A 56918-nucleotide genomic window follows, 5' to 3' on the forward strand; every position below is an offset into this window, starting at 1 on the left:
CCGGCGTCGATGACTTCGCCGACCGCGCCCTCACCCGGCCCGATGGGGATGGCGAGCAGGACGAGCAGGTAGGGGAGGAGGGCCACGGCGGGCGCGAGCTGGAAGATGCGGCGGTCCGCGCCGGCGGGGACGACGTCCTCCTTCTGCGCGAACTTCACGCCGTCGGCGACGAGCTGAGCCCAGCCGTGGAAGCCGCCGGCGTACATCGGGCCGAGCCGGCCCTGCATATGGGCCATCACCTTGTGCTCGGTCTGGCCGATGAGCAGGGGGAAGGTGAGGAAGACGACAAAGACGATCAGGAGTCGCAGGGTGACGTCGAGCGCGTCGTTCACTGCGGGCCTCCTGTGGGGTCGGTGCGGTCGTCGGTCCGGCGGTCGCTCGGGCCGTCCGTGGGCGTTGCGAGGTCTTCGTCCTCGGGGGCTGCCTGGTCGGTCTCGGGCTTTGACTCGGGCTCCGGCTTCGACTCGGGCTGGGCCTCCGGTTTGGGCTGGGCCTCCGGCTTGAGCTGGGCCTCCGGCTTGAGCTGGGTCCCCGGCTTGGGCTGAGTCCCCGGCTTGGGCTGAGTCCCCGGCTTGGGCTGAGTCTCCGGCGTGAGCTGAGTGTCCGGCTCGGGCTGGGCCTCCGGCTTGAGCTGAGTCCCCGGCTCGGGGTCGGCTGCTCGCTGGGAGGCCGTCTCAGAGGCCGTCTCGTCGAAGGCCGGGCGGGCGTGGTGCCACGGGGCGTCCGGGCTGCGAGGGGCCTCGGGGGACTTCGCAGCGGAGGGGCGCGCGGGCGGTGCGGCTTCGCCGGTCGTGCCAGCAGTCGCCGCGTCGGTCGATGTCTCACCGCCAGCCGATGCCTCAGCACCGTCCAACGTCGAGTCGGACGCGGCCCGCTGGCTCGCCGAACCCTGCGAAGCGCTCCGGGATCGGCGAGGACCGGCCGGGGCGGTGCCCGAGCCGGGGCGCTGTGAGGACGAACCCTCGCTCGCACTCCTCGCACGCCGAGGCGTTGCCGGGGAGATAGACGGCTCCGGCGGCGTGCCGGTGCCCTCAGCGGATGCAGACGGCTGCGTCGAGGGCGCCTGCGTCGAGGGCGCTGCTTCCGCGCCGGCGCCTTGGCTCGCCGAGCCCTCCGCCGCCGTACGCGCCCGCCGCACCGGACGCTCCCCCGCCGCCGAGGCTCCAGGCGCCCCACCCCCAGCCGAAGCAGCCGACTGGGCCGAAGCACCCGACGGGGCCGAAGCACCCGACTGGCTGGCCGAGCCCTCCGCGGCCGTACGTGCCCGCCGCACCGGACGCTCGCCGGCCGCTCGGGCCGGGCGTTCGCCGGTTGCGCGAGCCGCACCTCTGGCCGGGCGGGCCGGGGCAGGGGGCAGCTGGCCCTTCAGAGGGCCCCAGTCGTTGGGGTCGGGAACGCCGGGGGGCAGCATCTGGCGGCGCTTGGGGCCGCCGTGCTCCGACTCGCCCGGCTCCTTCGCGCCGGGCCACGCCTTGGCCACGCGGGCCGCGAGGACGAAGTCCTTGCGCAGGGGGTGGCCCTCGAAGTTGTCCGGGAGCAGCAGGTGGTCCAGAGCAGGATGGTCGGCGAAGTCGACGCCGAACATCTCGTGCGTCTCGCGTTCGTGCCAGGCCGCGCCGGCGTAGACGTCCACCGCGGAGGGCAGCGTCGGCGCCTCGTGCGGGACCGTCGTACGGACCAGCAGGCGCCGTACCGGGGACAGGGCCGCGACATGGGCGGCGACGCGGAAGCCGGTGCCCGGTTCGTCGACCGCGCTCAGCCAGTCGAAGTAGGTGCAGCCCAGTTCGTCGCGGGCCGTCCCGAGTGCCGCGAGCCAGGAGGTCGGGGGTACGTCGACGGTCAGGACGTCGTACGACTCCTCGGCCGTGGCCTGCGGGCCGAAGAGTTCCTCCACGGGGGCGGGCAGCCAGCCGGTCGTCGTCATCGTCCGGCCTCCTCCGCTCCGGTGCCGTGGGTGCTGCTGTCCGTGCCGACGGCACCCGGTGTCGTCGGAGCCTGCACCAGGCCGCTCTGCAGCGCCGCCGTGGAGGGGCGGGCGGCGTCGTTCGCGTACCGCTCCCCGAGCGACTCCCGCGCGATCTTCTCCTGGAGCTTCAGGATTCCCTGGAGCAGGGCCTCGGGGCGCGGCGGGCAGCCGGGGACGTAGACGTCCACCGGGATGATCTGGTCGACGCCCTTGGTCACGGAGTAGGAGTCCCAGTACGGGCCGCCGCAGTTGGAGCAGGCGCCGAAGGAGATGACGTACTTCGGCTCGGGCATCTGCTCGTACAGGCGCTTCACCGCCGGGGCCATCTTGTCCGTCACCGTGCCCGAGACGACCATGAGGTCGGCCTGCCGGGGGCCGGGCGCGAAGGGGATCACGCCGAGGCGGATGAAGTCGTGACGGGCCATCGACGCGGCGATGAACTCGATCGCGCAGCAGGCGAGGCCGAAGTTGAAGACCCAGAGCGAGTAACGGCGGCCCCAGTTGAGGATCACCTTCATCGGCTCGGGGGCGAGGCGTGCGAGCGCGCCCAGCCGCTTCGGCTCCGGCAGCAGAACCGGCTGCTCGTTGGTGTCTGGCGTCACGTCCATGCCAGGACGCCCTTCTTGTATGCGTAGAGCAGGCCCACGGCCAGGAAGCCGAGGAAGACGAACATCTCGACGAGCGTGGTCGCGCCGTACCCGGGGTCGGCGAAGACGGTCGCCCAGGGGAAGAGGAAGATCGAGTCGATGGCGAAGATGACGTACAGGAAGGCGTAGACGTAGTAGCGGACCTGGGTGTGGGCCCAGCCCTCGCCGACCGGGTCGACGCCGCACTCGTACGTCAGGAGTTTCTCGGGTGTGGGGACCACGGGACGCAGCAGGCGGCCCGCCCCGAAGGCGACGGCGACGAACAGCACGCCGATGACGGCGAGCAGTCCGACGACCGAGTAGGACTGGAAGTAGTCCGCCGCGACGACGACGTCATGCGCAGCCGCCGTGACGACGACGGTCTGTTCCGACACGTCCGCCCCTCGCTCCCTGACTTCGTGGACCTCGTGACCGATGTCCCAGGACCGGTCCTGGGACCAGTGTCCTGCGACCTGTGATCTGGTGAACACCGCTGTTCGACGATCTGTACGCACGGGAGTCTAGGCCCTGCTAAAGACACCGTAAGCAGCCCGTCACGCCTTGAGATGCCGTCGAGATCCGACGGCCCGCCGCCAGGCCGGTCCGCCGGCCGACGCAGGTCTGCCGCGCGGGGTGGGGATTTCCCCCCTCGGACGTGGGCGGCCCTCCTCATGGCGCGGCGGCGCACCGCGCGGCACGCTGACCCATATGACCGAACGCCCCAGCCCTTCGCGGGACGCCTCAGGGCGGCCCGACAGTGAGCGGCCTGCGCTGCCGCCCGTCCGTTTCGCCTATGACCGGCACACCTGGAAGGAGATCGCGCACCTCCTGGCGAACCTTCCGTCGTCGCTGGTCGGCTTCGTCTACGTCGTCACCGTGTTGTTCACCGGCGCCTTCCTGACGCTCACGGTGATCGGCTTCCCGATCCTCGCAGCCGGACTGATGGGCGCGCGGCGGCTGGGCAAGCTGGAGCGCGCACGCGCGCGTGCGCTGCTCGGGGTGCGGGTGGACGAACCGAGCCCGCTGCCGTTGCGCGGCGGCAGGGACGGTTTGTTCCCGCAGTTGTGGCTGGCGCTGAAGGACCCGGTGGGCTGGCGGACGATGCTGTACGACTTCATCCGGCTGCCTTGGGGCGTCCTCACCTTCACCATCACGCTGACGTCGCTGTTCGTGCTGTGGCCGGTGCTGCCGTTCATCGCACGGGGCCTGGCCAACGCGGACCGGGCGATGGTGCGCGGCCTGCTGTCGCCCTCCGACGAGCTGGAGCGCCGTATCGCCGAGCTGGAGTCGGACCGGGGGGTCGTCGTCGATACGGCGGCGGCCGACCTGCGGCGCATCGAGCGCGACCTGCATGACGGCGCGCAGGCCCGCCTGGTCAACCTCGCCATGGGGCTGGGCCTGGCCAAGGAGAAGCTGCTGGAGGATCCCGACTCGGCGGCGGTCATGGTCGAGGAGGCGCACGGCGAGGTGAAGCTCGCGCTGCAGGAGCTGCGGGACCTGGCGCGCGGCATCCATCCGGCCGTCCTGACCGACCGCGGCCTGGACGCCGCCCTGTCGGCGGTCGCCTCGCGCTGCACGGTGCCGGTGAAGGTGACCGTGGACCTGCCGGCCAGGCCGGTCGCGGCGATCGAGGGCATCGCCTACTTCACCGTCTCCGAGCTGCTGCAGAACGTCAGCAAGCACAGCGGGGCGAAGTCGGCCTCGGTGGACGTGTGGCGGTCGGACGACCGGGTGCTCATCCAGGTACGGGACGACGGCCGTGGCGGGGCGAGTCTCGACGGCGGTACGGGCATGCGCGGGCTTGCCGACCGGCTGGGCGCCGTGGACGGCCTGTTCGTCGTCGACTCTCCCCAGGGCGGCCCCACGACGGTGACGGCGGAACTGCCCTGGCGGGACCGCGCCACCGGGCGGGGGTAGGGAAAACCCCCCGTTCGAGACGCCGACGGCCTCCATGGTCCGCGGACCTGCGGTCGAAGAGGGTGGAGATACGACGGCACAGCCCCGGCAGCGGCGGGGCTGACGGGACGAGGAGACAGGACGACGCCGATGGCCACGGAGTACGGACAGGGCTACGGGCACGGGCTCGGCTTCCCCGAGCGCGGCCTCCCCGAGCACGGCGGCGAGCGGCGGCACCGGCTGCCGGCCGGACTGCGGGCGCCGTTCGAGGCCCGTAGCTGGCGGGAGTTCGGGTACGTGCTGCTGAGCCTGCCGATCAGCATCGTGCTGTTCGTGTACGGCGTCACGATGGTGTCGCTGGGGGCGGGCCTCCTCGTGACCTTCCTGGGCGTGCCGGTGCTGGCGGCGGGCCTCGCCGGCTGCCGCGGGCTGGGAGCGTTGGAGCGGGCACGCGCGCGTGCGCTGCTGCGCCTGGACGTGGCCGACCCGGAGCCGCTGCGGATGCGCAGGCGCGGCTTCATGGCGTGGATGGGTGCCGTACTGAAGAGCGGGACGTCCTGGCGGAGTCTGCTGTACGCGGTGCTGCACCTGCCATGGGCGACGTTCTCCTTCGTGGTCGCGGTGAACGTGTGGGCGTACGGCTGGGCACTGCTGACGTATCCGCTGTGGTTCTGGGTGTTCCCGGTGTGGGCCGGTCAGGACGGCCTTCAGCTCTACGGCGACGAGACGCACCACATCTATCTCGACAACCCCTTCGAGATCACCGTGACCGCGCTGGTCGGACTTCTGTTCACGCTGGCCACACCGTGGATCGTGCGGGCGCTGACCATGGTCGACCGGGTGCTGGTGCACGGTCTGCTCGGCCCGTCGCGGCTGGCCACGCGCGTGGTGGAGCTGGAGTCCGACCGGGGTGTGGTGGTCGATACGGCGGCGGCCGACCTGCGGCGCATCGAGCGCGACCTGCACGACGGCGCGCAGGCCCGGCTGGTGGCCCTGGCCATGGATCTCGGCCTGGCGAAGGAGAAGCTGGCGGAGGATCCGCGGGCGGCGGCGCGCATGGTGGACGAGGCGCACGGCGAGGTGAAGACGGCATTGCAGGAACTGCGGGACCTGGCCCGCGGCATCCATCCGGCCGTCCTGACCGACCGCGGCCTGGACGCCGCCCTGTCGGCGGTCGCCTCGCGCTGCACGGTGCCGGTGGAGGTGACCGTGGACCTGGAGAACGAGCGGCCGGTACCGGCGATCGAGGGCATCGCCTACTTCACCGTCTCCGAGCTGCTGCAGAACATCAGCAAGCACTCGCGGGCCACCTGGGCCGCAGTGGACGTGTGGCGGGTGGAGAACCGGCTGATGCTCCAGGTCGTGGACAACGGCATCGGCGGCGCCGGCTCCGCCGACGGCTCGGGGTTGGCGGGGCTGGCCGAGCGGCTGGACGCGGTGGACGGCATCCTCGTGGTGGATTCGCCGGTCGGCGGGCCCACACGGGTGACGGCGGAACTGCCTTGGCGGACGGTGTAGCCGGGCCGCTGCCGTCGGCCGTGCCGCGCCCCCGATCCGCCTGCGACGCGAGCGGATCGGGGGCGAGGCACGGCATCGTGTTTTCTTCTCTCGGCCACCTGCTCCCGTCCTCCGTCCTCTCTTCCGCCCCTTGAGCCCTCCCGGCCCCTCCCGGTCCCTCTGGTTCCTCCCGGTCCCTCTGGTTCCACCCGGTCCCTCTGGCCCCTCCCGGTCCCTCTCGCCTCCCCTTCTCCCGTCCCCCGGGACCTCCTGCCCTCCCCCGGCGCCCCCCTCCCGCCCCCGGAAGCCCCCGGTGCTCCCCGGGCATGCGCCGCGAAGCGTCTCGTGGCCGTGTTCTCGGACGTGGTTCGGCGGGTTTTCCACAGGCCCGGTGGCGACGAGTCGATCGCGGGATACTGAGGGCGCGAGGGACGACAGGGCCGGGAGACGCTCGGCCGAACGCCAAGGCTCGGGGGGCCGAGGATCGTGGAAGACAGGGTGCGTGTGGTCATCGCCGAGGATTCGGTGCTTCTCAGGGAGGGGCTGACCCGGCTGCTGACCGACCGTGGGCACGAGGTCGTGGCGGGGGTGGGCGACGGCGACGCGCTGATCAAGACCATCACGGAGCTGGACGCGCAGGGCGAGCTGCCGGACGTGGTGGTGGCGGACGTACGGATGCCGCCGACCCACACGGACGAGGGCGTGCGGGCGGCCGTACAGCTGCGCAAGGCACACCCCGGTCTCGGGGTACTCGTCCTGTCGCAGTACGTGGAGGAGCGGTACGCCACCGAACTGCTGGCCGGCTCAAGCCGGGGGGTCGGCTATCTGCTCAAGGACCGCGTGGCGGAGGTACGGGAGTTCGTGGACGCGGTCGTGCGGGTCGCCCGTGGCGGGACGGCCCTCGACCCGGAGGTCGTCGCCCAGCTCCTGGGCCGCAGCCGCAAGCAGGACGTGCTCGCGGGGCTCACGCCGAGAGAGCGGGAGGTGCTGGGGCTGATGGCCGAGGGGCGGACCAATTCCGCGATCGCCCGGCAGCTGGTGGTGAGCGACGGGGCCGTCGAGAAGCACGTGAGCAACATCTTCCTGAAGCTCGGGCTGTCCCCGAGCGACGGGGACCACCGGCGGGTACTGGCGGTGCTCACTTATCTGAACTCCTGAAGGTCTGACACCGTGTCAGTCGAATGGGGGAACGCTCCCGCGGCGGTCGCACCCCGTCCGCCGAACGCGGACGGGGACGGCAACCGAACCCCGGGCGGGGAGCGTCTTTCCAAGGAGCGCCGGGGGGCGTAGATCATGACAAGTCAGGTCGGGGGAACGTCTCGGATCCATGTCCGTCATGCGAATGGCCCGGGGAGGGCGACCTTTGCGGACGTAGGGTTGATCCTGGGAAGGCTTGCGGGAAGGCCATGCCCAGACACCGCCTCTAGGGAGGTCCAGTTCAGTGACCAGCCAGGTCAGTAGCCCAGCGGAGCAGGCCGACGAAGCCGTCGTGGGAGAGCAGCGCAAACCGGTGGGGACGAAGGACGTCCGCCGGCTGGACCGGGTGATCATTCGTTTCGCGGGGGACTCGGGCGACGGTATGCAGCTCACCGGCGACCGCTTCACTTCGGAAACCGCGTCCTTCGGCAACGATCTGTCCACCCTGCCGAACTTCCCGGCCGAGATCCGCGCCCCCGCCGGAACCCTGCCGGGCGTGTCCTCCTTCCAGCTGCACTTCGCCGACCACGACATCCTGACGCCCGGTGACGCGCCGAACGTGCTGGTGGCGATGAACCCGGCGGCCCTGAAGGCCAACATCGCCGACCTGCCGCGCGGCGCGGAGATCATCGTCAACACGGACGAGTTCACCAAGCGGGCGATGCAGAAGGTGGGCTACGACACCTCACCTCTGGAGGACGGCTCGCTCGACGGCTACAGCCTGCACCCCGTGCCGTTGACCACCCTCACGGTGGAGGCACTGAAGGAGTTCGACCTCACCCGCAAGGAGGCCGAGCGCAGCAAGAACATGTTCGCGCTGGGCCTGCTGAGCTGGATGTACCACCGGCCGACCGAGGGCACCGAGAAGTTCCTGAAGTCGAAGTTCGCCAAGAAGCCGGACATCGCGGCCGCCAACATCGCCGCCTTCCACGCGGGCTGGAACTTCGGCGAGACGACCGAGGACTTCGCCGTCTCGTACGAGATCGCCCCGGCGACCACGGCCTTCCCGGTCGGCACCTACCGGAACATCTCCGGGAACCTCGCCTTGTCCTACGGGCTGATCGCGGCGTCTCACCAGGCGGACCTGCCGCTGTTCCTGGGCTCGTACCCGATCACCCCGGCCTCGGACATCCTGCACGAGCTGAGCCGGCACAAGAACTTCGGCGTACGGACCTTCCAGGCCGAGGACGAGATCGCGGGCATCGGCGCGGCGCTGGGCGCGGCCTTCGGCGGCTCGCTCGCCGTGACCACGACGTCCGGCCCCGGCGTGGCCCTGAAGTCGGAGACCATCGGGCTCGCCGTCTCGCTGGAGCTGCCGCTGCTGATCGTGGACATCCAGCGCGGCGGCCCCTCGACCGGCCTGCCGACCAAGACCGAGCAGGCGGACCTGCTCCAGGCGATGTACGGCCGCAACGGGGAGGCGCCGGTGCCGATCGTCGCCCCCCAGACGCCGGCGGACTGCTTCGACGCCGCGCTGGAGGCGGCGCGGATCGCGCTGACGTACCGCACCCCGGTCATGCTGCTCTCCGACGGCTACCTGGCCAACGGCTCGGAGCCCTGGCGGATCCCGGAGCTGGACGAGCTGCCGGACCTGACCGTGCAGTTCGCACAGGGACCGAACCACACGCTTGAGGACGGCAGCGAGGTCTTCTGGCCGTACAAGAGGGACCCGCAGACCCTCGCCCGGCCGTGGGCGGTGCCGGGCACGCCGGGTCTGGAGCACCGGATCGGGGGCATCGAGAAGGAGGACGGCACGGGCAACATCTCCTACGCCCCCGCCAACCACGACTTCATGGTCCGCACCCGCCAGGCCAAGATCGACGGTATCGACGTCCCGGACGTCGAGGTCGACGACCCGCACGGGGCGAAGACGCTCGTGCTGGGCTGGGGATCGACGTACGGCCCGATCACCGCCGCGGTCCGCCGCCTGCGCAACGCGGGCGAGTCGATCGCGCAGGCGCATCTGCGCCATCTGAACCCGTTCCCGCGCAACCTGGGCGTGGTACTCGGACGCTACGAGAAGGTGGTGATCCCCGAGATGAACCTGGGGCAGCTCGCCACTCTGGTCCGGGCGAAGTATCTGGTGGACGCCCACTCGTACAACCAGGTAAACGGCATGCCGTTCAAGGCGGAACAGCTCGCCAAGGCGCTCAAGGAGGCCATCGATGGCTGAGACGTCCACGGAAGGCACGGGCACGATCGAGGCGCTCTCGCTCGTCCCCAAGGCCGAGGCCCGCCAGTCCATGAAGGACTTCAAGTCCGATCAGGAAGTGCGCTGGTGCCCCGGCTGCGGTGACTACGCGATCCTCGCCGCGGTCCAGGGCTTCATGCCGGAGCTGGGCCTGGCCAGGGAGAACATCGTCTTCGTCTCGGGCATCGGCTGTTCGTCGCGCTTCCCGTACTACATGAACACGTACGGAATGCACTCCATCCACGGGCGCGCGCCGGCGATCGCGACCGGCCTCGCCGCGTCGCGGCGGGATCTGAGCGTGTGGGTGGTCACGGGCGACGGCGACGCGCTGTCGATCGGTGGCAATCATCTGATCCACGCCCTGCGGCGCAACGTCAACCTCAAGATCCTGCTGTTCAACAACCGGATCTACGGGCTGACGAAGGGGCAGTACTCCCCGACCTCCGAGGTCGGAAAGATCACCAAGTCGACGCCGATGGGTTCGCTGGACGCGCCCTTCAACCCGGTGTCCCTCGCGATCGGCGCGGAGGCGTCCTTCGTGGCCCGCACGGTGGACTCCGACCGCAAGCACCTCACCGAGGTCCTGCGCCAGGCGGCCGCCCACCGGGGCACGGCGCTGATCGAGATCTACCAGAACTGCAACATCTTCAACGACGGGGCCTTCGAGGTCCTCAAGGACAAGCAGCAGGCCGAGGAGGCGGTGATCCGCCTGGAGCACGGGCAGCCGATCCGCTTCGGCGCGGACGGCGCACGGGGCGTGGTCCGCGATCCGCAGACCGGTGACCTGAAGATCGTCACGGTGACAGCGGAGAACGAGTCGCAGATCCTCGTCCACGACGCCCACACCGCGTCCTCGACCACGGCCTTCGCCCTGTCCCGGCTCGCCGATCCGGACACCCTGCACCACACCCCGATCGGCGTGTTCCGAGCGGTGGACCGCCCGGTGTACGACACCCAGATGGCGGACCAGCTGGACTCGGCGATCGAGCAGAACGGCAAGGGGGACCTGGCCGCGTTGCTGGCGGGCGGGGACACCTGGACGGTCGTCGGCTGACCGGCCCGTTCGACAAGGGTGCGAGCCCGGGTGCCGTTCGGCGCCCGGGCTTGTGCGAGCTGCGTCGGCTGCGGGCCCGCACCGTTCAGGAGCCGCTCCTGCGTGCGTCGTAGGCCTTCCGCGACCTCTGCACCTGGGCCATCCGCCGCTCGGTCCACAGCGCCAGCTCGCGTACCTGCTCCGCCGCCTCGCGGCCGAGCTCCGTCAGGGAGTAGTCGACGCGTGGCGGGATCACGGGCTTGGCGTCGCGGTCGACCAGGCCGTCCCGCTCCAGCGTCTGCAGCGTCTGGGTCAGCATCTTCTCGGTGACCCGGCCGATCGCGCGGCGCAGTTCACTGAACCGATAGGGGCGCTCCAGCAGTTCGATCAGCACGAGGACGCCCCAGCGGCTGGTCACGTGCTCCAGGACCTGCCGGTGCGGGCACATTCCCTCGCCGAGGGCGTACTTGTCCGTAGTCCTGCCGCTCACGCCACTTACCGTCATGACAGTACCTTACTTCAAAGTGGGTACTTTCCAATAGTTAGCGCAGCTCTTAGCGTTAGTGCTCCGTCCACCCGCTAGGAGTACTGACCATGAGCATCGTCGTCACCGGAGCCACCGGAAACCTGGGCCGCCATGTCGTGGAGCAGCTGCTGGAGAAGGTTCCGGCCGACCAGGTCACCGCCGTCGTACGCAACCCCGAGAAGGCCACCGGGTTCGCCGAGCGCGGCGTGAGGATCGCCACCGCCGACTACAACACCCCCGCGAGCTTCGAGGGACTGTTCGCAGCCGGTGACAAGGTGCTGCTCATATCCGGCAACGAGTTCGACAAGGGCCGCGTCGGCCAGCACCAGGTCGTCATCGACGCCGCCAAGGCCGCCGGCGTCGCCCTGCTCGCCTACACCAGCGCCCCCGGCAGCCTGACCGCCGCCCTCGCCGACGACCACCGGGGCACCGAAAAGGCCCTGACGGAGTCGGACCTGCCGTACGCGCTGCTGCGCAACGGCTGGTACCACGAGAACTACACCGAGAACCTCGCCCCGGTCCTGCAGTACGACGCGGTCACCCACGCCGCCGGCGAGGGCCGGGTCTCCTCCGCGTCCCGCGCCGACTACGCGGCCGCCGCCGTGGCCGTGCTGACCGGTGAGGGCCACGAGAACAAGACGTACGAGCTGGGCGGTGACATCGCCTGGAGCTTCGCCGAGTACGCGGCCGAGCTGAGCCGGCAGACCGGTAGGGAGATCACCGACAACGCCGTCTCCGTCGAGGCCTTCGCCGGCATCCTGACCGGCGCGGGGCTGCCCGAACCGCTCGCCGCGATCCTGGCCGGCGTGGACGCCTCCATCGAGAAGGGTGAGCTGGTCATCGACAGCGGTGACCTGTCCCGCCTGACCGGTCGTCCGACGACCCCGCTGGCGGAGGCGATCTCGACCGCGCTCAAGAGCTGAGACCCGGCGTTCCCGCAGGTGGCCCCGGGTCGGCGCCCGTCGTCGGCCCTCCGACGCCCCGCCCCCCGACGTGTCATGACCGTATGCCGATACGGGCATGACACACGGGGGCTCTCGGCGTTACCGTCGAGCGTGCCGCCGTGCGAGCGCGGCGGGATCAGCGCGGCGGGATCAGCGCGGAAAGGGAGGGGCCGTGGCCGGGAAGGCACAGGGCGAGCGGCGTGCGGGACTGCTGAACGGCATCGCGGCCTACGGGATGTGGGGGCTCGTCCCCCTCTTCTGGCCCCTGCTCAAGCCCGCCGGAGCCATCGAGATCCTCGCCCATCGGATGACCTGGTCGCTCGTCGTGGTGGCGGTCGCGCTGGCCGTTGTGCGGCGCTGGTCCTGGGCGGGCGAGTTGATACGCCAACCGCGGCGGCTGGCGCTCGTCGCCGTGGCCGCGGCCGTGATCACCGTCAACTGGGGCCTGTACATCTGGTCCGTGAACACGGGCCATGTGGTGGAAGCCTCGCTCGGGTACTTCATCAATCCGCTCGTCACCATCGCCATGGGCGTCCTGCTCCTGAAGGAACGGCTGCGGCCCGCGCAATGGGCGGCGGTCGGGGTCGGGTTCGCGGCGGTGATCGTGCTGACCGTCGGATACGGCCGGCCGCCATGGATCTCCCTGGTTCTCGCCTTCTCCTTCGCCACGTACGGCCTGGTGAAGAAGAAGGTCAACCTCGGCGGCTTCGAATCGCTGGCCGCGGAGACCGCGATCCAGTTCCTGCCCGCCCTGGCGTACCTGGGGTGGCTGTCGGCGCAGGGTGAGTCGACCTTCACCTCGCAGGGCCCGGGGCATGCGGCGCTGCTCGCCGCCACCGGTGTCGTCACCGCCCTGCCGCTCGTGTGCTTCGGCGCGGCCGCGATACGGGTGCCGCTGTCGACGCTGGGCTTGCTGCAGTACCTGGCGCCGGTCTTCCAGTTCCTGCTCGGCGTCCTGTACTTCCGCGAGGCGATGCCGGCCGAGAGGTGGGCCGGGTTCGCGCTGGTCTGGCTGGCGTTGACGCTCCTGACAGCGGACGCGTGGCGCGCCGCGCGGCGCAGCAGGGTGGCGGGTTTCAGCACTCCTCAGGTCGAGAAGCCGGCGTCCGCCGTGGTGGACGCGTGAGACCGGGGCGTCCTCGCTGAAGGGACCGGCGATTCTCGTTGCGGCTCCCTCACGAACCGCATATGAGTGGTCGTATGACTCAGACACCCGACGCGACTGAGGCCCCCCTCCACTGGAAGCTCGTCATCGACTGCGCCAACCCCCAGTCGCAGGCGGACTTCTGGGCTGCGGCGTTGCACTACGCGGTCGAGGACAACAACGCCCTGATCGAGCGGCTGCTGGAACTCGGTGCGCTGCCGCGGGAGGCCGTAGTCGAGTTCCACGCCCGTCTCGCCTTCCGGGACCTGGTCGCCGTACGGCATCCGGACGACCCGTACGACAAGGACAGTGGCACCGGGCTGGGCCGTCGGCTGCTGTTCCAGCGGGTGCCGGAGGCGAAGAGCGTCAAGAACCGGCTCCATCTGGACCTGCACGCGGCGGCGGGGGAACGCGAGGCGGAGGTCGAGCGGTTGGAGGGGCTGGGAGCGAGTGTGCTGCGGCGGGTGAAGGAGCCGGGCGGGGAGTGGGTCGTGCTCGCGGATCCGGAGGGAAACGAATTCTGCGTGCAGTGAGATGCGCCGGGCCGGGCGCCTGACGTCCCCCACGCTCTTCCTCGTGTGAATTCCTCGCCCGTACACAACTCTTGACGAAGAGTCAGCAGCGGCTCCACCATCCAGGCACCCATTCACCGTGGATCCCCGCGGCCACCCCGCGGGGATCCCCCCTGGAATTCGGAGCCCCCCACATGAAGCTCCCCTTCTCCGGGCGCGCGCTGGCGGCGGGTACCGTCGCCGCCGCTCTGCTGCTCACCGGCGGATCCATAGCCGGAGCGGCTCCCGCGCCCTCGGCGGCCGCCGCTCCCGACATATCCCTGGCGAGCGTCAAGGCCCACCTCACCCAGCTGCAGTCCATCGCCTCCGCCAACGGCGGCAACCGGGCGCACGGCCGTCCCGGCTACAAGGCATCCCTCGACTATGTGAAGGCCAAGCTGGACGCGGCCGGATACACGACGACCATCCAGCAGTTCACGTCCTCCGGCAGAACGGGCTACAACCTGATCGCCGACTGGCCCGGCGGCGACACCAACCAGGTCGTCATGGCCGGATCGCACCTCGACAGCGTCTCGTCGGGTCCCGGCATCAACGACAACGGCTCCGGCTCGGCGGCCGTCCTGGAGACCGCGCTCGCCGTGTCGCGGGCCGGACACCATCCGACCAAGCATCTGCGGTTCGCCTGGTGGGGCGCGGAGGAGCTGGGGCTCGTCGGCTCCCGGTACTACGTCAACACCCTCTCCGCCGCCAACCGCGCCAAGATCAGCGGCTATCTGAACTTCGACATGATCGGCTCGCGCAACGCCGGTTACTTCGTCTACGACGACGACCCCGCGATCGAGAAGACCTTCAAGGACTACTTCGCCGGCCTCGGCGTCCCGACCGAGATCGAGACCGAGGGGGACGGCCGCTCCGACCACGCTCCGTTCAAGAGCGCGGGCGTGCCGGTGGGCGGGCTGTTCACGGGCGCGAGCCGTTACAAGACCGCGGCACAGGTGGCCAAGTGGGGCGGTACGGCCGGACAGGCGTTCGACCGCTGCTACCACTCGTCCTGCGACACCACGTCCAACATCAACGACACGGCGCTGGACCGGAACAGCGACGCCGTCGCGCACGCGGTGTGGAAACTGTCGGAGTAGGACGCCGGTTCGACCGGTGATCTCGTAACCCGACAGGTGATCTCGTACCCCGAGCGGTGAACCCTGCCCCGAGTCGGTGGCCGGGTGTTCCGAGTCGGTGGCCGGGTGTTCCGAATCGGTGGCCGGGTGTTCCGAATCGGTGGCCGGGTGTTCCGAGTCGGTGGCCGGGCGCGTCAACCGGTGTGCGGATCGACCGGCCTGGCGGCACGGGCGGCGAGGCGGTCCATACGGGCGCGGACCGACTCCAACTCCTCGACGTCCTCGGCGGCCGGGCCGCCCCCGGCCGCCAGGTCGGTCCACAACCCGAGCAGGTCCCGGCCCATGTCGAGTCCCAGGGCCGGGTCGCGTACGGCACGCCAGGCCGTCGCCGCGCCGTGGATGCTGCTGTACGCCGCCTCCGTGGCCCGGGCGCGGTGGTGGGCACGGGCCACGTCGAGGGAGAGCCGGAAGGCGTGCGCAGGGTCTCCCGCCAGGTAGGCGATGTACGCGGCCAGTTCACGCATCCGGAGCACCTCGGCGTGTTCCGGCCCCAGCACGGCAGACGCCTCCGCGACGGCTCGTTCCGCCCGTTCCGCCGCCTCCGCGGTACGGCCCTGTGCCACGGCCTCGTTGATCCGGACGATGTGCGCGGCGAAGGGGGAGGCGTCGGCGGCGCCGGGCGCGTCCCCGAGCACGGCCTCGGCCACGGCGTCGAAGCCTCGGGGCGGGGAGGGCTCGGGGTCGGGGTCGATGTCGGAGACGGGGGCGGGCTCGAAGGCCGGGATCGGGCCGGGCTCCGGGAAGGGCGCGGGGGCCGGGGACGGACCGCGGAACGCAACCCGCTCCGCGGCCGGAACCGGGCCGGGGACCCCGACCTGCCCTGCGGCCACCACCGGGTCCTGCGCCGCCACCGGATCGGCGGGCGGGACCTCGGCCGGCTGCGGCCCCGCGTCCATCAGGGGCGGCGGGCCGAACTCGCCCAGCGGCGGTGCGATCGAGCCGGGCATCGCGTCCCGCTCCCGCTGCCGTGTCGTGCGCAGCCGGAAGGTGGGCGAGCCGTCCTCCTCCGGGCCCGGCAGGGGGCGCAGGCGATGTGTGGGCCTGTCGCGATACGGCGCCGAGGGCGCCGCGTCGACGTGGGCGGACGCCGGCGATACGGGTGCGTCGGGAGCGGCGGGCGGAACCGGCGACACGGGTGCGTCCGGAGCAGCGGGGGGCACGGGCGACATGCGTGCGTCGGAAGCGGCGGCGGGCGCGGGTCGCGCGGGCGCCTCCGTGGGAAGCCGTGTGTCGCCTCCCGGAGGGACCGTCCCCGCGGGCGGTGCCGTCCGTACCGGGTCGGCGGTGTAGTGGCTGGAGCCGTCCGCGTCCACCCGGAGCGGGACGACATAGCCGATGCGCTCGTCGTGGATCGTGGCGTGCACGGGGTGGCCGCAGGCGACGGCGATGCGCTGGAGGTGGGTCAGTACGGCGTGCTGGATCTCCTCACCGGGAGCCGCGGTGACCGGGACGCCGCCGACGGACGCGCCGCCCGCGCCCGGGCCGGCGGCAGGCACACGCACGTCGATCGGCGCGGTCGCGGGGGCCGCCGTGGCCGCGGCACGCTTGTGTTCCCGCTTCATCGCGCGGCTGAGTAGAGACATCGCTTCCCTCGCTCGCATGCGTCGGGGTTCGCACGGACAGCGCGTCGGGGGTCCATGGTGCCCCACCCGCCGTACAGCTCCGATTCCCCGACGGCCGGATCCGGTGGTACCGGCCGGACACGTCGTACACCTGCTGTCGAGTCTCCCTGGTCGCGCGCGCCGCGGACGTCACCACGGCGTCACAGACTCGTTCCAGGAGCTTGTGCCACGTCACAGCGTTCTCATGCCTGACGCGAAGATCGGTGGCGTGAGAGTGAGGAGTGCGGGCAGGCGCAGGGCATGCGCGTACGACAGGGGCGGCCGGATCTTGGCCCGGAGATCTGGATCCGCGGGCCGGTGGCGTTGCCGGAGGAGCCGGCGCCCTCCCGGCCCGCCGACGCACCTCGACGCTTCTCCTGGGTCGGCACCCACGGCGGGGCAGGTGTCACCACCCTCGCCTCGGTCTACGGCGGCCAGGACTGCGGACGGGACTGGCCCGGACCCGAAGATCCGCTGTCCGTGCTGCTGGTGGCCCGTACGCACGCGGCCGGACTGGATGCCGTCCTGGGTGCCCTGGAGGTCTTCCGGCGCGGGCAGGCGCCGCACGGGCTCGACCTCGATGCCGTGGTCCTGGTGGCGGACGCGCCGGGCCGGCTTCCGCGTCCGCTCGCCGAGCGCGTCAAGGTGATCGAGGCGGCCATCGATGTGTACCGGGTGCCGTGGGTGCCTGCGTGGCGGCTCGGTGATCTCGGTGGACAGCCGCCTCGGGAGGCGGAGGTGCTGGCGCGGTTGACGGGGCGTTCTCGCTGAGCCGACGCGGTTGACGGGGCGTTCTCGCTGAGCCGACGCGGTTGACGGGACGCTCTCGCTGGGCTGGCGCGGTTGACGGGGCACTCTCGTTGAGCTGACGCGGTGGACGGGACGCTCTGGCTGAGGCCGGTGGTTCGGCCGGTGGGGCCCGAGGCTCGTCCCGGGGCCGGGAAGAGAGCCTGAGCCGCGCTCCGCTGCACCGAAGAACCTGAGCCACGCTCCCCGGAGCTGGGATGAAGGGCCGAGCCGGGCACCCCAGGGCCAGGAGGAAGGCCCGAGCCGGCCGCCCCGGCGGGGGCCCTCGCGGAGAATCTTCCCCATGACGACCGAGCCTCCCCCCGACCCTGCCGCCCTGTCGGCCGGGGAGATCGCCGCTGCCGTGCGCTCGCGGACACTGGGCGCCGTCGACGTGGTCGCGGCGGCCCTGGAACGGATCCGGCGCGCCGACCCCGTCCTGTGCGCCTTCATCGAAGTGTGGGGCGAGGAGGCGATCGAGCGGGCCGGCGAGGTGGACGCCCGGGTCGCCGCGGGCGAGCGCCTGCCGCTGGCCGGTGTGCCGATCGGGGTCAAGGGGCGGCACGGGTCGCGTACGGCGGGTCCGCTGCTGGCGGCGGGGTGCGTGGCCGTGGGGGCGACCTCCGTTCCGGGGCCGGGAACCCCCTGGCAGACCTGGGGGCTCGGCCGACACGGCCGTACGGTCAACCCCTGGCGGCACGACCGTACGCCGGGCGGTTCCTCGGCAGGCTCCGCGGCGGCGGTGACGGCGGGCCTGGTACCGATCGCCACCGGGAGCGACGGGGCCGGGTCGGTGCGGATCCCGGCGGCGTGGTGCGGGGTCGTCGGACTGAAGGTGACGAACGGGCGGTTGCCGTCGACCGACCGTACGGGCCTCATGGCACCCGGGGTGCTGGCGCGGTGCGCGGGGGATGCGGCGGCTTACTGGCAGGTGGTGTCCGAGGCTCGCCCGGAAGTCGGGCCAGAGCCGGGAACGAATCCCGGGGCCTGTCAGGGACACGCGCCGAGAGCCGGTCAGGAAGGGACGCCTGGGGTACACCGGCGCGGTTCGGACGCGCACCAGCGCGGTTCGGGCGCGCCCTCCGAGGCGACCGGGGACTACATCGTCCCCACCGCCGTGTGGTCCCCCGACCTCGGCTTCGACTCCCCCGACCCGGTCATCGTCGCCGTCGCCCACCGCGCCGCCGCCCGTCTCGCCGACGCGGGCGCGTTGCGGCTCGTGCGCCCCGACGGCCCGCTCCGCCTCCACGACCCGGCCCCCGCCTGGCTGGCCCTGCGGACCCCAGGTGCCGACGCCGCCCCCGCCCACCGCATCCGAGCCGTGAACGACAGCCGCCTCGCCGCCCTCTTCGCCGATGCCGACCTGCTACTGACACCGACCGCCCCCACCGGGCCGCATGGCCACGAAGGGCCCGGCGACCGGTATTCCACCGCGCTCACCTGGGCGTTCAACCTGAGCGGGCATCCGGCGATCAGCATCCCGGCGGGACTGGGGCCGGACGGGTGTCCGGTCGGACTGCAGTTGGTGGCGCGGCACGGGGCCGAGTCGCTGCTGCTCCGGGTGGCGCAAGAGGCCGAGCGGCGGATCGGGCCCTGGACAACTACATGCGTACGCATATAATGCACGTGCGATTAATTGTCGTACGCCGACCGATGTGGCCCCATGCCGGGGCGACTGTTTGGGGGACCCATGACCCGCCGCTTCCTGTTCGTCCTCGGCAGCAGCCGCTCCGACGGCAACACCGAGTTGCTCGCCCGCAGGGCCGCCGAGCAGCTGCCCGAAAACGTCGAGCAGCAGTGGATCGACCTGGCCGCGCATCCGCTGCCGGACTTCGAGGACCTGCGGCACGACAGCGACCATGTGCGCCCGACGCAGGGCGAGGTGGCACTGCTGCTCGACGCCACGCTCGCCGCGACGGACATCGTGATCGCCTCGCCGCTGTACTGGTACTCGGTGTCCGCCCACGTCAAGCGCTACCTGGACCACTGGTCGGGCTGGTTGCGCACGCCCGGCGTCGACTTCAAGGCGACCATGGCCGGGCGCACCCTGTGGGGCGTCACCGCACTCGCGCACGAGGAGCAGGAGGTCGCCGACCCGCTGGTCGGCACGCTCAACAACTCCGCCGCGTACCTGGGGATGCGCTTCGGCGGAGTGCTGCTGGGCAACGGCAGCAAGCCCGGTGACGTACTGAACGACGCCGAGGCCCTGGCCCGCGCGAAGACCTTCTTCGCCCAGGAGGCGCCGCTCGCCCGCTTCCCGTACGAGACCGACTGACGCCGCCCGGACAGCACACCCGGGGTCTGTCGTTCGGATCAGGCCGGCTGAGGGAGATGGCGGGGATGGTGGAGATGGCGGAGATGGCGCCTTCCGGCCGTCGCGTGCCACGCCCCGCGACGCCGGCATGATCCGAACGGCAGGCCCTATGCCGTGATGTCCTTCGCCGTGAACCTCGCCCACGCCGCCGAACCGAACACCGCCGCGTACAGGGCCTGCACACCGAGGTTCTTGACCAGGTCGTCCCAGTAGACGGGGTCGCGCATGAGGTCGGCGAAGGACAGCCAGTAGTGGGAGAAGAAGTACGGCTGGATCGCGTGCAGCTGCGGAATCTGGTCGAGGATCTGAACGGTGATCAACAGGCCCACGGTCGTCGCCATCGCCGCGATGCCGCTGTTGGTCAGCGTCGAGACGAACAGGCCGAGCGCTGCCACGCCTATGAGTGACGTGGCGACGACCAGGGCGATGAGCAGGGCTCTGCCCAGCCCCTCCGCGAAGCTGATCCGGGTGCCGGAGATGGTCGTCAGGTCTCCGAGAGGGAAGAGCAGCGCCCCGACGGTGAGCGCCGAGACGGCGACCACGAGGGTCGCGACCACGCAGAAGGCCATCGTGGTCGCGTACTTGGTGAGGAGCAAGCGGGTACGGCCGGCGGGGGCGACGAGGAGATAGCGGAGGGTGCCCGCGTTCGCCTCGCCCGCTATCGCGTCGCCCGCGACGACGCCGATCGCCATCGGCAGGAAGAACGGGAGCGTCGCGGCCAGGGCGGTGAACACCAGGAACAGGCCGTTGTTGGTGATCTGCGAGATGAACGCCGGGCCACCGCCCTGCGGGCCACCGCCTCCCATCGACCCGCCGTCGCCCGTTTCGATCTTCACGGCGATCCCGACCAGGATCGGCACACCCGCCAGGACCGCGAGCAGCGCGATAGTGCGCCAGCGCCGGAAGGTGGTGAGGAGCTCGCTGCGCAGAAGGCCGAAGGTCCACAACGGGCTGGGCGCGCGTGTCGGCGGACGGGATTCGTCGACCGTTTCAGCCCGCGACATCGAACCCCTCCCCCGTGAGAGCCACGAACGCGTCCTCCAGGGAGGCCCGTTCCACACCGAAGCCGCGGACGCGGACGCCCGCCGACACCAGTACGGCGTTGAGCTCGGCCGGATCGCGGTCGGGCGGCTCTGCTGTCACCCGGTTCTCCTCGACGACGACGTCACCGGCGCCCTGCTCCTTCAGCACCCGGGCCGCGTCCGCGACGTCGGGCGTGGACACGACGAGCCGGCCGCGCATCCCGGCCGCCAGCTCCGCCACCGCGCCCTGGGTGATCAGCCGACCCTGCGCCATCACAGCCGCGTGCGTGCACACCTGCTCGATCTCGTCCAGGAGATGGGAGGAGAGGAAGACGGTCGTCCCGTCGGAGGCCAACTCCCGTACCAGCGAGCGGATTTCCCGCATCCCCTGTGGATCGAGGCCGTTGGTCGGCTCGTCGAGGACGAGGAGTCGGCGCGGTTGGAGCAGCGCGGCCGCGAGCCCCAGCCGCTGTTTCATGCCGAGCGAGTACGCCCTGGCCTTCTTGCCCGCGGCGGCCGCCAGGCCCACCCGGTCCAGCGCGGCCGCGACGCGGGTGCGCCGGGTGCGCGGATCGGCGGTCGGGTCGGCGGCGTCGTAACGCATGAGGTTGTCGCGGCCGGAGAGGAAGCCGTACAGAGCGGGCCCCTCGATGAGTGCGCCGACGTGCGGCAGTACGGTGCGCGCGGACCGCGGCATGGGCTGCCCCAGCACGCGCGCGGTACCGGAGGTCGGCTCGATGAGGCCCATGAGCATGCGGATCGTGGTGGTCTTGCCGGAGCCGTTCGGCCCGAGGAAGCCGAAGACGCTGCCCGCCGGGACGGTCAGATCGAGACCGTCCACGGCGAGCTGCCCGCCGCGGTAGCGCTTGGTGAGCGCGCGGGTGGCGATCACCGTGCCGGGGCCGTCCCCCTCGGCGCCCGGTCCGGCCTGAGCGGCATGCCTGGCTTGAGCGACATGCCTGGCCTGAGCGACATGCCTGGCCCGCGCGGCCGGGTCGGCCTCACCAGTCGGGTCGGCCTCACCGGCCGATCCGGCTTCCCCGCTCGGTCCGGCTTCCCCGGCCGATTGGGCTCCCCCGGCCGGGTCGGCCTCACCGGCCTCGCCGGTCTGCGCGGCGGGCAGTTCCTCCATGGGCTCCTCAGGCTCCTCAGGCTCCTCGGTTCATCGCCGCGCGAGACGCTCGGCCCGGGTCACTCGGCCGAGTCGGCGGCCTTCACCAGGGCGTTCTTGTCGACCGCGCCCACGTAGACCTTGCCGTCGTCCGTGATGAGGGCGTTGATGAGGCGGGTCTTGAAGACCGTGCCCGAGCCGAAGTCGCCGGTGACCTTGTCGCCCAGGGAGTCGAGGAAGCCGCCCATGTCGCCACCGACCTCGGAGCCGGAGGGAACACCCTCGCCGCCGGTGTCGAAGACGGCCACGGAGTTCCAACCCTCACCGATGACCTCGGGACCGTCGGAGGCCTTGCCGTGCCCGCCCTCGGACTTCGGGCCGCCGTGGCCACCGAACTCCTTGTCGAGCTCCTTGCGGAACTCCTCCTCGGACTTCGGGCCGCCGTGCTCACCGGCCGCCCCCTCCAGCTCGCCCTCCTCGGTCACCTTCGCGCCCTTGGGCGGCGTGAAGTCGAAGGTGGAAGCGGCCGGCTTGGCGAAGCTGACCTGGGTGAAGCCCGCGTCGATCACGGCCGCGCCGCCGCTGGACGGAGTCAGCGTGAACTTCAGCGGCATGCCCGTCCTGGCGTCCACGGCGACCGTGATCGCGCCGACCGTGGTCCCGGACTGCTTCGGCTTGATGAGCAGCCGGTACGCGTCCCGGCCCGCGACCTGGGCGGTGCCGTCGACGGTGACGGACGTGGTGTCGTCGACCGCCTTCAGCGCCTCCTCGGTGAGGTCCTTGGGTGTCGCCGGGACCTTCTCGGACCGCTCCTTGTGGGCCTGCGGCTCGTCGGCGGTGCCGTGGAAGACCTCGTTCGACCCGCTGTCGTAGCCCCAGACGTCCTTGCCGTTGTGGATGAGGCTGTACTCCGACGCCTTCTCCAGCAGGGAGAGCTTCTGCCGGTCCGGGCCGTCGGCGGCGACCCGCAGCGTGTGCGTGCCGGACACGAGTTCGGTGAGCTTGGCCGAGGGATCGGCGGACGATCCGTCACCCGATCCCGAACCCATGGCGCCGGAGGCGAGGCTCGACTCCAGGCCACCGAGGTCCGGCAGGCCCAGATCGGTGCTGATCTTCACGGTGCCGGACAGCTGCTGCACGTCCGACTTCGCGATCTTCTCGACGAGTTGCTGCGCGGTGATCTTCGGCAGGTCCGGGTCGCCGGAGTCGGCGATCGCCGGTACCAGCCCGATGGTCGCCGCCGCGACGCCCACCACCGTGACGGGAACGACGTACCGCGCGGCCCTGCGCCGCCCCACGCGCAGGTCGTCGCTCTCCCCGCCGGTCGTACTGTCGTCGGATGCGTACGGTGCCATGTGTGCCTTACCTCCGTCGTCGGCGGCGGCTGTCCGTCTCGTTTCCTCGCCCGGGAGTCTTGCGATCCCGCGCAGGTCCACCCCTGAGCCGCCATTCTCACCCGAATCGGTGAGGAGTGGTGTTGTCCGTGTTTCCATCTGACCAAATCGGCCAGGGCGATTCGTCAGCCTGCGGAGCCAACTCCGCGTACACCTGCGGTATGACAGCCGACGGCGGTGTCTCCCCCGACCCGTAGGGGTCGAGGGAGAAGACGCCGGGGCGTGTGCCGCCGATTGCGCGCGGTTCGCCCGGCGTGTGTGCCCCCGATTGCGCGCGGTTCGCCCGGCGTGCGGCGCGCGAAACCGCGTCGCCTTCAGGTCGCACTCGCCCGGGCAGGGCGTTCAACCGCCGCATCGGCGAGGCCGGCGCAAGGGGAAGTCGGGTCGGCCCACCGGGCCTTGAGGGGAGCGGGAGCGTTCACCGTGAGCGGCGTCGGCGCCCTGGTGGGACGGTGCGCACGGATGCGGTCGGCGGCGAGGGCGGCGGCCACCACCGCGACGGTGGGACCACCGGGTTTCGCGGGGTGCTCTCCTGGATGCGCACACCGGCGCGTGAAGCGAGTCACATGCGGCAAGGGCTGCCGCGACCGGGGCCCGCGACCCGTGCGCGAGGGGTCGCGGCGAGGTCCGGCGGGCGGCTATCCGGCCCGGTGCACCACGGCGTCGCACAACTCCATCAGCGCGGCCTTGGCGTCCAGGTCGGGCAACGGAGCCAGCGCGGCCCGCGCCTCCTCCGCGTACCGCACCGTGTCCCGGCGCGCCTGCTCAAGCGCCGGATGCACCCGCAGCGCGGACAGCGCCTCGGCGTGCCGCACGTCGTCACTCAGGTCGGACGCCAGCAGCTCGCACAGGGCGACGTCCTCGGCGAGCCCGAGGCGCTCGGCCCGCTCCCGCAGCCGCAGCACCGGCATGGTCGGGATCCCCTCCCGGAGATCCGTCCCTGGCGTCTTGCCGGACTCGTGGGAGTCGCTCGCGATGTCCAGCACGTCGTCCGCCAGCTGGAAGGCGACCCCGAGCCGCTCCCCGTACTGGGTCAGCACATCGACGACCGTCTCGTCGGCGCCGGACATCATCGCCCCGAACCGGCACGACACCGCGACCAGCGAGCCGGTCTTGCCGCTGAGCACGTCCAGGTAGTGCTCGACCGGATCCCGCCCGTCCTGCGGCCCCGCCGTCTCCAGGATCTGCCCGGTGACCAGCCGCTCGAACGCCTCGGCCTGCACCCGCACCGCCTCGGGCCCGAGGTCGGCCAGGATGTGCGAGGCCCGCGCGAACAGGAAGTCCCCGGTCAGGACGGCGACGGAGTTGCCCCAGCGGGTGTTCGCGCTGTCGACACCGCGCCGCACCGCGGCCTCGTCCATCACGTCGTCGTGGTAGAGCGTCGCCAGATGCGTCAGCTCCACGACCACGGCCGACGGCACGATCCCCGGCGCATAGGGGTCCCCGAACTGGGCGGCGAGCATCACGAGCAGCGGCCGGAACCGCTTTCCGCCCGCCCGCACCAGGTGCTGGGCGGCCTCGGTGATGAAGGGGACCTCACTCTTGGTGGCTTCGAGCAATCCCTCCTCGACAGCCGCCAATCCGGCCTGGACATCGGCTTCCAGAGCCTGGTCCCGCACGCTCAGCCCGAACGGCCCGACGACGGTCACGAGGGGTCTCCTGTCTGCTGGTGTCTGCTGGCGGTTACACGGTTTGTCGATAGGTCGCTGCCATCACTCAAGTCAGCGTATCCGGTCACGTTTCGATCACCGATGCCGCCCACCCGTCCACCATGGGCGGTATCGGATCACGACCGGTATGTTTTTGATCACCCGATAAGGCCGGATACCTATCCCCTTATAGGTAAATAGCATCCATAATCCTGACGCGGCCGCGACACGGGACCCCTCGACCGGCGCGAGCGCCCCACGCGGGAAGCCTTCCGTGCCGCCATGGACATGTCGAACAGAAGCGCCGTCCGTCACCCCGGCGAGTCTCACCCTCGCGCACATCCGCACGCCCTCCCCCCTTCGAGACGCCCCTCCGGGCGGGCCCGCACCGGCACCCGTCGAGTACCCACAGCGGGGCAGGAGCCACGGACGCTCACCATGACAACGACGCGCACCACGTCCGAGGTTCCGTCCACGCCGGACACTGCCGCGAGTCCGAAGCGAGCCGAACCTTCCGCGCGAGCGAGCCGAACCTTCCGCGCGAAGCCAGCCGAACCTTCCACGCGAAGTGAGCCGGACCTTCCACGTGTTGACACTGGGTCGGCCCATCCGGGCGCGTAACACAAGACGGAACGAAGACCCCCTTTTCCACCGCACACGGGAAAAACGGACTCCAGATACGGCCATTTAAAGGCGAGTTGGATCCATTGCCCGATTTGCCGCTCTTGTGGACACCAGTGAGTTGAGTCACGCGCAACCCTCACCCCGGTCGACCACCCCCGCCCCGCCTCCCCTTTCAACACACGCAAGTTGAGGCTTGGCAACCGCAAAGGATCAAGCGCCCCATAGACGCCCGACCATGGTCAACACGCCCAACAAGTGACCACGGCACTTGTTCCCGACATGTGCTCTCGCATACGTTCCCGCTCAGTCGGGCGGACGCCGAATCCTGCCGCCGCCCGAGTCAGCCACCTACGCACTCACTCACGCACGGCAGGAGCGGGGGACCCAGGTAAGTCGCCGGACCCGACGCCTCGATGGCACGGGCCCGGCTGGGGGTGAAGTCGTGCCGTCCCAGGGCGGCACGGCCGGGCATCTCCCGCCCGAACCCGACAGCTCACCTCGCAGGCGCCGGAGAGGAACAGCGCCATGCCCCGAGGCAAGCACCGCCGCCCCCGTACCAACCCGCTCACCCGACGCGTCGTCGCCGCCGGAACCGGAACCGCCGCTCTCGCCCTCCCGCTGCTGAGCGCGACCAACGCCACCGCCGCCGAGCCGGCCAAGGTCCCCGGCACCCTGCAGACGGCGCCTCAGTCCGCGCCGGCCGCGGTGAAGGCCAAGACCCTCACGTACACCACGAAGAAGGGCGACTCGCTCTACGGCATCGCGGAGCGGTACGACGCGCAGGGCGGTTGGCGCCAGCTCTACAAGGACAACCGCGAGGCCGTCGGTGACAACCCCCGGCTGATCCACCCGGGCGTCGACCTGAAGGTTCGAGCCACCAAGACGCCGGGCAAGACGGCAGACAAGGCGTCCGCGCCGGCCAAGAAGTCCAGCGTGGCCCGCGCCACCCAGGCCGCCGCCAAGAGCTACCCCGACAACCTGGACGGCTGGATCCGCGAAGCGCTGGACATCATGGCTCAAAAGGGAATTCCTGGTTCCTACGAGGGCATTCACCGCAACATCCTGCGTGAGTCGTCCGGCAACCCGGCCGCCATCAACAACTGGGACTCCAACGCCGTGGCGGGCACCCCGTCCAAGGGCCTCCTGCAGGTCATCGACCCGACCTTCGCGGCGTACCACGTGCCGGGCACGGCGTACGACCCCTTCGACCCGGTCGCGAACATCACCGCCGCGTGCAACTACGCGGCCGCGCGGTACGGCTCGATCGACAACGTGAACGGGCCCTACTAGACCGCGGACGGCCCGGCCCCCACCCGGGGCCGGGCCTACTGCGTACCCCCTACTGCCTACCGCCTACTGGGCGAAGTCGGCCAGGCTCCCCACGAACAGCCGTTCAAGGACGACGGCGATGCCGTCGTCCTCGTTCGAGAGGGTGATCTCGTCGGCCACCGCCTTGAGTTCGGGGTGGGCGTTGGCCATCGCGACACCGTGGGCGGCCCAGTCGAACATGGGGATGTCATTGGGCATGTCACCGAAGGCGATGGTCTCGTGCGCGCCCAGGCCGAGATGGTCGGCGGCGAGCGCGAGACCGGTCGCCTTGGTGACGCCGCATGGCTGGAGTTCGACGGTCCCCGGCCCCGACATGGTGACGGTGGCGAGAGAACCGACCACCGCCCGCGCCGTGGCCGCCAACTCGTCGTCCGACAAGGTCGGGTGACGCAGCAGCACCTTGCTGATCGGCTCGCACCACAGGTCCTCGCGACGCCCGACCCGCACCGCGGGCAGAGTGGGGTGGGGCATCAGATAGCCGGGCTCGATGAGCGTGAGCCCGTCGACCCCGTCCTGGTCGACGGCCGCGTACACCTGCCCCACCTCCGCCTCGATCTTGCCGAGCGCGGTCTCCGCCAACTCCCGGTCCAAGGTGATGGACCACAGCAGCCGGTCCGATCCGGCGTCGTACAACTGCGCACCCTGTCCGCACACCGCGAGCCCCGTACTGCCCAGGGCGTCGAGGAGCGGCCGCACCCTTGGCGCCGGCCGCCCGGTCACGACGAGGTGCTGGGCACCGGCCGCCGCCGCCAGCGCGAGCGCGTCGACGGACCGGTCCGAGTGCGTGTCGTCGCCTCGGAGCAGGGTCCCGTCGAGGTCAGTGGCGATGAGTGAATATGCGATAGGTGCGGCCATGATCAGAGAATACGGACAGGACGCCCCATCGACTCGACGTGAACCGGACGGCTGCTGTGTTCACATGTGTTGACACCTGTTCCGGTTGCCCGGCCGCTCCCCCTTCTGTTTTCGTTTCTGTTCCCCTGCGACAACTTCCTTACCCTTGCTGCGATTTCACCCCCACGTGGTGCCCGCCGGCTCCTTGATCGTGGTGTTGATGCGGTTGAACATGTTCGTGACCGAGATGGTGAGGATCAGCGCCGACAACTCCTTCTCGTCGAAGTGGTCGGCCACTTCGTCCCACAGCTCCTGCGGAACCGACTCGTGCGAACGGTCCGCGAGCCTCGTCATCGCCTCGGTCAGCCGCAGCGCGGCCCGCTCGGCATCGGTGAACCAGGGCGCCTCCCGCCACGCCGAGACGGAATCGATCCGCTCGTCACTCGTCCCCGCCTTGCGCAGGTTGGCCGTGTGGCCGTGCACACAGGCGCCGCACCCGTTGATCTGGCTGGCACGCAGCCCGACGATCTCGGCCACCTCCTGCGGCAGACCGCTCTCGCCGATCGCATGGAACAAGGTGCCGATGCCCTTGAGAGCGTTCGGAAGGACGTACGCCGGGTTGGTCATCCTTGCCTGCATTGCTGCCTCCGGTGTCAGTGGTGTCGCTTTCACTGCACTGACGGATCCCGACCCGCGGTTGTGACGAACCGGCGGCACACATCGGCCCCGCGGATCTGCCGAAGCCCGGCGCCATATGCGGCGACCTGGTGATTCACGACCGGCGACGCGAAAACCCGGCACTGCCCAAGAGGGGTGCCTCACACGTAACGTGTGGCCCGACCACATGGCACACGGAGCGGATGAGAGTGAGGCACCACCCCATGCCCCCCTTCGATCTCCCCGAGGGCGACCCCTTCGGCACGCACAACCTTCCGTACGGCGTCTTCTCCCTCCCCGGCTCGGACGCCGCACGCCGGGTCGGCGTCCGGCTCGGCGACCACGTCCTCGACGCGGGCGGGGCGGCCCACGCACTCGGCTCGCCGTACGCCCCGCTGCTGGCGAAGGACTCGCTGAACCCTCTGCTCGCCGCGGGCCCCACCACCTGGTCGGACGTCCGGCGCGCGCTGACCGCCTGGGTGACGGTGCCGGCGCATCAGGAGGCGATCACGGAGTTCTTCCATCCGCTGTCGTCGGTCTCGTTGCACCTCCCCTTCGAGGTCGCGGACTACGTCGACTTCTACGCCTCCGAGAACCACGCCCGGAACGTGGGCCAGATCTTCCGCCCCGACGCGGCGGACTCCCTGACTCCCAACTGGAAGCACCTCCCGATCGGTTATCACGGCCGGGCGGGCACGGTCGTCGTGTCCGGCACGGATGTCGTACGGCCGTCCGGCCAGCGCAAGGCGCCCACTGACGCGGCTCCGGTCTTCGGCCCGTCGGTCCGCCTGGACATCGAGGCCGAGGTCGGTTTCGTGGTCGGCACACCGTCTCGGATGGGCAAGCCGGTGGCACTGGGCGACTTCCGGGAGCACGTCTTCGGCCTGTGCCTGCTCAACGACTGGTCGGCTCGTGACATCCAGGCGTGGGAGTACGTCCCCCTCGGCCCGTTCCTCGGCAAGTCCTTCGCCACGTCGGTGTCGGCGTGGATCACCCCGCTCGACGCCCTGGAGGATGCGCGCGTGGCACCGCCCGAGCGCACCCACCCGCTGCTGCCGTACCTGGACGACTCGGGTTCCGAGACGGAACCCGGTGGCTACGACCTGCGTATCTCGGTGGCCGTCAACGGTCATGTGATCTCGGAACCTCCCTTCTCCTCCATGTACTGGACGGCCGCCCAGCAACTGGCCCACATGACCGTGAACGGGGCTTCCCTGCGCACGGGCGACCTGTTCGGCTCGGGCACGGTGAGCGGCCCGACCGAACGCGAGCGCGGGTCACTGCTGGAGCTGACGTGGAACGGCCGGGATCCCCTGGAGCTGCCGGACGGCAAGCGGACGTTCCTGGAGGACGGCGACGTGGTGACGATGTCCGCCTGGGCTCCGGGGCCGGGCGGGGTCCGGGTGGGGCTGGGCGAGGTCACGGGGCGGATCGTGGCGGGGTGATGCCGGGGGCTCTCTGCGGCGGCCGGGGCGCCCATGGGCAGGTTGCGGTCTCCCGCCCTGGATCCGGGGCTCCGGCCCAGTAGGAATCCGGGCTCCGGCCCAGTCGGAGACCGGGCTCCGGCCCAGTCGGAAACCGGGCTCCGGCCCAGTAGGAATCCGGGCTCCGGCCCGGTCGGAAACCGGGGGGCCGTCCGCTCGCCCGCCGAGGGCCCCCGCCCTCCCGAACTCCGGGCGCCCTGGCCCGCGACCTGGTCAACTCACAACCGCCGCCTGCCGTTTCGCGGCATCGGTGCGCGGCCGGACGGACCGCTGACCGTCTGCGCGGGCTGCATTCGGGGCGTCTTTCCGGCTGACTCTCGCGACGGTCACCGTCATACTGACTGGCGGTGGGAAGCGCGCCGCAGCCGTCCCTCGCGGCCCACCGCCCCGCACAGCCGACCCCGCACCTTCCCTGACCAGGATCCGGAGCCCCCGGCATGACCGTCTGCCTGCTCCTGCTGAGCATCGTCGCCCTGACGGCCGCCGTACCCGTCCCCCGAGCGCTGACCCGGGCCACCTGGCCCGAACGGGAACCCGTGGTCGCCCTCTGGACCTGGCAGTGCCTGGTCGCCACCGTCCTACTGTGCTGCCTCACGGCCCTGGCCCTGGCCACCGCCGCCGTCTTCGGCACGGTGCGCGCCCAGCTGTTCGCGCCGGCGCCCCCGTCGGTGACCGAGGCGTACGACCTCTCGGCCACCCCGACCTGGACGGCCGGACTCGGTCTGCTGCTCGCCTGCGGTGCCGCTTGGACGACGGCGATGCTGCTCCGCGAGCTCGTCGAGGCGCGCCGACGCCATGGCCAGGCCAGGGCCCACCTTCGGGAACGCGCCCCCGAACTGCCCGCAGGGCTGGGCTCGGTGCGCGGCCCGCTGCTGGTCCTGGAGGACGAGTACCCGGACGCCTGGTGGATGCCGGGCAGTCCGTCCCAGCTGATCGTCACCACAGGCGCCCTGCGCCGCCTCACCGACCACCAGCTCGACGCCGTCCTCACCCACGAGCGTGGCCACGCCCGAGCCCGCCACGACTGGCTGCTGCACCTCTCCACCGCGCTTGCCACCGGCTTCCCCCACGTCCCCTTGTTCGCGCACTTCTGCGACCAGACCCACCGCCTGGTCGAACTGGCCGCAGACGACACCGCGTCACGGCGCTGCGGTCACCTGACGACGGCACTGGCGTTGATCGAGCTCAACCAGCACCGCGGCGTCCTTACCTGCGACTCCACCCACCGCCTCCTGGGCGAACGCGTCAACCGCCTGCTCCAGCCCCCGCCGCGCCTGGGCCGCCGCGACCGGGCACTGACGACGACCCTGGCCGCGCTGGTGCCGCTGCTCCCCGTGCTGATCACATTCGCTCCGGGACTGACGGCGTTGACCTGACGGTCGTGCGCGGGCCACTGCCGCATGGCCCACTCGGGCCCTGAGCGGCTTCGCCGCAGGCGCGGCACGCCGGACCCGACCCAGGCGGGCGCCCCGCGCGGTCCCGCCTGCCCCGCAGCGCCCGCACGCCCTCTCGCCGCACCGGGCGAAGCCTCAAATACGTCCAATACGCGGCGCTCAGCCCGGCGCTCCTCAGCCTCCGCCCGGCACTCCCTTAGCCTTCGGCCCCGGACACCCCGGAGCACCCACCGGACACCGCGGGGCCCGCCCCGGGCGGACGACGGGCTGTGCGGGCCCGGCCTAAGCCCAGTCCTCCGGTTCCTCCGGCTCCGCCTCCAGCTCGGGCCAGTCGTCCGCGCCGGGATCCGCGTCCCGATCCACGGCGGCACCGGCCCCGGCGGCGGGCTCCCCGCGCACCGAGCCCAGGACCTCCAGCACTCCCTCCCCGTAGGTCGCCAGCTTCTTCTCCCCCACTCCGCCGACCCCGCCGAGCTCACGCACCGACTGAGGCCACACCGTCACGATCTCCCGCAACGTCGCGTCATGGAAGATCACATAGGCCGGGACCCCCTGCTCCCGAGCCTGCTCGGCACGCCAGGCCCGGAGCGCCTCGAAGGCCGGCACCAGCTCCTGCGGCAACTCGGCCACCGCGGCCTTCGCCTTGCGCTCCCCCCGCCCGGAGCCCGAACCCGACCCCCGCGCGACGGCGGGCTGCTTCGGCTCCTTGCGCAGCGGCACCTCGCGCTCCCGCCGCAGCACAGATCCGCTCGCCTCCGTCAGCACGAGCGTCCCGTACTCCCCCTCGACCGCGAGCAGTCCCTGCGCGAGCAACTGCCGGATCACACCCCGCCATTCGCCCTCGGTCAGGTCCTCGCCGATGCCGAACACGGACAGCTGGTCGTGGTCGAACTGGATCACCTTGGCGGTGCGCCGCCCCAGCAGGATGTCGACGATCTGCACCGCCCCGAACTTCTGTCCGCGTTCCCGCTGCAGCCGCACCACCGTCGACAGCACCTTCTGTGCCGCGACCGTGCCGTCCCAGGTCTCCGGCGGGGTCAGGCAGGTGTCGCAGTTGCCGCAGCCCGCGGGGTCGGGGTCCTGGCCGAAGTAGGCGAGCAGTTGGCCCCGCCGGCACTGGGCCGTCTCGCACAGCGCGAGCATCGCGTCCAGATGCGCGGCGGCCCGGCGCCGGAACGCCTCGTCGCCCTCGCCCAACTGGATCAGTTTGCGCTGCTGTATGACGTCGTTGAGGCCGTAGGCCATCCAGGCGGTGGAGGGCAGCCCGTCACGGCCGGCACGACCCGTCTCCTGGTAGTAGCCCTCTACCGACTTGGGCAGGTCGAGATGGGCGACGAACCGCACGTCCGGCTTGTCGATGCCCATCCCGAAGGCGATGGTCGCGACCACGACCAGGCCCTCCTCCCGCAGGAAGCGGGACTGGTGCGCCGCGCGCGTCCCCGCGTCCAGGCCCGCGTGGTACGGCACCGCCTCGATGCCGTTGCGGCTCAGGAACTCGGCCGTCGCCTCCACGGACTTGCGCGACAGGCAGTAGACGATGCCCGCGTCGCCCGCGTGTTCCCCCCGCAGGAAAGCCAACAGCTGCTTCTTCGGGTCCGCCTTGGGCACGATCCGGTACTGGATGTTGGGCCGGTCGAAGCTCGCCACGAAGTGCCGGGCGCCCGACATGTTCAGCCGCTGGGTGATCTCCTTGTGCGTCGCGTGCGTGGCCGTCGCGGTGAGCGCGATCCGTGGGACGTCCGGCCAACGCTCGCCGAGCAGCGAGAGGGCCAGGTAGTCGGGGCGGAAGTCGTGGCCCCACTGGGACACGCAGTGCGCCTCGTCGATGGCGAAGACGGCGATCTTGCCGCGTGAGAGCAGGTCGAGGGTCGAGTCCAGGCGCAGTCGCTCCGGTGCGAGGTAGAGGAGGTCCAGCTCGCCCGCGAGGAATTCCGCCTCCACCACGCGCCGCTCGTCGAAGTCCTGCGTGGAGTTCATGAACCCGGCGCGCACGCCGAGCGCCCGCAGCGCGTCCACCTGGTCCTGCATGAGCGCGATGAGCGGCGAGACGACCACTCCCGTACCCGGCCTGACCAGGGACGGAATCTGGTAGCACAGGGACTTGCCGCCGCCGGTCGGCATGAGCACGACGGCGTCGCCGCCCGCCACGACATGATCGATGACGGCTTCCTGTTCGCCGCGGAAGGCCTCGTACCCGAAGACGCGGCGCAGTGCGGCCACCGCCTCACTCCCGGCCGCCCCGGCTGTGCCGGCCGCCTCGGTCACCCTTGGCATCACGCTGATCCCGCCCGTCGCACCCATTGCCGTGTCCCCCGTACGTCGTCCCTCGACCACTGCATCCACGATAGGGGCCGCCACCGACAGCACCGGAGTTATCCACAGGCCGCTCCGCGAGCCCTGCGTCAAGGACCCGACCGTCGTTCACACGTTCGCATCAGACCTGCCCGGTTTCCGGCGGAGGGTCTGAGTGGACCGGCGAGCCTCCGTCCCATGGGAGCACTGATGAGCGTCGCACCGAAGGCGTCCACGCCCGTTTGGCCGACCCCGCCGGAAGGCGGCTGGACCGCCGACGACCTTGACCGCCTCCCGAATCTGCCTCCGCACACGGAACTGATCGACGGGAGCCTGGTCTTCGTAAGTCCGCAGACCCTTTTTCACGAGCGTGCGGTTGATTTCTTCAAGTGGCAGCTCCAGTCCCTGGCGCCCGCAGAGTTCGAGGTCATCCGCGAGTTCACCATCGACATCGACCGGCAGAACCGGCCGGAGCCGGACGTGATCGTCGTGAGCGGGGACGTCGTGGAGGACTCGGAGCAGACGCGATTCCCGGCCGAGGCGGTCCTCCTCGCGATCGAGGTCGTCTCGGCGGACTCGGTTTCCCGGGACCGTGAGACGAAGCCGCTGAAGTACGCCCGCGCGAAGATCCCCCACTACTGGCGGGTGGAGAACGAGAAGGGCCGTGCGGACGTCCACGCCTTCGAGCTGGAGCCGACCACCCGTGCGTACACCAGCGTGGGGATCTTCCGGGAGCGGATGAAGCTGGAGGCTCCCTTCCCTGTGGACCTCGACCTCACCCAGATCAGGACGCGTCGGGACAAGGACCAGTAGCCCGTCACACGTGACAGCGGCCCGGCACCCCTCGAAGGGAGGCCGGGCCGCTGCCCCGCAGGCAAAGCGCCGCGTCAGCGGACGAAAACGCCCGCCGTACTCGCCAGATCCAGGAAGTACTGCGGCGCCACGCCCAGCACCAGCGTGACCGCCACACCGACCCCGATCGCCGTCATGGTCAGCGGCGACGGCACCGCGACCGTCGGCCCCTCCGGCTTCGGCTCGCTGAAGAACATCAGGACGATGACGCGGATGTAGAAGAACGCCGCGATCGCCGACGAGATCACACCGACCACCACCAGCGGGCCCGCCCCGCCTTCCGCCGCCGCCTTGAACACGGCGAACTTCCCGGCGAAGCCGGAGGTCAGCGGAATGCCGGCGAAGGCCAGCAGGAACACCGCGAACACGGCCGCCACCAGGGGCGAGCGTCGGCCGAGGCCCGCCCACTTGGACAGGTGCGTCGCCTCGCCACCCGCATCCCGTACGAGCGTGACGACCGCGAACGCCCCGATCGTCACGAACGAGTACGCCGCCAGGTAGAACAGGACCGACGACACTCCGGACGGCGTGGACGCGATGACACCCGCGAGGATGAAGCCGGCGTGCGCGATCGACGAGTAGGCCAGCAGCCGCTTGATGTCGGTCTGCGTGATCGCGACGATCGCACCACCCAGCATGGTGACGATGGCGACGCCCCACATGACCGGCCGCCAGTCCCAGCGCAGGCCGGGCAGCACGACGTACAGGATCCGCAGCAGCGCGCCGAAGGCGGCCACCTTCGTCGCCGCCGCCATGAACCCGGTCACCGGCGTCGGCGCACCCTGGTAGACGTCCGGCGTCCACATGTGGAACGGCACCGCGCCCACCTTGAACAGCAGGCCCATGACGATCATGGCGGCACCGATCAGCAGCAGCGCGTCGTTGCCCATGGTGTCCGCGAGCGCCGGGCTGACGTCCGGGACCGTGCCGTCGACGACCTGCGCGATCGTCGCGTACGACACCGAACCCGCGTAGCCGTACAGCAGCGCGATTCCGAACAGGGTGAACGCGGAGGCGAAGGCACCCAGCAGGAAGTACTTGACCGCGGCCTCCTGCGACATCAGCCGCTTGCGTCGGGCCAGCGCGCACATGAGGTACAGCGGGAGCGAGAACACTTCCAGGGCGATGAACAGCGTCAGCAGGTCGTTGGCCGCCGGGAAGACCAGCATGCCGGCGACCGCGAACATCAGCAGCGGGAACACCTCGGTGGTGGTGAACCCGGCCTTGACGGCGGCCTTCTCACTTTCGCTGCCCGGCACGGACGCGGCCTGCGCGGCGAAGGAGTCGACCCGGCTGCCGTGCGCCGCCGGGTCGAGTCGCCGTTCGGCGAAGGTGAACAGGCCGACCAGGGCCGCCAGCAGGATCGTCCCCTGCAGGAACAGGGCTGGACCGTCGACGGCGATCGCGCCCATCGCGGCGATACCCGACTTGGTCGTGGCGTACCCCCGGGCTGCCAACGCCACCACCGCGGCGAAGGCGGCGACGAGCGCCACGCCGGAGACGAACACCTGTACGTGGTAACGGGCCTTGCGCGGGACGACGGCCTCGATCAGCACCCCGATGATCGCCGCACCGACGACGATCAGGGTGGGCGACAGCTGTCCGTACTCGATCTTCGGCGCGTCGATCTTCGAGATCGGGTCGGCCGCGGTTGTCCACAGGCTGTGGACGGCTGATGCGCTCACTTGGCCGCCTCCACCTCGGGCTGGGGGTCCTTCTTCTGTACGTCGGACATGGTCTGCTTGACCGCCGGGTTGACGATGTCCGTGACGGGCTTCGGGTAGACGCCCAGGAAGATCAGCAGTGCGACCAGCGGGGCGACGACGACGAGCTCGCGCACCCTGAGGTCGGGCATCGCGGAGACCTCCTCCTTCACCGGGCCCGTCATCGTCCGCTGGTAGAGGACCAGGGTGTAGAGCGCGGCGAGCACGATGCCGAAGGTGGCGATGATGCCGATCACCGGGTAGCGCGTGAACGTGCCGACGAGTACCAGGAACTCACTCACGAAGGGCGCCAGCCCCGGCAGCGACAGGGTCGCGAGGCCGCCGATCAGGAAGGTGCCGGCCAGCACCGGCGCCACCTTCTGCACACCGCCGTAGTCGGCGATGAGCCGCGAGCCGCGCCGGGAGATCAGGAAACCCGCGACCAGCATCAGCGCGGCCGTGGAGATGCCGTGGTTGACCATGTACAGCGTCGCGCCGGACTGCCCCTGGCTGGTCATGGCGAAGATGCCCATGATGATGAAGCCGAAGTGCGAGATCGACGCGTACGCGATCAGGCGCTTCATGTCCCGCTGGCCGACCGCGAGCAGCGCCCCGTAGATGATGCTGATCACCGCCAGGACGAGGATCGCGGGCGTCGCCCACTTGCTCGCCTCCGGGAACAGTTGGAGGCAGAAGCGGAGCATCGCGAAGGTGCCCACCTTGTCGACTACCGCGGTGATGAGGACGGCGACCGGTGCGGTGGCCTCCCCCATGGCGTTGGGCAGCCAGGTGTGCAGCGGCCACAGCGGCGCCTTCACCGCGAAGGCGAAGAAGAAGCCGAGGAACAGCCAGCGTTCGGTGTTCGTCGCCATGTCGAGCGAGCCGTTGGCCCGGGCCTCGGCGATCTCCTGGAGACTGAAGTTCCCGGCGACCACGTAGAGGCCGATCACCGCGGCCAGCATGATCAGACCGCCGACCAGGTTGTAGAGCAGGAACTTCACGGCGGCGTACGAGCGTTGCGTCGACGCCACCTTCTCGCCGTGCTCGTGGGCGCGGTCCCCGAAGCCGCCGATGAGGAAGTACATCGGGATGAGCATGGCTTCGAAGAAGATGTAGAACAGGAAGACGTCGGTGGCCTCGAAGGAGAGGATCACCATCGCCTCGACGGCCAGGATCAGGGCGAAGAAGCCCTGCGTCGGCCGCCAGCGACTGCTGCCGGTCTCCAGCGGGTCGGCGTCGTGCCAGCCCGCGAGGACGATGAACGGGATCAGCAGCGCCGTCAGCGCGATGAGCGCCACCGCGATGCCGTCCACGCCCAGTTCGTAGCGGACGCCGAAGTCCGCGATCCAGGCATGGGATTCCGTGAGCTGGTAGCGGTCCCCGTCGGGGTCGAAGCGGACCAGGACGGCGATCGCGAGGGCGAGTGTGGCCAGCGAGAAGAGCAGCGCCAGCCACTTGGCGACGGTGCGCCGCGCGGCCGGTACGGCGGCCGTGGCGATCGCCCCGATCGCCGGGAGCACCGCCGTGGCTGTCAGCAGGGGAAAGGACATCGGTATCAGACCGCCCTCATCAGCAGGGTCGCGGCGATGAGGATCGCCGCACCGCCGAACATCGAGACCGCGTACGACCGCGCGAAGCCGTTCTGCAGCCTGCGCATCCGTCCGGACAGACCGCCCATGGAGGCCGCCGTGCCGTTGACGACGCCGTCGACCAGGGTGTGGTCGACGTACACCAGGGAGCGGGTGAGGTGCTCGCCGCCACGCACCAGGACGACATGGTTGAAGTCGTCCTGGAGCAGATCGCGCCGGGCGGCCCGGGTGAGCAGCGATCCGCGCGGGGCGACGACCGGGACCGGGCGGCGGCCGTACTGGGCGTAGGCGATGGCGACGCCGATGACCATGCACGCCACGGTCGCGCTGGTGACCACTGCCGCGCTGATCGGCGGGTGTCCGTGGGAGTGCCCGGTGATGGGCTCCAGCCAGTGCACGAAGCGGTCGCCGATGCTGAAGAACGCACCGCCCGCCACCGACCCGACGGCCAGCACGATCATCGGGATCGTCATGACCCTGGGCGACTCGTGCGGGTGCGGCTCCGCGTGCTCGCCGCGCGTCTCGGCGGCCGGCTCCGCACCGGGCTCGGCCGGGGAAGCGGTCGGGGCGTGGCGCCAGCGCTCCTCTCCGAAGAACGTCATCAGCATCACGCGGGTCATGTAGTACGCCGTGATGGCGGCGCCCAGCAGCGCGCATCCGCCGAGGATCCAGCCCTCCGTGCCGCCCTTGGCGAACGCGGCCTCGATGATCTTGTCCTTGGAGAAGAAGCCTGACAGTCCGGGGAAGCCGATGATGGCGAGGTAGCCGAGACCGAAGGTGACGAAGGTGACCGGCATGTACTTGCGCAGGCCGCCGTACTTGCGCATGTCGACCTCGTCGTTCATGCCGTGCATGACCGAACCGGCGCCGAGGAACAGCCCGGCCTTGAAGAAGCCGTGCGTCACCAGGTGCATGATCGCGAAGACGTAGCCGATGGGGCCGAGCCCGGCGGCCAGCACCATGTAGCCGATCTGCGACATGGTCGAGCCGGCCAGCGCCTTCTTGATGTCGTCCTTCGCGCAACCGACGATCGCACCGAAGAGGAGCGTGACGGCACCGACGATGGTGACGACCAGCTGCGCGTCCGGGGCGGCGTTGAAGATGTTGGCGGAGCGGACGATCAGGTAGACGCCCGCGGTCACCATCGTCGCGGCGTGGATGAGGGCCGAGACCGGGGTCGGGCCCTCCATCGCGTCCCCGAGCCAGGACTGCAGCGGTACCTGGGCCGACTTGCCGCAGGCGGCGAGCAGCAGCATCAGGCCGATGGCGGTGAGCTTGCCCTCGTTGGCGTCGCCGACCAGGCCGGCCTCTCCATGGGTGCCGAGCACCGGCCCGAAGGCGAAGGTGCCGAACCACAGGAACATCAGCATGATCGCGATCGACAGGCCCATGTCGCCGACGCGGTTGACCAGGAAGGCCTTCTTCGCGGCGGTGGCGGCGCTGGGCTTGTGCTGCCAGAAGCCGATGAGGAGGTAGGAGGCGAGGCCCACGCCCTCCCAGCCGACGTACAGCAGGAGGTAGTTGTCGGCGAGGACGAGCAGCAGCATCGCCGCGAGGAACAGGTTCAGATAGCCGAAGAAGCGGCGGCGCCGCTCGTCGTGCTCCATGTACCCGACCGAGTACAGGTGGATCAGCGAGCCGACGCCCGTGATCAGCAGCACGAACGTCATCGACAGCTGGTCGAGGCGGAAGGCGATGTCCGCCTGGAAGCCCTCGACCGGGATCCAGCTGAACAGATGGCTCGTCAGGGTTCGGTCCGCGGCGTCCTTGCCGAGCAGGTCGGCGAAGAGGACCACACCGAAGGCGAAGGAGACGAACGACAGGAGCGTGCCGATCCAGTGGCCGACGGCGTCGAGACGCCGGCCACCGCACAGCAGTACGGCCGCTCCGAGCAATGGCGCCGCGACCAGCAGCGCAATCAGGTTCTCCACGATTCTTCCGACCCCTCAGAGCTTCATCAGGCTGGCGTCGTCGACCGAGGCCGAGTGGCGGGAACGGAACAGCGACACGATGATCGCGAGCCCGACGACGACCTCCGCGGCGGCGACGACCATCGTGAAGAAGGCGATGATCTGGCCGTCGAGATTGCCGTGCATCCGGGAGAAGGCGACGAGCGCGAGGTTGCAGGCGTTGAGCATCAGCTCGATGCACATGAAGACGACGATGGCGTTGCGCCTGATCAGCACGCCGGTCGCGCCGATCGTGAACAACAGGGCGGCAAGGTAGAGGTAGTTGACCGGGTTCACTTGGACGCCTCCTCCGGCCGCTTGAAGGTCGACGGCTCGATCGCGGTCCGCTCCAGACGTTCCTCCGCGCGCTGCTCCAGCGCCCGCAGGTCGTTGAGTGCCTCGGTGGACACGTCCCGGATCTGGCCGCGCTCGCGCAGCGTCTTGCTGACCGTGAGGTCCGAGGCGGTGCCGTCGGGCAGCAGACCCGCGATGTCCACCGCGTTGTGCCGGGCGTACACGCCGGGCGCGGGCAGCGGGGGTACGTGCTTGCCCTCGCGGACGCGCTGCTCGGCCAGCTCGCGCTGCGTCTTGGCGCGCTCGGTGCGCTCGCGGTGGGTGAGCACCATGGCGCCGACGGCGGCCGTGATCAGCAGGGCGCCGGTGATCTCGAACGCGAAGACGTACTTGGTGAACAGCAGGGCCGCGAGACCCTCGACATTGCCGTTCGCGTTCGCCTGGGCGAGGCCGTTGAACTCGGCCAGGGAGGCGTTCCCGATGCCTCCGACGAGCAGGACGCCGAAGCCGAGCCCACAGAGAAGGGCCAGCCAGCGCTGGCCCTTGATGGTCTCCTTCAGGGAGTCCGCGGCCGTGACGCCGACGAGCATCACCACGAACAGGAACAGCATCATGATCGCGCCGGTGTAGACGATGATCTGCACGACGCCCAGGAAGTAGGCGCCGTTGGCGAGATAGAACACCGCCAGGATGATCATGGTCCCGGCGAGGCTGAGCGCGCTGTGCACGGCCCTCTTCATGAAGACGGTGCACAGGGCGCCGATGACGGCGACGGTGCCGAGGATCCAGAACTGGACGGCCTCGCCGGTCGAGGTGGAGTAGGCGGCGAGTTGCTCGGTCATCGGCCGATCACCTTCTCCGACGCCGGTTCTTCCTCTCCGAACGTCGACTCGGCCTCCTGCGGGACCTCGCCCTTGGACAGCGCGACCTGTTGGGTCGTGCCGGGCGCGGCCTCCGTCACCAGACCCCGGTAGTAGTCCTGTTCGTCGGTGCCGGGGTAGATGGCGTGGGGCGTGTCGACCATGCCGTCCTCCAGCCCCGCGAGCAGCTGCTCCTTGGTGTAGATGAGGTTGGCGCGGCTGGAGTCCGCGAGCTCGAACTCGTTGGTCATCGTCAGCGCGCGCGTGGGGCAGGCCTCGATGCACAGACCGCACAGGATGCAGCGGGCGTAGTTGATCTGGTACACGCGGCCGTACCGCTCGCCCGGCGAGTAGCGCTCCTCGTCGGTGTTGTCGGCGCCCTCCACGTAGATGGCGTCGGCGGGGCAGGCCCAGGCGCACAGCTCACAGCCGACGCACTTCTCCAGGCCGTCCGGATGGCGGTTGAGCTGGTGCCGTCCGTGGAAGCGCGGAGCGGTGGTCTTCTGCTGCTCCGGGTACTGCTCGGTCAGCCGCTTCTTGAACATGGCCTTGAAGGTCACGCCGAAGCCGGCCACGGGGTTCAGGAAACCGGGCTTGGTCTCCTTGGGCTCCTCAGCCATCGGACGCCTCCTTTCCATCCAGAGATCCGTCACTCGCAGTATCGGGCCCGCCACTGACAATCAACTCCCGCTCACGACGCGAGCGGCGCCGGGGCACCGGCGGAAGTTCTTGTCCGGGCAGGGGAGGTACGGGGAACCCGCCCGCCATCGCGTCGAAGGCGGCGGGTTCCTCGGCGGACTCCGCGGCCGCCTTCGTCCGATCGCGGAACATGTCCGCGATGAAGGAGAGGATCAGCAGCGCGAGGACGCCGCCACCGACGTAGAGGGCGATGTCGGCGAACTCGTAGTTCTCGTTGCGCAGCGTCCGTACGGTCGCGACGAGCATCAGCCACACCACGGAGACCGGGATGAGGACCTTCCAGCCGAGTTTCATGAGCTGGTCGTAGCGGACCCGCGGGAGTGTGCCGCGCAGCCAGATGAAGAAGAACAACAGCAGCTGCACCTTGATCACGAACCAGAGCAGCGGCCACCAGCCGTGGTTGGCGCCCTCCCAGAAGGCGCTGATCGGGTACGGGGCCCGCCAGCCGCCCAGGAAGAGCGTCACCGACACGGCCGAGACCGTCACCATGTTCACGTACTCGGCGAGCATGAACATCGCGAACTTGATCGAGGAGTACTCGGTGTTGAAACCGCCGACCAGGTCGCCCTCCGACTCCGGCATGTCGAACGGGGCGCGGTTGGTCTCGCCGACCATCGTCACGATGTAGATCAGGAAGGACACCGGCAGCAGGACGATGTACCAGCGGTCCTGCTGCGCCTCGACGATCGCGGAGGTCGACATCGACCCGGAGTAGAGGAACACCGAGGCGAAGGCGGCGCCCATGGCGATCTCGTACGAGATCATCTGCGCGCAGGAACGCAGCCCGCCGAGCAGCGGATAGGTGGATCCGGAACTCCAACCCGCCAGCACGATGCCGTAGATGCCGACCGAGGCGACCGCGAGGATGTAGAGCATCGCGATCGGCAGGTCGGTGAGCTGCATCGTGGTGCGCTGGCCGAAGATCGAGATCTCGTTGCCGGCCGGACCGAAGGGGATCACCGCGATCGCCATGAAGGCCGGGATGGCCGCCACGATCGGTGCGAGGACGTAGACGACCTTGTCCGCGCGCTTGACGATGACGTCTTCCTTGAGCATCAGCTTGATGCCGTCGGCGAGCGACTGGAGCATGCCCCAGGGGCCGTGCCGGTTGGGGCCGATGCGCAGCTGCATCCAGGCGACGACCTTGCGCTCCCAGACGATGGAGAACAGCACGGTCACCATCAGGAAGGCGAAGCAGAACACCGCCTTGATGACGACCAGCCACCAGGGGTCGCGGCCGAACATCGAGAGGTCTTCAGCGGCGAGGAAAGGGCTCATGCCTCCACCTCCTCGGGGGCCGCGGTCGCGAGGGTCGCCGGGCCGATGCGGACGAGTGAGCCGGGCAGCGCACCGGTGTCGGAGGCGACGCCCCGGCCCACGGAGTTCAGCGGGAGCCAGACCACACGGTCGGGCATCTCCGTGATCTGGAGCGGCAGTTCGACGACTCCCGCGGGGCCGGTCACGGCCAGCACGTCGCCGTCCTTGACGCCGGCTTCGGCGGCCGTGGCGGACGACAAGCGCGCGTGGGCGGCGTGCCGGGTGCCGGCGAGCGCCTCGTCGCCCTCCTGGAGGAGACCTCGGTCGAGCAGCAGACGGTGTCCGGCCAGTACGGCCTCACCGGCAGCCGGCCGCGGCAGCTGGGCGGCGCTCTCCATCGGGCCGGTCGCCCGCGGTCCGTCCCAGGAGCCGAGCCGGTCGATCTCCGCGCGCGTGGTGCGCAGATCCGGCAGGCCCAGGTGGACGTCCATGGCGTCGGCCAGCATCTGCAGCACGCGCGCGTCGGTCGGGGCGAGGCGGCGGGTCATCTGGTCGGGCTTGAGTGCGGCCTCGAAGAAGCGGACCCTGCCCTCCCAGTTGAGGAAGGTGCCGGCCTTCTCAGCGACCGCGGCGACGGGCAGCACGACATCGGCGAGTTCGGTCACCTCGCTCGGCCGCAGTTCCAGCGACACCACGAAGCCGACCTCGGCGAGCGCCTCACGCGCGCGTGCCGGATCCGGCAGGTCGGCGACCTCGACGCCCGCGACCAGCAGCGCCTGAAGTTCCCCGGAAACGGCCGACTCGATGATCTGGCCGGTGTCCCGGCCGTACCGGTGCGGCAGTTCGGCCACACCCCAGACGGCTGCGACCTCCTCACGCGCGCGCGGGTCGGTCGCCGGGCGTCCGCCGGGCAGCAGCGACGGCAGGGCGCCCACCTCGACCGCGGCACGCTCGCCGGCCCGCCGCGGAATCCACACCAGCTGGGCGCCGGTCGTGGACGTGGCCCGTACGACGGCGGTCAGTCCGCCCGCCATGGCGGCCAGCCGCTCACCGACGACGATCACCGCGCCCTCGGCGCGCAGCGCCTCGGCGGCCCTCTGACCGGCCTCGTCCAGGCCGACCCCACTCGCGAGCGCGTCCAGCCACTCGGTCTCGGTTCCGGGGGCGGCCGGCAGCAGCGTGCCGCCCGCCTTGTGCAGACCGCGCGTGGCGTGCGTGGCGAGCGAGAAGACCCGCTGCCCGTGCTTGCGCCATGCCTTGCGCAGCCGCAGGAAGACGCCGGGTGCCTCCTCCTCCGCCTCGAACCCGATCAACAGGACGGCCGGGGCCTTCTCCAAGGCGGTGTACGTCACGCCCGTACCGTCGAGGTCGCGGCCGTGACCGGCGACCCGGGCGGCGAGGAAGTCGGCTTCCTCACCGCTGTGCACGCGCGCGCGGAAGTCGATGTCGTTGGTGTCGAGCGCCACGCGCGCGAACTTGCTGTACGCGTAGGCGTCCTCGATGGTCAGCCGGCCGCCGGTGAGGACACCGGTGCGGCCGCGGGAGGCGAGCAGCCCCTGGGCCGCGATCTGCAGCGCCTCCGGCCACGAGGCCGGTTCGAGGTCGCCCTCGGCGTTGCGCACGAGCGGTGTCTGGAGCCGGTCGCGCTGCTGGGCGTACCGGAACGCGAACCGCCCCTTGTCGCAGATCCACTCCTCGTTGACCTCGGGGTCGTCGGCCGCGAGCCGCCGCATGACCTTGCCCCGCCGGTGGTCCGTGCGCGTCGCGCAGCCACCGGAGCAGTGCTCGCACACCGACGGCGAGGAGACCAGGTCGAAGGGGCGCGAACGGAACCGGTACGCCGCCGAGGTGAGCGCGCCGACCGGGCAGATCTGAATGGTGTTGCCGGAGAAGTACGACTCGAAGGGGTCGCCCTCGCCGGTGCCGACCTGCTGCAGCGCGCCGCGCTCGACCAGCTCGATCATCGGGTCGCCCGCGACCTGGTTGGAGAACCGGGTGCAGCGGGCGCACAGCACGCACCGCTCGCGGTCGAGCAGCACCTGCGTGGAGATGGGGACCGGCTTCTCGTACGTCCGCTTCCTCCCCTCGAAGCGGGACTCGGCGTGCCCGTGCGACATGGCCTGGTTCTGCAGCGGGCACTCGCCGCCCTTGTCGCAGACCGGGCAGTCCAGCGGGTGGTTGATGAGCAGGAGCTCCATCACACCCTTCTGGGCCTTCTCCGCGACCGGCGAGGTGAGGTGGGTCTTCACGACCATGCCGTCGGTGCAGGTGATCGTGCAGGAGGCCATCGGCTTGCGCTGGCCCTCGACCTCGACGATGCACTGGCGGCAGGCGCCGGCGGGGTCGAGGAGCGGGTGGTCGCAGAAGCGGGGGATCTCGATGCCGAGCTGCTCGGCGGCCCGGATGACCAGGGTGCCCTTGGGCACGCTGATCTCGGCGCCGTCGATGGTCAGCGAGACGAGATCTTCCGGCGGGACCGCCGCCTCCCCGCCCCCGGAGGGAGCGCTCGTGGTCACGGTCATGCGTTCACCTCCGTGCGGTGGTCGGCCCAGGCCGTCGACTTGGCCGGGTCGAAGGGGCAGCCGCGGCCCGTGATGTGCTGCTCGTACTCCTCGCGGAAGTACTTCAGAGAGGAGAAGATCGGCGAGGCGGCACCGTCGCCGAGGGCACAGAAGGACTTGCCGTTGATGTTGTCGGCGATGTCGTTCAACTTGTCGAGGTCGCTCATGACGCCCTTGCCGGCCTCGATGTCGCGCAGCAACTGCACGAGCCAGTACGTGCCTTCGCGGCAGGGCGTGCACTTGCCGCAGGACTCGTGGGCGTAGAACTCGGTCCAGCGGGTGACGGCGCGTACGACGCACGTCGTCTCGTCGAAGCACTGCAGGGCCTTGGTGCCGAGCATGGAACCCGCGGCGCCCACTCCTTCGTAGTCGAGAGGGACGTCGAGGTGCTCGTCGGTGAACATCGGCGTCGAGGAGCCGCCCGGCGTCCAGAACTTCAGGCGGTGACCGGGGCGCATCCCGCCGCTCATGTCCAAAAGCTGGCGCAGGGTGATGCCGAGCGGGGCCTCGTACTGGCCGGGGCTCGCGACATGGCCGCTGAGCGAGTAGAGCGTGAAGCCCGGGGACTTCTCGCTGCCCATCGACCGGAACCAGTCCTTGCCCCGATGCAGGATCGCGGGAACCGACGCGATCGACTCGACGTTGTTCACAACAGTCGGGCAGGCGTAGAGACCTGCCACCGCAGGGAAGGGGGGACGCAGCCGCGGTTGACCACGGCGGCCTTCGAGCGAGTCGAGCAGCGCGGTCTCCTCACCGCAGATGTACGCGCCGGCGCCGGCGTGCACGGTGAGTTCGAGGTCGAGTCCGCTGCCCAGGATGTTCTCGCCGAGGTAACCCGCCGCGTAGGCCTCGCGCACGGCCTCGTGCAACCGCCGCAATACGGGGACGACTTCACCACGCAGATAGATGAAGGCATGCGAAGACCTGATGGCGTAACACGCGATGACGATGCCCTCGATGAGGCTGTGCGGGTTCGCGAAGAGGAGCGGGATGTCCTTGCAGGTCCCGGGCTCCGATTCGTCGGCGTTGACAACTAGATAGTGCGGTTTTCCATCACCCTGGGGAATGAACTGCCATTTCATTCCCGTCGGGAACCCCGCGCCGCCGCGCCCGCGCAGACCGGAGTCCTTGACGTACGCGATCAGGTCGTCCGGCGACATGGCGAGCGCCTTGCGGAGCCCCTCGTATCCTTCGTGCCTTCGGTAGACGTCCAGCGACCAGGACCTGTCCTCGTCCCAGAAGGCCGACAGCACGGGTGCGAGCAGCTTCTCGGGGCTGTTTTCCTTCAGCTCGGGTGCCAACGTCATCACTCCCCCTCCTCGGCGACAGGCCCTGCCGGGTGGGCGGGGTCGGACGCGGACGATTCCTGCGGCGCGTCGTGCGAGCTGAGGTGTTCAGTCGGCGACGGTTGGTGCACTGTCCTGTCCTGCGGCTCGCCGTGCGGGCCGCCCTCCCGCGGATGGACCACGCGCGCGGGTGCGGCCTCTCCCCTGGCCAGGCGGAGGCCCACCAGCGACGCCGGTCCCGCACTGCCGCTCTCCTCGACGGCCCCGGGCCGCTCGTCGGGGAAGCCGGCCAGAATCCGCGCGGTCTCCTTGAAGGTGCACAGCCGAGCGCCGCGCGTCGGCTCGACGTCCCGCCCCGCGCGCAGGTCGTCGACGAGGCGCTTGGCGCTCGCCGGGGTCTGGTTGTCGAAGAACTCCCAGTTGACCATCACGACCGGCGCGAAGTCGCAGGCCGCGTTGCACTCGATGTGTTCCAGGGTGACCTTGCCGTCGTCGGTGGTCTCGCCGTTGCCGACGCCGAGGTGCTCCTGGAGCTCCTCGAAGATCGTGTCGCCGCCCATCACCGCGCACAGGGTGTTGGTGCAGACGCCCACCTGGTAGTCACCGCTGGGCTTGCGCCGGTACATGGTGTAGAAGGTGGCGACCGCGGTGACCTCGGCCGTGGTCAGGCCGAGCACGTCCGCGCAGAAGCGCATCCCGGTGCGCGTGACGTGGCCCTCCTCCGACTGCACCAGGTGCAGCAACGGCAGGAGGGCGGACCGGGAGTCCGGGTAGCGGGCGATGATCTCGCGCGCGTCCCCTTCGAGCCGCTGTCGAACGTCGTCCGGGTAGCCGGGCGCGGGCAGTTCGGGCATGCCCAGGCTGACGCCCCGCTCGGAAGAAGAGGTGGTCACCGGTCGACGCCTCCCATCACGGGGTCGATGGACGCCACGGCCACGATGACGTCGGCGACCTGGCCGCCCTCGCACATCGCCGCCATGGCCTGCAGGTTGGTGAAGGACGGGTCACGGAAGTGGACCCGGAAGGGGCGGGTGCCGCCGTCGGACACGCCGTGCACGCCGAGCTCGCCCTTGGGCGACTCGACCGCCGCGTACGCCTGTCCCGGCGGGACGCGGAAGCCCTCGGTCACCAGCTTGAAGTGGTGGATCAGGGCCTCCATGGAGGTACCCATGATCTTCTTGATGTGGTCGAGGGAGTTGCCGAGCCCGTCGGGGCCCAGGGCGAGCTGGGCGGGCCAGGCGATCTTCTTGTCGGCGACCATGACCGGTCCGGGCTGGAGCCGGTCGAGGCACTGCTCGACGATTCCGAGCGACTGGCGCATCTCCTCCAGGCGGATCAGGAAGCGCCCGTAGGAGTCACATGTGTCGGCGGTCGGGATCTCGAAGTCGTACGTCTCGTAGTCGCAGTACGGCTGGGCCTTGCGCAGGTCGTGCGGCAGACCGGTGGAGCGCAGGATCGGGCCGGTGGCGCCGAGGGCCATGCAGCCGGCCAGGTCGAGATAGCCGATGTCCTGCATACGGGCCTTGAAGATGGGGTTCCCGGTGGCGAGCTTGTCGTACTCCGGGAGGTTCTTCTTCATCTTCTTCACGAACTCGCGGATCTGGTCCACCGCGCCGGGCGGCAGGTCCTGGGCGAGTCCGCCGGGGCGGATGTACGCGTGGTTCATCCTGAGGCCCGTGATGAGCTCGTAGATGTCGAGAATCATTTCACGATCACGGAATCCGTAGATCATGATCGTGGTGGCGCCGAGTTCCATGCCGCCGGTGGCGATGCACACCAGGTGGGAGGAGAGCCGGTTCAGCTCCATCAGGAGCACCCGGATGATCTTGGCGCGCTCGGTGATCTGATCCTCGATGCCGAGGAGCTTCTCGACGGCGAGGCAGTAAGCGGTCTCGTTGAAGAAGGACGTCAGGTAGTCCATGCGCGTCACGAACGTGGTGCCCTGCGTCCAGGTCCGGTACTCGAGGTTCTTCTCGATGCCGGTGTGCAGGTAGCCGATGCCGCAGCGGGCCTCGGTGACGGTCTCGCCCTCGATCTCCAGGATCAGGCGCAGCACCCCGTGGGTGGACGGGTGCTGGGGACCCATGTTGACGACGATGCGCTCGTCGTCGGCGCGGGCCGCGGACTCGACGACCTCGTCCCAGTCGCCACCGGTGACCGTATATACGGTGCCTTCGGTGGTCTCACGGGCAGATGCTGACTGCGTGCTCACGAGTACGACCTCCGCTGGTCCGGAGCCGGGATCTGGGCGCCCTTGTACTCGACGGGGATGCCGCCGAGGGGGTAGTCCTTGCGCTGCGGGTGGCCCTGCCAGTCGTCCGGCATCATGATCCGCGTCAGGGCGGGGTGACCGTCGAAGACGATGCCGAAGAAGTCGTACGTCTCGCGCTCGTGCCAGTCGTTCGTCGGGTACACGGAGACGAGCGACGGGATGTGCGGGTCGGCGTCGGGGGCGCTGACTTCGAGGCGGATCAGCCGGTTGTGGGTGATCGAGCGCAGGTGGTAGACGGCGTGCAGCTCGCGGCCCTTGTCGTGCGGGTAGTGGACACCGCTGACGCCGGTGCACAGTTCGAAGCGCAGGGCCGGATCGTCGCGCAGGGTGCGGGCGACGCGGACCAGGTGTTCGCGTTCGACGTGGAAGGTGAGTTCGCCGCGGTCGACGACCGTCTTCTCGATGGCGTTCTCGGACAGCAGGCCCTGCTCCTCCAGCGCGCCCTCGAGTTCGTCGGCGACTTCGTCGAACCAGCCTCCGTAGGGGCGGCTCGCCGGTCCGGGGAGCCGGACCGAGCGGACCAGGCCGCCGTAGCCGGAGGTGTCGCCGCCCTTGTCGGGGCCGAACATGCCGCGCTGGACGCGGATCTCCTCGCCGCCCTGACCGCGCTGGCCGGGGAGGTTGGAGGCGGAGAGGTCCTTCTCCGGGTTGACCCCGTTGGACCCGTTCGCCCCGTTGGTTCCGTTCACGTCGCTCACCGCAGCAGCCCCTTCATCTCGATCGTGGGCAGGGCCTTGAGCGCCGCCTCCTCCGCCTCGCGGGCCGCTTCCTCGGCGTTCACGCCGAGCTTGGAGGACTGGATCTTCTGGTGGAGCTTGAGAATGGCGTCCATCAGCATCTCCGGCCGTGGCGGGCAGCCGGGGAGGTAGATGTCGACCGGGACGATGTGGTCGACGCCCTGCACGATCGCGTAGTTGTTGAACATGCCGCCCGAGGAGGCGCAGACCCCCATGGAGATCACCCACTTGGGGTTCGGCATCTGGTCGTAGACCTGCCTGAGCACCGGCGCCATCTTCTGGCTGACCCGGCCGGCGACGATCATCAGGTCGGCCTGGCGCGGCGAGCCGCGGAAGACCTCCATGCCGAAGCGCGCCAGGTCGTAGCGGCCCGCACCGGTGGTCATCATCTCGATGGCGCAGCAGGCGAGGCCGAAGGTGGCCGGAAAGACGGACGCCTTGCGCACCCAGCCCGCGGCCTGCTCGACGGTGGTCAGCAGGAATCCGCTCGGCAGCTTTTCTTCGAGTCCCATGTCGTTAAAGGCCCCTCAGTCCCATTCCAGGCCGCCGCGCCGCCATACGTACGCGTACGCGACGAAGACGGTGAGCACGAAGAGCAGCATCTCCACGAGCCCGAAGATCCCCAGGGCGTCGAAGGTGACGGCCCAGGGGTAGAGGAAGACGATCTCGATATCGAAGATGATGAAGAGCATCGCCGTCAGGTAGTACTTGATCGGGAAGCGCCCGCCGCCGGCCGGCGTGGGGGTCGGCTCGATACCGCACTCATAGGCTTCGAGCTTGGCCCGGTTGTATCGCTTCGGACCGATCAGCGTGGCCATGACCACGGAGAAGATCGCAAAGCCTGCCCCGAGGGCTCCCAGTACGAGGATGGGCGCATACGCGTTCACCGCTCCTCGCTCCTCTCAGTCGGCACTGACTGCTGGCGGTTGCACTGGGCCCACAGCCGCCTCACCAGTCCCACGAGCCCCGCTCGGCCCGGCGAAGATCGAGAACATGTGAAGCAGGTCACAAGCCCAACTGCCTCGCATCTTATGCCTGCCGGTCTGTGATCTGCGACACGGGGTATTGCACAAGCTTTGTGATCTCCACCACCTGACGAAGGATCATGAAGCCGGATGAGCGGTGATCTTCACACGAGAAGCGTTCAGGTGATCACCAGAGGTGACATTTTCGCTCGTCACTGCAGCTCGGAGGGTGCGTCTCAATATCAAGAGAGTTCTCTTGCATGCAAATTGGCGTTGGACCGGACAGCTTGATAGTGCGGCGCGTTCACACCTCGGAGGGCGCGGCGAGGCGAGATGTGGACGCGTGCACGCATTCACGAGCGCCGGGCGCCGGATTCGGACACATGACGCGCACGGCGCCGTAACCGTTGCGTGACCTCTGCCACATCCGCGAGGGGTCCAGAGAAGCGGGCTTGGCCACCGGCCTCAACAAGTGGTAGGCGGAGGGCAATTCGGACTTAATGATGAAAGCCCGTGATCACGGGCCGAATGGGGGGCGCCCGAAAGGTCCGTTACGGCGTCAATGAGGTGCGGACCGCCGGGCAATTGGGGCAGCGATTGAACAACTGTGGCGCAGCCCACGTTTCTTGAAGGTATGGAGGAGCCCCTGATACCGGTTGTTCTCATGTCCCACACCGCTCACATACGTAGCCACCGGAAGCCCCGCCGCACCGCGTCGACGACCATCGCGATGCGCGCCGGAGTTGCCGGTGGCGTCCTCAGCATGGCAGCGGCGGGTGCGTCGGCCACGGCGAACGCCGCCGAGCCGGTGACGCAGACCATCGAACTGCCCACCCTCACGGGTGACCTGGCGGACCAGCTCGCCCAGTCCGCGGACGCCACTCAGCTGGCGGCGGCGAACTACGAGCTCGACGCCGAGCGTGACGCGGCCGCCGCCGCCGCGGCCAAGGAGGCCAAGAAGGACCTCGCCGACGCCAAGAAGAAGGCCGAGGCCAAGAAGAAGGCCGAGGAGGCCCGTAGGGCCGCCGCCGAGGCCGCCGCCTCGCGCTCCACGGAGCGCGCCACCCTCTCCGCCTCCGCCTCCGCGAGCGCGAGCGTGTCCGCGCCCGCCAGCGGCAGCGTGGGGACGGTCATCTCCTTCCTCAAGGCGCAGCTGGGCGACGCGTACGTCATGGGTGCCACCGGCCCCAACGCGTGGGACTGCTCCAGCCTGGTCCAGGCCGCGTTCAAGCAGGTCGGCGTCGACCTGCCGCGGGTCTCGCAGGACCAGTCGATGGCCGGCACCGACATCCCGCTCTCCCAGATCCAGGTGGGCGACATCCTGTACTGGGGCGGCAAGGGCTCCGCGTACCACGTGGGCGTCTACATCGGGAACGGCCAGTACCTGGACGCGGCCAACCCGTCCAAGGGCGTCGTCATCCAGGACCTCTCCGGTTACCCGGCGTCGGGTGCCGTGCGGGTGCTCTGATCCGCACCTGTGCGTGAAGGGCCGCAGCCGCTCGGGGGCAGCGGCCCTTCTGGCTCTTCCCGGGTCGAAGGCGTGGGCGAGCCGAGCCCGTGGCGTACCTCGTCGACCCGTTCCTCAGCGGCCCCGGATCACGGGGCCGGCGCATCTCCCAGCTCCGGCAGCACCCGGCGTCCGAATTGTCCGTGCCGAGGACGGCGTTGACGTCCGGGCGGCCGGCCCACCGACGCCCCGCATCGTGGCGCCCGTACGCTCGTCGCCGCCGTCGCCGTCACCGCCCTAACCGCTGTCGCCGCCCTAACGCTGTCGCCGCGCTAACCGCCGTCACCGCCCTCACCGCCGTCACGGCCGAGGCATCGGCGCCGGTACGCGGCTGCCGGCGGGGAAGCCGCCGCGGCGCGGCTCGTTTCGGACGACCTGCCCTCTCCTGGGGCTGCAGGGCGTGTTCTGTTGTCATGATTCCCGGAGGACGGGGCGGGGCTCCGAGGCCGGAAGCCCGATCGGCCCCAGCCTCACGGAAACCTCACGACCACAGGGAGAAACAGCCATGCCGAGTGTGTTCGTCCAGGGCAGGCCCGTCGACTCGTATCCGCCGCTCGCGCCCGAGGCCCGGCGCGGGTCGGTGCGCAGGATCACCGAGGTGGGCGAGGAGGTCCTGCACAAGCCGTGCCGGGACGTGACCGAGTTCGGGCCCGATCTCGCCGCGCTCATCGACGACATGTTCCTGACGATGTACATCGCCGACGGGGCAGGACTCGCGGCCAACCAAGTCGGTGTCGATCTGCGCGTGTTCGTGTACGACTGCCCGGACGATGACGGGGTCCGGCACGTCGGGCACATCGTCAACCCGGTGCTGGAGCCCCTCGACGCCACGCGTAGGAGGCTCCTCGACGACGGCGAGGGGTGCCTGTCCGTACCCGGCGCGGTGATGGACGTGCCGCGCCCCGACCGGGCCGTGGTACGCGGGTACGACAAGGCCGGCGAGCCGCTCGTGATCGAGGGCACCGGGTACTTCGCGCGGTGCCTCGCGCACGAGGCCGACCACTGCGACGGGCGGGTCTACCTGGACCGGCTCTCCAAGAGGGAGCGCAAGGACGCCCTCGGGCAGATGACGGACCGGCGCGAGGCGGTGTTCGCGCGCCGATCCGCCAATGTCGCGGCGTTGAACGCCTGATCAGGCCTTCGGTGCCACCTTGCTCAGCCCGTTGATGATCCGGTCCATCGCGTCGCCGCCGGTCGGGTCCGTGAGGTTCGCGAGCAGCTTCAGCGTGAACTTCATCAACAGCGGGTGGGTCAGACCGCGCTGGGCCGCGATCTTCATGACCTTCGGGTTGCCGATGAGCTTCACGAAGGCGCGGCCCAGCGTGTAGTAGCCGCCGTAGGTGTCCTTCAGGATGCGCGGATAGCGCTGGAGGGCCAGTTCGCGTCCCGCGGGCGTGGAGCGGGCGTGGGCCTGGACGATGACGTCGGCGGCGATCTGGCCGGACTCCATGGCGTAGGCGATGCCCTCGCCGTTGAAGGGGTTCACCAGGCCGCCGGCGTCGCCGACCAGCAGCAGGCCCTTGGTGTAGTGGGGTTGGCGGTTGAAGGCCATGGGGAGCGCGGCGCCCCGGATGGGGCCGGTCATGTTCTCCGGGGTGTAGCCCCAGTCCTCCGGCATCGAGGCGCACCATGCCTTGAGGACCTCGCGCCAGTCGAGCTCCTTGAAGGAGTCGGAGGTGTTGAGCACGCCCAGGCCGACGTTCGAGGTGCCGTCGCCCATGCCGAAGATCCAGCCGTAGCCGGGCAGGAGACGGTCCTCGCCGGGGCCGCGGCGGTCCCACAGCTCCAGCCAGGACTCCAGGTAGTCGTCGTCGTGGCGGGGCGAGGTGAAGTAGGTGCGGACCGCGACGCCCATCGGGCGGTCCTCACGGCGGTGCAGGCCCATCGCCAGGGACAGCCGGGTGGAGTTGCCGTCGGCGGCGACGACCAGCGGGGCGTGGAAGGTGACCTCGCGCTTGTCCTCGCCGAGCTTGGCACGGACCCCGGTGATGCGGCCGGTGCGGTCGTCGACGATCGGGGCGCCGACGTTGCAGCGCTCGTACAGGCGGGCACCGGCCTTCTGGGCCTGGCGGGCGAGCTGCTCGTCGAAGTCGTCGCGCTTGCGGACGAGGCCGTAGTCGGGGAAGGAGGCGAGATCCGGCCAGTCCAGCTGGAGGCGAACCCCGCCGCCGATGATCCTCAGGCCCTTGTTGCGCAGCCAGCCGGCTTCTTCGGAGATGTCGATGCCCATCGCCACCAGCTGCTTGACGGCGCGCGGGGTCAGGCCGTCACCGCAGACCTTCTCCCTGGGGAACTCGGTCTTCTCCAGCAGGAGTACGTCGAGGCCGGACTTGGCCAGGTGGTACGCCGTCGTGGAGCCGGCCGGCCCCGCGCCGACGACAATCACATCGGCGGTGTTCTCGGAGAGGGGCGAGGAGTGGGGCTCGGTCACGACGGTCACGGCTGGATCTCCCCGGGTTCGAAATCTGCGTGCCGACCGGCACTGGACATGGGCAGTCTATTCAGCAGAATTGATCACCCGGCTGAAGGGCTGCCCTGTGAACCGAACCCTCCCCGTAGTACGGCTGCGTGTGCCCACCGACGAGGACGCGATCGCATGGCACCGGGTCTTCGCCCACCCCGAGGTCATGGAGTTCCACGGCGGCAGGGCCGCGGAGCTCTCCGTCTACGAGGAGCTCACCGCTCGCCAGCGTCGGCACGACGCCGAGCGCGGGTACTGCCTGTGGACCATGCTCGACGAGAACGACCAGGTCATCGGCTTCACCGGCGCCCAGCCGTGGGAGCGGGACTGGGGCCCCACGGGCGAGATCGAGATCGGATGGCGGCTCGGACGCGACCACTGGGGCAGGGGATACGCCACGGCGGCCGCCCGGCAGACGCTGGAGCGGGTGCGGGCGGCCGGGGTGCCGGGTGTGGTGGCGATGGTCGACGCCCGCAACGAGCGGTCGATCGCGGTGACGCGGCGACTGGGGATGCGGCTCGCGGAGGTCTTCACGACCCCGGACGCCCGGCAGCGGGGGCACTGCTACCGGCTGGAGCTGTGACACCGACCCCCGTACCGGAGGACTGACCTCCAGATCCATCACCTTCGGTAATCGATTGTCACAGACAGGTACTTGAAGCTTCCGGACGGCATCTCCCGGCGTTAGCCTGCCCGTACCGCTGGGGGGTGACATCTGTGCGCCTTACACCCAAAACGCCCGAGGTGCGGGTGCCGAGACTCGTCGGACTGATGGCCATGGACGCGCGCGAGGCGGCGAAGTCGCACGGCCTGTCCCTCACCGCGCCGGACCGGCCGGACTTCCCCCGTGTCGTCGTCGACTACGTCGTACGCCAGTACCCCCGGCCCGGCGCCGAGGTGCCCCGGGATTCCCTGGTGTACGTCTGGTTCGACCTCGGGGAGGGCGAGGGCGGCGGAGGCGTGCGTGAGCCACGCTCTCCGTGGCCGCCCTCGGGCGGGCTGCAGCGCGAGCTCGACGAGCCCGGGGACCCGTACGTCGTCGTCAGCCCTGCTTGAACCCGCGGTGCAGGGCGACGACCCCGCCCGTCAGGTTGCGCCAGGCCACCTTCGACCAGCCGGCCTTGCGCAGGTGCTCGGCCAGGTCCGGCTGGTCGGGCCAGGCGCGGATGGACTCGGCGAGGTAGACGTACGCGTCGGGGTTCGAGGACACCGCGCGGGCCACCGGCGGCAGGGCGCGCATCAGGTACTCGGTGTAGACGGTGCGGAAGGGCGCCCAGGTCGGGTGGGAGAACTCGCAGATCACGACCCGGCCGCCGGGCCGCGTCACCCGGTACATCTCGCGCAGCGCGGTGTCGAAGTCCTGGACGTTGCGCAGCCCGAAGGAGATCGTGACGGCGTCGAAGGTGTCGTCCTTGAACGGCAGCCTCGTCGCGTCGCCCGCCGTGAACGGCAGCCAGGTGTGCTTGCGCTTGCCGACCTGGAGCATGCCCAGGGAGAAGTCGCAGGGGACGACGTACGCGCCCGTCTGCGCGAAGGGCAGCGAGGAGGTGGCCGTACCGGCGGCCAGGTCGAGGACCTTCTGCGCGGGCCGGGCGTCCACGGCCCTGGCGACCTCCTTGCGCCATCTGCGGTCCTGGCCGAGCGACAGTACGTCGTTGGTCAGGTCGTACCGTTCCGCCACGTTGTCGAACATCGAGGCGACTTCGTGCGGCTGCTTGTCCAGGGATGCGCGGGTCACGGGCCCATTGTGGCAGCACGGCCTCTGCAGGGCGCAGGACGCCTCCCGGGAGAGGTCTGGGTTCTTCCGGAGGACGTCGGCGACGAGACGTTCACGCTCGACGACGCGGGCACGGGGGGCCTGTCAGCGCCGTCGATACACCAGTCGCCCGGCGACGACCGTCGCCACGCACGTCCCCGCCCCTCGCTCGGCGAGTTCCGCCTCGTCCGTCACGTCGAACACGGCGAACCGCGCGGCGGATCCCTGCTCCCTCGGAGGCGCGAACTCCGCGGGCATCCCGCAGGCGTACGGATCCAGGGACGCTGCTCCGCCGGGCCGTCCGAGGCGGCCCACGACCCCCAGCCCGGAACGGTGCACGGCGTCACGCACCGCGCGGTTGCGCACCGCCTCGCAGGCCGCCGCGACCGTGCCGTGCGCCAGCATCCGCTGCACCCCGCGCCGGGCGCTCGCGCCCCAGCGGGCGTCGTCCATGGCGAGCGCCGCCAGCGCGTCCCCCGTCAGCGGCTCGGTGCCCAGTTCGTCGGCCTCGCGCGGATCGGGGTGGTAGGTCTCCTCCAGCAGCTCCGTGCCGTACAGGTTGACGAATCCGGCCGTCAGGATGCCGGGCCACTCCCGCACCCGGGCCCGCGGATGCGCGGCCACGAGCTCGGCCAGCGGCCCGACGTCGGCGATCCACGCGCCCCTGACGGCGAGGGCGCTGCCCCGGGAGTCGGCGTGGATCGTCAGCACGGTCGGCTCAGTTGGAGGCGAGGATCTTCAGCTCGGGATGCGCCGTGCCGCCCTCGATCGCCGTCGAGGAGATGTGGGACATGACGCGCTCGTCGACGGGGTCGTTCGCCGGGTCGTCGTGCACGACCAGGTGTTCGTACGTCGTCGACCGCTGGGCCGGCACCCGTCCGGCCTTGCGGATCAGGTCGATGATCTCCATCCGGTTGGAGCGGTGCTTGGCACCGGCCGAGGAGACCACGTTCTCCTCCAGCATGATCG

The 56918-nt window shown here is 70.3% G+C and carries 51 protein-coding genes and 1 riboswitch (2 of these 52 cut by a window edge); of the genes, 20 read left to right on the forward strand and 31 right to left on the reverse strand.

Annotated elements, in window-relative coordinates; all coding sequences use genetic code 11:
* The 4 genes in view from ACFYNL_RS32570 to ACFYNL_RS32585 are tightly spaced (each overlapping or abutting the next) and all read right to left on the reverse strand, a layout consistent with a single transcriptional unit that may run on beyond the window.
* Window positions 1-332: the 5' portion of an NADH-quinone oxidoreductase subunit H gene (locus ACFYNL_RS32570; protein WP_388809755.1), read on the reverse strand. It extends 637 nt beyond the left edge of the window; 332 of the gene's 969 nt are visible here — the first part of the coding sequence; its start codon is at window positions 330-332; the stop codon falls past the left edge of the window.
* A complete protein-coding gene (locus tag ACFYNL_RS32575; RefSeq protein ID WP_388809758.1) occupies window positions 329-1924 on the reverse strand; it encodes an NADH-quinone oxidoreductase subunit C in 1596 nt (531 codons plus the stop codon). Before ACFYNL_RS32575 ends, ACFYNL_RS32570 begins: the two co-directional genes overlap by 4 nt.
* A complete protein-coding gene (locus ACFYNL_RS32580; RefSeq protein ID WP_388809760.1) occupies window positions 1921-2574 on the reverse strand; it encodes an NADH-quinone oxidoreductase subunit B in 654 nt (217 codons plus the stop codon). Before ACFYNL_RS32580 ends, ACFYNL_RS32575 begins: the two co-directional genes overlap by 4 nt.
* On the reverse strand, window positions 2565-2987 hold the full coding sequence (locus ACFYNL_RS32585) for an NADH-quinone oxidoreductase subunit A (protein ID WP_388809763.1): 423 nt from the start codon (window positions 2985-2987) through the stop codon (window positions 2565-2567). Before ACFYNL_RS32585 ends, ACFYNL_RS32580 begins: the two co-directional genes overlap by 10 nt.
* A gap of 313 nt (window positions 2988-3300) precedes the next feature.
* Here ACFYNL_RS32585 and ACFYNL_RS32590 point away from each other — a divergent pair, with 313 nt between their 5' ends.
* The 5 genes from ACFYNL_RS32590 to ACFYNL_RS32610 all read left to right on the forward strand — a co-directional run bounded on the left by ACFYNL_RS32590 (window position 3301) and on the right by ACFYNL_RS32610 (window position 10427).
* Window positions 3301-4509 (forward strand): sensor histidine kinase, encoded by a 1209-nt coding sequence (locus tag ACFYNL_RS32590; protein ID WP_388809766.1) that lies wholly within the window; start codon window positions 3301-3303, stop codon window positions 4507-4509.
* A gap of 129 nt (window positions 4510-4638) precedes the next feature.
* On the forward strand, window positions 4639-6006 hold the full coding sequence (locus ACFYNL_RS32595) for a sensor histidine kinase (RefSeq protein ID WP_388809769.1): 1368 nt from the start codon (window positions 4639-4641) through the stop codon (window positions 6004-6006).
* Window positions 6007-6471: 465 nt separating this feature from the next.
* On the forward strand, window positions 6472-7143 hold the full coding sequence (locus ACFYNL_RS32600) for a LuxR C-terminal-related transcriptional regulator (RefSeq protein WP_388809772.1): 672 nt from the start codon (window positions 6472-6474) through the stop codon (window positions 7141-7143).
* A gap of 283 nt (window positions 7144-7426) precedes the next feature.
* The gene (locus ACFYNL_RS32605; protein WP_388809775.1) at window positions 7427-9355 is read left to right on the forward strand and encodes a 2-oxoacid:acceptor oxidoreductase subunit alpha; all 1929 of its coding nucleotides are present in this window, start codon (window positions 7427-7429) and stop codon (window positions 9353-9355) included.
* A complete protein-coding gene (locus ACFYNL_RS32610) occupies window positions 9348-10427 on the forward strand; it encodes a 2-oxoacid:ferredoxin oxidoreductase subunit beta (protein WP_388809778.1) in 1080 nt (359 codons plus the stop codon). The genes ACFYNL_RS32605 and ACFYNL_RS32610 overlap by 8 nt, the downstream gene beginning before the upstream one ends.
* Before the next feature lie 85 nt (window positions 10428-10512).
* Here ACFYNL_RS32610 and ACFYNL_RS32615 read toward each other — a convergent pair whose 3' ends face one another.
* Window positions 10513-10911: a winged helix-turn-helix transcriptional regulator gene (locus ACFYNL_RS32615; protein WP_388809781.1), complete on the reverse strand. Its 399-nt coding sequence runs from the start codon at window positions 10909-10911 to the stop codon at window positions 10513-10515.
* 89 nt (window positions 10912-11000) lie between these two features.
* Here ACFYNL_RS32615 and ACFYNL_RS32620 point away from each other — a divergent pair, with 89 nt between their 5' ends.
* From ACFYNL_RS32620 to ACFYNL_RS32635, 4 genes are all read left to right on the forward strand, one after another.
* Entirely contained in the window at window positions 11001-11855 is an 855-nt protein-coding gene (locus ACFYNL_RS32620; RefSeq protein WP_388809784.1) for an SDR family oxidoreductase, read from the forward strand.
* Between the two features lie 193 nt (window positions 11856-12048).
* The gene (rarD, locus tag ACFYNL_RS32625; RefSeq protein WP_388809787.1) at window positions 12049-13002 is read left to right on the forward strand and encodes an EamA family transporter RarD; all 954 of its coding nucleotides are present in this window, start codon (window positions 12049-12051) and stop codon (window positions 13000-13002) included.
* Between the two features lie 74 nt (window positions 13003-13076).
* The gene (locus tag ACFYNL_RS32630; RefSeq protein WP_388809790.1) at window positions 13077-13553 is read left to right on the forward strand and encodes a VOC family protein; all 477 of its coding nucleotides are present in this window, start codon (window positions 13077-13079) and stop codon (window positions 13551-13553) included.
* Between the two features lie 173 nt (window positions 13554-13726).
* The gene (locus tag ACFYNL_RS32635; RefSeq protein ID WP_388809793.1) at window positions 13727-14671 is read left to right on the forward strand and encodes a M28 family metallopeptidase; all 945 of its coding nucleotides are present in this window, start codon (window positions 13727-13729) and stop codon (window positions 14669-14671) included.
* 173 nt (window positions 14672-14844) lie between these two features.
* Here ACFYNL_RS32635 and ACFYNL_RS32640 read toward each other — a convergent pair whose 3' ends face one another.
* Window positions 14845-16293, reverse strand: a complete 1449-nt coding sequence (locus tag ACFYNL_RS32640) for a tetratricopeptide repeat protein (RefSeq protein WP_388809795.1) — start codon at window positions 16291-16293, stop codon at window positions 14845-14847.
* A gap of 279 nt (window positions 16294-16572) precedes the next feature.
* On the opposite strand from ACFYNL_RS32640, the gene ACFYNL_RS32645 reads away from it, so the two are divergent.
* From ACFYNL_RS32645 to ACFYNL_RS32655, 3 genes are all read left to right on the forward strand, one after another.
* On the forward strand, window positions 16573-17082 hold the full coding sequence (locus ACFYNL_RS32645) for a DUF6668 family protein (protein WP_388809797.1): 510 nt from the start codon (window positions 16573-16575) through the stop codon (window positions 17080-17082).
* A gap of 319 nt (window positions 17083-17401) precedes the next feature.
* On the forward strand, window positions 17402-18718 hold the full coding sequence (locus ACFYNL_RS32650) for an amidase (RefSeq protein ID WP_388809799.1): 1317 nt from the start codon (window positions 17402-17404) through the stop codon (window positions 18716-18718).
* 69 nt (window positions 18719-18787) lie between these two features.
* Entirely contained in the window at window positions 18788-19372 is a 585-nt protein-coding gene (locus ACFYNL_RS32655) for a flavodoxin family protein (protein ID WP_388809802.1), read from the forward strand.
* Between the two features lie 146 nt (window positions 19373-19518).
* Here the strand turns inward: ACFYNL_RS32655 and ACFYNL_RS32660 are convergent, their stop codons facing one another.
* The 4 genes from ACFYNL_RS32660 to ACFYNL_RS32675 form a co-directional block, all read right to left on the reverse strand.
* Window positions 19519-20415: an ABC transporter permease gene (locus ACFYNL_RS32660; protein ID WP_388809804.1), complete on the reverse strand. Its 897-nt coding sequence runs from the start codon at window positions 20413-20415 to the stop codon at window positions 19519-19521.
* Window positions 20402-21565: an ATP-binding cassette domain-containing protein gene (locus tag ACFYNL_RS32665; protein WP_388809806.1), complete on the reverse strand. Its 1164-nt coding sequence runs from the start codon at window positions 21563-21565 to the stop codon at window positions 20402-20404. The genes ACFYNL_RS32660 and ACFYNL_RS32665 overlap by 14 nt, the downstream gene beginning before the upstream one ends.
* A gap of 59 nt (window positions 21566-21624) precedes the next feature.
* On the reverse strand, window positions 21625-22899 hold the full coding sequence (locus ACFYNL_RS32670; RefSeq protein WP_388809808.1) for an outer membrane lipoprotein carrier protein LolA: 1275 nt from the start codon (window positions 22897-22899) through the stop codon (window positions 21625-21627).
* A 677-nt stretch (window positions 22900-23576) separates the two neighbouring features.
* Window positions 23577-24587 (reverse strand): polyprenyl synthetase family protein, encoded by a 1011-nt coding sequence (locus ACFYNL_RS32675; RefSeq protein ID WP_388809810.1) that lies wholly within the window; start codon window positions 24585-24587, stop codon window positions 23577-23579.
* 971 nt (window positions 24588-25558) lie between these two features.
* A riboswitch (cyclic di-AMP (ydaO/yuaA leader) is annotated at window positions 25559-25731 on the forward strand.
* 5 nt (window positions 25732-25736) lie between these two features.
* Between ACFYNL_RS32675 and ACFYNL_RS32680 the strand changes: the two genes are divergently transcribed.
* Window positions 25737-26501, forward strand: coding sequence for a transglycosylase SLT domain-containing protein (locus ACFYNL_RS32680; RefSeq protein ID WP_388809813.1), 765 nt, complete (start codon window positions 25737-25739; stop codon window positions 26499-26501).
* 63 nt (window positions 26502-26564) lie between these two features.
* Here ACFYNL_RS32680 and ACFYNL_RS32685 read toward each other — a convergent pair whose 3' ends face one another.
* Window positions 26565-27395, reverse strand: a complete 831-nt coding sequence (locus ACFYNL_RS32685; RefSeq protein WP_388809815.1) for an HAD family hydrolase — start codon at window positions 27393-27395, stop codon at window positions 26565-26567.
* A gap of 156 nt (window positions 27396-27551) precedes the next feature.
* Window positions 27552-28013, reverse strand: a complete 462-nt coding sequence (locus ACFYNL_RS32690; RefSeq protein ID WP_388809818.1) for a carboxymuconolactone decarboxylase family protein — start codon at window positions 28011-28013, stop codon at window positions 27552-27554.
* 242 nt (window positions 28014-28255) lie between these two features.
* Here ACFYNL_RS32690 and fahA point away from each other — a divergent pair, with 242 nt between their 5' ends.
* Both fahA and ACFYNL_RS32700 read left to right on the forward strand, forming a co-directional pair.
* Window positions 28256-29476, forward strand: coding sequence for a fumarylacetoacetase (gene fahA / locus ACFYNL_RS32695; protein WP_388809820.1), 1221 nt, complete (start codon window positions 28256-28258; stop codon window positions 29474-29476).
* Between the two features lie 476 nt (window positions 29477-29952).
* On the forward strand, window positions 29953-30891 hold the full coding sequence (locus ACFYNL_RS32700; protein WP_388809822.1) for a M56 family metallopeptidase: 939 nt from the start codon (window positions 29953-29955) through the stop codon (window positions 30889-30891).
* Window positions 30892-31191: 300 nt separating this feature from the next.
* On the opposite strand, the gene recQ is transcribed toward ACFYNL_RS32700, so the two are convergent.
* The gene (gene recQ / locus ACFYNL_RS32705; protein ID WP_388809825.1) at window positions 31192-33183 is read right to left on the reverse strand and encodes a DNA helicase RecQ; all 1992 of its coding nucleotides are present in this window, start codon (window positions 33181-33183) and stop codon (window positions 31192-31194) included.
* Between the two features lie 228 nt (window positions 33184-33411).
* Here recQ and ACFYNL_RS32710 point away from each other — a divergent pair, with 228 nt between their 5' ends.
* Window positions 33412-34014 carry a Uma2 family endonuclease gene (locus ACFYNL_RS32710; RefSeq protein WP_388809829.1) on the forward strand — a complete coding sequence of 201 codons (603 nt, stop codon included), beginning with the start codon at window positions 33412-33414 and terminating at the stop codon, window positions 34012-34014.
* Window positions 34015-34088: 74 nt separating this feature from the next.
* On the opposite strand, the gene nuoN is transcribed toward ACFYNL_RS32710, so the two are convergent.
* The 14 genes from nuoN to ACFYNL_RS32780 are packed head-to-tail and all read right to left on the reverse strand — an operon-like array spanning window position 34089 to window position 50147.
* On the reverse strand, window positions 34089-35738 hold the full coding sequence (gene nuoN / locus ACFYNL_RS32715) for an NADH-quinone oxidoreductase subunit NuoN (protein WP_388809831.1): 1650 nt from the start codon (window positions 35736-35738) through the stop codon (window positions 34089-34091).
* Window positions 35735-37306, reverse strand: a complete 1572-nt coding sequence (locus ACFYNL_RS32720; protein WP_388809834.1) for an NADH-quinone oxidoreductase subunit M — start codon at window positions 37304-37306, stop codon at window positions 35735-35737. Before ACFYNL_RS32720 ends, nuoN begins: the two co-directional genes overlap by 4 nt.
* A 5-nt stretch (window positions 37307-37311) precedes the next feature.
* Entirely contained in the window at window positions 37312-39276 is a 1965-nt protein-coding gene (nuoL, locus tag ACFYNL_RS32725; protein ID WP_388809837.1) for an NADH-quinone oxidoreductase subunit L, read from the reverse strand.
* Between the two features lie 15 nt (window positions 39277-39291).
* Window positions 39292-39591 carry an NADH-quinone oxidoreductase subunit NuoK gene (gene nuoK / locus ACFYNL_RS32730; RefSeq protein WP_019756142.1) on the reverse strand — a complete coding sequence of 100 codons (300 nt, stop codon included), beginning with the start codon at window positions 39589-39591 and terminating at the stop codon, window positions 39292-39294.
* Window positions 39588-40430, reverse strand: coding sequence for an NADH-quinone oxidoreductase subunit J (locus ACFYNL_RS32735; RefSeq protein ID WP_388809840.1), 843 nt, complete (start codon window positions 40428-40430; stop codon window positions 39588-39590). The genes nuoK and ACFYNL_RS32735 overlap by 4 nt, the downstream gene beginning before the upstream one ends.
* The gene (nuoI, locus tag ACFYNL_RS32740; protein ID WP_388809842.1) at window positions 40427-41068 is read right to left on the reverse strand and encodes an NADH-quinone oxidoreductase subunit NuoI; all 642 of its coding nucleotides are present in this window, start codon (window positions 41066-41068) and stop codon (window positions 40427-40429) included. The genes ACFYNL_RS32735 and nuoI overlap by 4 nt, the downstream gene beginning before the upstream one ends.
* Entirely contained in the window at window positions 41061-42425 is a 1365-nt protein-coding gene (gene nuoH, locus ACFYNL_RS32745; protein WP_388809844.1) for an NADH-quinone oxidoreductase subunit NuoH, read from the reverse strand. The genes nuoI and nuoH overlap by 8 nt, the downstream gene beginning before the upstream one ends.
* On the reverse strand, window positions 42422-44926 hold the full coding sequence (locus ACFYNL_RS32750) for an NADH-quinone oxidoreductase subunit G (protein ID WP_388809847.1): 2505 nt from the start codon (window positions 44924-44926) through the stop codon (window positions 42422-42424). Before ACFYNL_RS32750 ends, nuoH begins: the two co-directional genes overlap by 4 nt.
* The gene (nuoF, locus tag ACFYNL_RS32755) at window positions 44923-46272 is read right to left on the reverse strand and encodes an NADH-quinone oxidoreductase subunit NuoF (protein WP_388809849.1); all 1350 of its coding nucleotides are present in this window, start codon (window positions 46270-46272) and stop codon (window positions 44923-44925) included. The genes ACFYNL_RS32750 and nuoF overlap by 4 nt, the downstream gene beginning before the upstream one ends.
* A complete protein-coding gene (gene nuoE / locus ACFYNL_RS32760; protein ID WP_388809851.1) occupies window positions 46272-47144 on the reverse strand; it encodes an NADH-quinone oxidoreductase subunit NuoE in 873 nt (290 codons plus the stop codon). Before nuoE ends, nuoF begins: the two co-directional genes overlap by 1 nt.
* Entirely contained in the window at window positions 47141-48463 is a 1323-nt protein-coding gene (locus tag ACFYNL_RS32765; protein ID WP_388809853.1) for an NADH-quinone oxidoreductase subunit D, read from the reverse strand. The genes nuoE and ACFYNL_RS32765 overlap by 4 nt, the downstream gene beginning before the upstream one ends.
* Window positions 48460-49221 (reverse strand): NADH-quinone oxidoreductase subunit C, encoded by a 762-nt coding sequence (locus ACFYNL_RS32770; RefSeq protein WP_388809856.1) that lies wholly within the window; start codon window positions 49219-49221, stop codon window positions 48460-48462. Before ACFYNL_RS32770 ends, ACFYNL_RS32765 begins: the two co-directional genes overlap by 4 nt.
* The gene (locus ACFYNL_RS32775; protein ID WP_007383964.1) at window positions 49218-49772 is read right to left on the reverse strand and encodes an NADH-quinone oxidoreductase subunit B family protein; all 555 of its coding nucleotides are present in this window, start codon (window positions 49770-49772) and stop codon (window positions 49218-49220) included. Before ACFYNL_RS32775 ends, ACFYNL_RS32770 begins: the two co-directional genes overlap by 4 nt.
* Window positions 49773-49787: 15 nt before the next feature.
* Window positions 49788-50147, reverse strand: coding sequence for an NADH-quinone oxidoreductase subunit A (locus ACFYNL_RS32780; RefSeq protein WP_003974383.1), 360 nt, complete (start codon window positions 50145-50147; stop codon window positions 49788-49790).
* A gap of 712 nt (window positions 50148-50859) precedes the next feature.
* On the opposite strand from ACFYNL_RS32780, the gene ACFYNL_RS32785 reads away from it, so the two are divergent.
* Entirely contained in the window at window positions 50860-51693 is an 834-nt protein-coding gene (locus ACFYNL_RS32785) for a C40 family peptidase (RefSeq protein WP_388809858.1), read from the forward strand.
* A 544-nt stretch (window positions 51694-52237) separates the two neighbouring features.
* On the forward strand, window positions 52238-52864 hold the full coding sequence (def, locus tag ACFYNL_RS32790) for a peptide deformylase (protein WP_388809861.1): 627 nt from the start codon (window positions 52238-52240) through the stop codon (window positions 52862-52864).
* Here def and ACFYNL_RS32795 read toward each other — a convergent pair whose 3' ends face one another.
* The gene (locus tag ACFYNL_RS32795; protein ID WP_388809863.1) at window positions 52865-54172 is read right to left on the reverse strand and encodes a geranylgeranyl reductase family protein; all 1308 of its coding nucleotides are present in this window, start codon (window positions 54170-54172) and stop codon (window positions 52865-52867) included.
* A 97-nt stretch (window positions 54173-54269) separates the two neighbouring features.
* Here ACFYNL_RS32795 and ACFYNL_RS32800 point away from each other — a divergent pair, with 97 nt between their 5' ends.
* On the forward strand, window positions 54270-54776 hold the full coding sequence (locus ACFYNL_RS32800) for a GNAT family N-acetyltransferase (RefSeq protein ID WP_388809866.1): 507 nt from the start codon (window positions 54270-54272) through the stop codon (window positions 54774-54776).
* A 161-nt stretch (window positions 54777-54937) separates the two neighbouring features.
* Window positions 54938-55249: a PASTA domain-containing protein gene (locus tag ACFYNL_RS32805; protein ID WP_388810118.1), complete on the forward strand. Its 312-nt coding sequence runs from the start codon at window positions 54938-54940 to the stop codon at window positions 55247-55249.
* Here the strand turns inward: ACFYNL_RS32805 and ACFYNL_RS32810 are convergent.
* The 3 genes from ACFYNL_RS32810 to mqnC form a co-directional block, all read right to left on the reverse strand.
* Window positions 55236-55931 carry a demethylmenaquinone methyltransferase gene (locus tag ACFYNL_RS32810; protein ID WP_388809869.1) on the reverse strand — a complete coding sequence of 232 codons (696 nt, stop codon included), beginning with the start codon at window positions 55929-55931 and terminating at the stop codon, window positions 55236-55238. The two genes, ACFYNL_RS32805 and ACFYNL_RS32810, sit on opposite strands and share 14 nt — an antisense overlap.
* 123 nt (window positions 55932-56054) lie before the next feature.
* Window positions 56055-56660 carry a hypothetical protein gene (locus ACFYNL_RS32815; protein ID WP_388809872.1) on the reverse strand — a complete coding sequence of 202 codons (606 nt, stop codon included), beginning with the start codon at window positions 56658-56660 and terminating at the stop codon, window positions 56055-56057.
* Between the two features lie 7 nt (window positions 56661-56667).
* On the reverse strand, window positions 56668-56918 hold the final stretch of the coding sequence (gene mqnC / locus ACFYNL_RS32820) for a cyclic dehypoxanthinyl futalosine synthase (RefSeq protein WP_388809875.1). Its footprint extends 964 nt past the window's final position; 251 of the gene's 1215 nt are visible here — the last part of the coding sequence; its start codon lies off the right edge, out of view; the stop codon is at window positions 56668-56670.

The sequence above is a fragment of the Streptomyces sp. NPDC007808 genome, from assembly GCF_042868655.1.
Classification (GTDB): Bacteria; Actinomycetota; Actinomycetes; order Streptomycetales; family Streptomycetaceae; genus Streptomyces.

Excerpts from the sequence above, each read along its gene's own strand:
- ACFYNL_RS32655 (WP_388809802.1), top strand. The coding sequence starts at position 18,788 with ATGACCCGCCGCTTCCTGTTCGTCCTCGGCAGCAGCCGCTCCGACGGC.
- recQ (WP_388809825.1), bottom strand. The coding sequence starts at position 33,183 with ATGCCAAGGGTGACCGAGGCGGCCGGCACAGCCGGGGCGGCCGGGAGT.
- ACFYNL_RS32630 (WP_388809790.1), top strand. The coding sequence starts at position 13,077 with ATGACTCAGACACCCGACGCGACTGAGGCCCCCCTCCACTGGAAGCTC.
- ACFYNL_RS32580 (WP_388809760.1), bottom strand. The coding sequence starts at position 2,574 with ATGGACGTGACGCCAGACACCAACGAGCAGCCGGTTCTGCTGCCGGAG.
- ACFYNL_RS32685 (WP_388809815.1), bottom strand. The coding sequence starts at position 27,395 with ATGGCCGCACCTATCGCATATTCACTCATCGCCACTGACCTCGACGGG.
- ACFYNL_RS32735 (WP_388809840.1), bottom strand. The coding sequence starts at position 40,430 with ATGACCGAGCAACTCGCCGCCTACTCCACCTCGACCGGCGAGGCCGTC.
- ACFYNL_RS32775 (WP_007383964.1), bottom strand. The coding sequence starts at position 49,772 with ATGGGACTCGAAGAAAAGCTGCCGAGCGGATTCCTGCTGACCACCGTC.
- ACFYNL_RS32670 (WP_388809808.1), bottom strand. The coding sequence starts at position 22,899 with ATGGCACCGTACGCATCCGACGACAGTACGACCGGCGGGGAGAGCGAC.
- ACFYNL_RS32595 (WP_388809769.1), top strand. The coding sequence starts at position 4,639 with ATGGCCACGGAGTACGGACAGGGCTACGGGCACGGGCTCGGCTTCCCC.
- ACFYNL_RS32590 (WP_388809766.1), top strand. The coding sequence starts at position 3,301 with ATGACCGAACGCCCCAGCCCTTCGCGGGACGCCTCAGGGCGGCCCGAC.
- ACFYNL_RS32620 (WP_388809784.1), top strand. The coding sequence starts at position 11,001 with ATGAGCATCGTCGTCACCGGAGCCACCGGAAACCTGGGCCGCCATGTC.
- ACFYNL_RS32615 (WP_388809781.1), bottom strand. The coding sequence starts at position 10,911 with ATGACGGTAAGTGGCGTGAGCGGCAGGACTACGGACAAGTACGCCCTC.
- nuoH (WP_388809844.1), bottom strand. The coding sequence starts at position 42,425 with ATGAGCCCTTTCCTCGCCGCTGAAGACCTCTCGATGTTCGGCCGCGAC.
- ACFYNL_RS32640 (WP_388809795.1), bottom strand. The coding sequence starts at position 16,293 with ATGTCTCTACTCAGCCGCGCGATGAAGCGGGAACACAAGCGTGCCGCG.
- ACFYNL_RS32660 (WP_388809804.1), bottom strand. The coding sequence starts at position 20,415 with ATGTCGCGGGCTGAAACGGTCGACGAATCCCGTCCGCCGACACGCGCG.
- ACFYNL_RS32720 (WP_388809834.1), bottom strand. The coding sequence starts at position 37,306 with ATGTCCTTTCCCCTGCTGACAGCCACGGCGGTGCTCCCGGCGATCGGG.
- ACFYNL_RS32645 (WP_388809797.1), top strand. The coding sequence starts at position 16,573 with ATGCGCGTACGACAGGGGCGGCCGGATCTTGGCCCGGAGATCTGGATC.
- ACFYNL_RS32575 (WP_388809758.1), bottom strand. The coding sequence starts at position 1,924 with ATGACGACGACCGGCTGGCTGCCCGCCCCCGTGGAGGAACTCTTCGGC.
- ACFYNL_RS32710 (WP_388809829.1), top strand. The coding sequence starts at position 33,412 with ATGAGCGTCGCACCGAAGGCGTCCACGCCCGTTTGGCCGACCCCGCCG.
- ACFYNL_RS32665 (WP_388809806.1), bottom strand. The coding sequence starts at position 21,565 with ATGGAGGAACTGCCCGCCGCGCAGACCGGCGAGGCCGGTGAGGCCGAC.
- ACFYNL_RS32650 (WP_388809799.1), top strand. The coding sequence starts at position 17,402 with ATGACGACCGAGCCTCCCCCCGACCCTGCCGCCCTGTCGGCCGGGGAG.
- ACFYNL_RS32700 (WP_388809822.1), top strand. The coding sequence starts at position 29,953 with ATGACCGTCTGCCTGCTCCTGCTGAGCATCGTCGCCCTGACGGCCGCC.
- ACFYNL_RS32610 (WP_388809778.1), top strand. The coding sequence starts at position 9,348 with ATGGCTGAGACGTCCACGGAAGGCACGGGCACGATCGAGGCGCTCTCG.
- ACFYNL_RS32690 (WP_388809818.1), bottom strand. The coding sequence starts at position 28,013 with ATGCAGGCAAGGATGACCAACCCGGCGTACGTCCTTCCGAACGCTCTC.
- fahA (WP_388809820.1), top strand. The coding sequence starts at position 28,256 with ATGCCCCCCTTCGATCTCCCCGAGGGCGACCCCTTCGGCACGCACAAC.
- nuoF (WP_388809849.1), bottom strand. The coding sequence starts at position 46,272 with ATGACGTTGGCACCCGAGCTGAAGGAAAACAGCCCCGAGAAGCTGCTC.
- ACFYNL_RS32635 (WP_388809793.1), top strand. The coding sequence starts at position 13,727 with ATGAAGCTCCCCTTCTCCGGGCGCGCGCTGGCGGCGGGTACCGTCGCC.
- ACFYNL_RS32750 (WP_388809847.1), bottom strand. The coding sequence starts at position 44,926 with ATGACCGTGACCACGAGCGCTCCCTCCGGGGGCGGGGAGGCGGCGGTC.
- ACFYNL_RS32785 (WP_388809858.1), top strand. The coding sequence starts at position 50,860 with ATGGAGGAGCCCCTGATACCGGTTGTTCTCATGTCCCACACCGCTCAC.
- nuoI (WP_388809842.1), bottom strand. The coding sequence starts at position 41,068 with ATGGCTGAGGAGCCCAAGGAGACCAAGCCCGGTTTCCTGAACCCCGTG.
- ACFYNL_RS32680 (WP_388809813.1), top strand. The coding sequence starts at position 25,737 with ATGCCCCGAGGCAAGCACCGCCGCCCCCGTACCAACCCGCTCACCCGA.
- def (WP_388809861.1), top strand. The coding sequence starts at position 52,238 with ATGCCGAGTGTGTTCGTCCAGGGCAGGCCCGTCGACTCGTATCCGCCG.